This window comes from uncultured Paracoccus sp., from assembly GCF_947496875.1.
GTDB lineage: Bacteria > Pseudomonadota > Alphaproteobacteria > Rhodobacterales > Rhodobacteraceae > Paracoccus.
Genome location: NZ_CANMEH010000008.1, coordinates 1 through 55927, shown reverse-complemented (window position 1 = coordinate 55927; position 55927 = coordinate 1). Strand labels below are relative to the sequence as shown.

Below are 55927 nucleotides of genomic sequence, written 5' to 3'. Positions count from 1 at the left end.
AGGAAGCGCTGCACCGCCGCGGCGCGCCCCGGGCGCCCGGCCAGCCGGCAATGCAGGCCGACCGACATCATCTTGGCCGCGCCCCCGGCACCCTCGGCATAGAGCGTGTCGAAGCTGTCCTTCAGATAGGCGAAGAACTGGTCCCCGGAATTGAACCCTTGCGCGGTGGCAAAGCGCATGTCGTTGGCGTCCAGCGTGTAGGGCACGATCAGTTGCGGCCGGCCGTCATGGACATGCCAGAAGGGCAGGTCGTCGGCATAGCTGTCGGCCAGATAGTCGAACCCGCCTTCCTCGCAGCCCAGCGCCACCGTGTTCATCGACGCCCGGCCCTGGTAGAACCCGCGCGGCCGGCTGCCCGTCACCTCGGTGTGGAGGCGCACGGCCCGGGCGATGTGCTCGGCCTCGACCTCGCGCGGGACGTCGCGATAGTCGATCCATTTCAGCCCGTGCGTGGCGATTTCCCAGCCCGCCTCCTGCATGGCGGCGACCTGTTCGGGGCTGCGTTCCAGTGCGGTCGCGACGCCATAGACGGTGACCGGCAGGTCGTTCAGGATGCGCCATAACCGCCAGAACCCGGCGCGGGCGCCATAATCGTAGATCGTTTCCATGTTCCAGTGGCGCTCGCCCGGCCAGGGCGCGGCCCCGACGATTTCCGACAGGAACGCCTCGGAGGCTGCGTCGCCATGCTCGACGCTGTTCTCGCCGCCTTCCTCGTAGTTGAGCACGATCTGCACGGCGATCCGCGCGCCCCCGGGCCAGGCGGGGTCGGGCGTGGTGCGGCCGTAGCCGCGCAGGTCGCGTGAATAGCGCATCGGGTCCCTTTCCTTGGCGGGCAGGTTGCCGCCATTCCGCGGGCCGGCCAATGGTCAAAGCGGCGAAAGCTGTTTCGCGTTACGGACAAGGACCGCGGACCGGCCGGGTCGGGGCCGAGGCGGCGGACCAGCGGGTCAGGCGCGCCATCCGTCGGCCCGGCCGCCGCGTCGCTGCTCAGGCGCTGCGGACCGCGTCCAGCCAGCTGCGGATCGCGGCCACGGCTTCCGGTTCGTCCAGCCACGGGATATGGCCGCGGTCCGGCACCCTGGCATAGATCATGTCGGGGCGGCGCTCGCGCATCTCGGCCACCGTCTCGTCGCCCAGCAGGTCCGAGCCCGCGCCGTGGATCAGCGCCACCGGCATGCCCTGCAGCGCATCGAACAGCGGCCACACGGTCGCGTCGGGCGTCTTCATCGATTCCAGGAAGCTGTCCCGCAGGGTGGGATCATAGGTCAGTGCGACGCCCTCGTCCGTCTGCCGGAAAAGCCGCGCGGCCTCGGCCTGCCAGCGTTCCGGTGGCACGTTGGCGAACCCCTTAAGGGTCTGGGGCAGGCGCTCGGCCACCTCGGCCAGGGTCCGGGCGCTGGGCGCACGGCCAACATATTCCATGATCGCGTTCAGGCCGGAGATCTGCAGGGCCGGCCCCACGTCGTTCAGGCATACCCCGCGCAGGCGGTCGCGCGCCGTCGCCGCCAGGAACATCGAGATCAGCCCGCCGCGCGAGGTGCCGACCAGCGCTGCCCGGTCGACGCCCAGGTGGTCCAGCAGCGCCAGCGCGTCGGCCGCTTCGTGCGGGACGGTGTAGGTCCCCGCGCCGGTCCAGTCGGACTGGCCGCGGCCGCGGTAATCCATGCGGATCATCCGGCAGTCGGACAATGTGGGGGCCAGCAGGTCGAAATCGTCCATGCTGCGGGTCAGGCCGGCGAGGCACAGGACGGGCAGGCCGTCGCCCTCGTCCTCGTAGGCGATGCGGGTTCCGTCGGGGGCGTTGAAGAACTGGGTCATGGGAATACCTTCGGGATCAGGTCGGGGTCGGAGTGGCGGGCACGGTCCAGCAGGGTCAGGAACGCCGGACCGGGGCGGGCGTCGCCGGGGCCGATCGCCGAGAAGCTGCCATCCGCTTCCAGCACCACCGCCAGCAGCTGGGTCGTGTCGGTGAATCCGCTGCCGCGGGCGGCCTGTTCCAGCACGTCGGAACCCACCGCCTCGGCGCGCATCGCGTTCGGCAGCGCCCGGCCGTCATACAGCAGCAGCCGCGGCTCGGCCGTCGCGATCCGCGAGAACGTCCCGCCTTTCGAGGTCAGCCGCGACACCAGGACCTGCAGCAACGCCAGCGTGCCGATGCCCGCGATGCCGGACCACAGCGACACGTCGCGCAGCAGCATGACCGACGCGAAGACCGAGCCGATGGCGACCGCCACGGCGAAATCGACGGCATAGATCTGGGACAGGCTGCGCTTGCCCGTCAGCCGCAGAACCGCGACGATCGCCACGTAGAACAGCGCCGTCCCCAGCACCGTGCCCAGCAGCGACCCCGGCGAGGTGTCGAACAGCTTGACGGTCCAGTCCATCACGAACTGCCGTGTCCGGGCGGCCGGACCAGGGTCATGCCAGTCCGGTCAGGTCGGTGACGATCCGGCCGGGCCGGGCCGGCAGGTTGTCCACCGGCAGGCCGGCGCGGTTCACCCAGACGCTGGCAAAGCCGAAGCGGGTCGCGCCATAGACGTCCCACCCGTTCGACGAGACAAAGGTGATCTCGCCGGGCAGGCAGCCGAAGTGGTCGGTCACGATCCGATAGGATGCCGCCGCAGGCTTGTAGACGCCGGCCGTTTCGACCGACAGCAGCGCGTCGAACCCCTCCAGCCGGCTGGACGCGACCGCCTCGGCCAGCATCTCGGGCGTGCCGTTGGAAAAGATCGCCAGTTGAGCGCCACGCTGACGCAGGGTGGCCATTGCGTCCGCAGCCTCGGGATAGGCGGGCAGGTGGCGATACAGATCCAGCAGCCGGTCACGCTGCGACGGGGCCAGCCCATGCGCCTCGGCCGCCCAGTCCAGCGCCTGCGCGGTGACGGTCCAGAAATCCGCGTGATCGCCGGTGATGGCGCGGATCCAGGAATATTCCAGCTGCTTGCGCCGCCAGTCGTCCGCCAGCCGGGGCCAGATCTCGGCCAGCGCCGCGTCGTCAGCCGCCGCGACCCGCGCGGCGCCCGCCACGTCGAACAGCGTGCCATAGGCATCGAAGACATACCGGTCCGTTGCCATCCTTGCCCCCGATCAGATGTTGTCGGGCTGCGGCATGCCCAGCACGTGATAGCCGCCATCGACCCTGACCACCTCGCCGGTGGTCGAGGCGCCCCAGTCGCTGCAGAGCCAGACGGCCGTGCCGCCGATCGCCTCAAGCGTGGCGTTGGCGCGCAGTGGGGCGTTCGCCTCGGTGTGGCGATAGGTCTTGCGCGCCCCGCCGATCGCGGCACCGGCCAGCGTCTTCATCGGCCCGGGGCTGATCGCGTTCACGCGGATCCCCTCGGGGCCGAGATCGTTCGCCAGATAGCGCACCGCCGATTCCAGCGCCGCCTTGGCCACGCCCATGACGTTGTAGAACGGCGTCACCCGGTTAGATCCGGCGAATGTCAGGGTGATGATCGACCCGCCGGGCTGCATCAGCGGATGGGCGCGGCGCGCCACCTCGATCAGCGAATAGCAGGACACGTCCAGCGACTGCTTGAAATTGGCGCGGCTGGTGTTGATGAACCGGCCGGTCAGTTCGTCCTTGTTGCTGAACGCGATGGCATGGACCAGGATGCCCAGCCGATCCCAGCGCCGGGCCAGGGACGCGAAGGCCGTGTCGAGGCTGTCGTCGTCAGTGACGTCCACGTCCAGCAGCAGATCCGACCCGACGCTGGCGGCCAGCGGTTCGACCCGCTTGCCGAACGCCTCGCCCTGGTAGGTGAAGGCCAGTTCGGCCCCCGCCTCGGCCAGCGCGCGGGCGATTCCCCACGCGATCGACCGGTCGTTGGCCACCCCCATGACGAGGGCGCGCTTGCCTGCAAGCAGTGCGGTCATCGGGATCAGTCCCGGTACGCGGACAGGACCAGCGTCGCGTTGGTTCCGCCGAACCCGAAGCTGTTGGACAGGACGCTGTCGAACTCCACCCCGTCGACCCGCTCCATGGCGATCTCCTCGGGGCGGATCTCGGGGTCCAACTGGGTGATGTTGGCCGAGGCCGCGATGAAGCCCTGCTGCATCATTAGCAGGGAATAGATCGCCTCGTGCACCCCGGTCGCCCCCAGCGAATGGCCGGTCAGCGACTTGGTAGAGCTGACCGGCGGCACGGACCCGTCGCCGAACACCCGCCGCAGCGCCTTGATCTCGGTGACGTCCCCCGCCGGGGTCGACGTGCCGTGCGCGTTCACGTAGCTGATCTTCCGCCCCTCGGGCAGGGTGGACAGCGCCAGCTTCATCGACCGTTCGCCCCCCTCGCCGCTGGGCGCCACCATGTCGTGGCCGTCGCTGGTGGCGCCATAGCCGGTGACCTCGGCATAGATCCTGGCGCCGCGCGCCAGCGCATGCTCCAGCTCCTCCAGCACGACCACGCCGCCGCCGCCGGCGATCACGAACCCGTCCCGGGTCGCGTCGAAGGGGCGCGAGGCGGTTTCGGGGGCGTCGTTGTATTTCGACGACATGGCGCCCATCGCGTCGAACAGGCAGGACAGGGTCCAGTCCAGCTCTTCGCCGCCGCCGGCAAAGACAATGTCCTGCTTGCCCATCTGGATCTGTTCGACGCCGTTGCCAATGCAGTGGGCACTGGTCGAGCAGGCCGAGGTGATCGAATAGTTCACGCCCTTGATCTGGAACGGGGTCGCCAGGCAGGCCGAGTTGGTGGACGACATGCAGCGGGTGACCATGAACGGTCCCATCCGCTTGGGCGAGCCCTTCTCGATGACGATCCGATGGGCGTTGAAGAAGTTCGAGGTCGATGGCCCGCCCGATCCGGTGACCAACCCGGTGCGCGGGTTCGACACGTCGGATTGCTCGAGCCCGCTATCCTCGATCGCCTGCTGCATGGCGATGAAGTTGAAGGCTGCACCCTCGCCCATGAAGCGCAGGTCGCGCTTGTCGATGTGGTCTTCCAGGACGATCTGGGGCTTGCCGTGGACCTGGCTGCGAAAGCCGTGTTCGGCATAGTCCGGCGCGAACACGATCCCCGAACGCCCGTCACGAAGCGATTGCGTGACCTCGGTCGCATTGTTGCCGATGGGCGAGACGATCCCAAGCCCGGTGATGACGACGCGGCGCATGAGCACCCCTCCCTTGAATCGGATCAGCTCTCGGAAAGAGCGACCTTCATGTCCTTGACCTGGTAGATGACGTCGCCATCGGCCTCGACGATGCCGTCGGCCACGCCCATGGTCAGCCGGCGGGTCTGCACGGCCTTGGTGAAGTCGACCTTGTAGGTCAGCATCCTGCGATCGGGCCGGACCATGCCGGTCAGCTTGACCTCTCCGACGCCGAGCGCATAGCCGCGCCCCTGCCAGCCGCGCCAGCCCAGGTTGAATCCGGTCAGCTGCCACAGCCCGTCCAGGCCCAGGCAGCCAGGCATGATCGGGTTGCCCGGGAAATGGCAGGCGAAGAACCACAGGTCCGGATGGATGTCGAACTCGGCCACGACATGACCCTTGCCGTGAAGCCCGCCGTCGCCCGAGATGTCGGTGATCCGGTCCATCATCAGCATCGGCGGTTCGGGCAGCTGGGCATTGCCCGGACCGAACAGCTCGCCCCGCGCGCAGGCCAGCAGGTCGTCGCGGCTGAAGCTGGTCTGTTCCATCGCCATGCGGCTTGCCCTTTTCGTTGCGGCCCGGGGGGGGGGGCAGGTGTTGCCGTCCGGGTGTATCATCCGCCCCGATGCACGCGCAAGCGGGGCACATGGTGGGGCGCGGGCGGGGCCCAGGCGAGGCGCAAACCTGTCGCTGCTGGTCAGATCGCCGGGCCTATGCCAGACAGGCGGGCAGGACCGGACACTGACAGTCGGCGGGGTGGGCGTGGAGATACTGAGGGAGCTCTACAGGGGCGACACGACGCGCGCGCATCGCTTCCGGTACGGGCTGCTGATCCTGGACCTGCTGGTCATCGTCTATGTGGTCGCCACGTCCTTCGTGGACCTGGGGCGCTGGATCGTCGTGATCGACGTGATCCTGGGCGTGCTGATCCTGGCTGATTTCGCTGTGCGGATCGTGCTGGAACATGATCGCGGCCGGTTTCTGCTGCGCCCCGCGACCTGGGCCGATGCGATTGCAGCCGCGGCGTTCCTGGCGCCCGTCATCGGCGACGACCTGGGGTTCCTGCGGGTGCTGAGAACGCTGCGGTTGCTGCACACCTATCAGGTGGTGCGGCGGCTGCGCAAAGACCACGCCTTCTTCCGCCGCAACCAGGAACTGATCCTGGCGCTGGCGAACCTGGCCGTGTTCCTGTTCATCATGACGGGGCTGATCTACGTCACCCAGCACCAGACCAATCCCGACATTCGCAACTATGCCGACGCGCTGTACTTCACCGTGACCACCCTGACGACCACCGGGTTCGGCGACATCACGCTGGAAGGGACGCGCGGACGGATGCTGTCGGTGCTGGTGATGATCATCGGCGTATCGCTGTTCCTGCGGCTGCTGCAGGTATTGTTCCGCCCGACCAAGGTGCGGGTGGAATGCCAGAGCTGCGGCCTGCTGGTGCATGACCTGGATGCGGTCCACTGCAAGCATTGCGGGGCGATCATGCACATCGAGACCGAAGGCCTGCTCTGACCCGGGGCAGCCCCGCGTCGTGCGGCCGGCGTCACCGGGACAGGAGATGCGTCGTGGTGACCTCGACCAGCGGGCGGCCGGCCTCGGTCGCGACCACGGTGCGGACGGTCGACAGCGTGCGACCCCGCTTGACGAACCGCGCCGTGGCTACCAGGGCGTCGCGGTCGGTGTTCGACAGCAGGTTCGCAACCAGGTTGATGGCCAGAGGAAAGCCGGACATCCCCGCCGTGACCGGTCGACCCTGCAGGACGAGGCGGGTCGCCACGACATCCGCAAACCAGATCATCGCACCCGCGTGCACGCTGCCGAACGGGTTCAGCATGGCCGGGGCCAGCGCCATCCGCCCCTCGGCCTGATCGGGCGATACGCTGACCACGGTGAAGTCGACCTCGCCGTGATAGCTGCGCTGTCCGGTCTCGTCGGTCATGCCGGGGCTCCCTTGGTGATCCGTTGGTGGTCAGGCTGTCAGAACCATTGTCCGGGTTCCATCAGCCCAAGTTCAAGCAGTTGATGCGAGGACCAGCGGAACGGGATCGAGTTGTTCCACGTAAAATCGTGGATCTGGTCGCGGGAGCCGGGGTTGCGGGCCAGCGCCTTGGCGACCCGGAACGACGCGACCGCCGCGGTCAGGCTGTGATGCCATGGGCACGCATAGGTGTTGTATTCCTCGTCATTCAGCCGGTGATCGGCCAGCAGCCGCAGACCCTTGCGGGTCCGGAACAGCGCGATGCGGTCGATCCTGCGGCGGTCCGGCGGCAGGTGCTCTTCGAACCGCCAGCGCAGCCCGCCGAAGAAATCGAGCTGGCGGGCCTTGAACGCGCCCTGCCGGTCGCGTCGCGCCAGCGCGAAATAGCCGGTGCGATCGAACATCGCCTCGTCCACGCTGACGGCGTGGGGAAACCGCGACAGGTCCGGCGCGTACAGGTCGATGACATAGGTCAGCATCGCACGCCGCCGTTCCTCGGCGTGGAACGTCAGCAGTTCGCCGACGCTGCGTGTCTCGGCAAACGGATGGAACAGGTATTCGGCGTTGTAGCCGTAATACATCCAAGTATCGGGTGGCGCCCGGTCCATGACGGCGTTCAGCACCCGCACATGCGCCCCCGGGCGGCGCGTGTCGTGGGTCAGGTTGATCACCCGGTCGCCACCTGCTCCGGGCAAGTCGCCCGGCGGCAACGGTTCGGGCGAGACTGCCAGAATCCGGGCGAACCCCGCGCGCAGATGATGGTCGAGTGTCGAGCGGATCTCGACCGCATCCTCGACCAGGATGACCGCGACGGGGCCGCGCGCCAGGGCGTCGCCCGGGCGGGCCAGGAACGCGTCGAGCGAACGGGTCCGTGCCACCGCCGGCGCCATCATTCCCACGCTTCCGCCGACGGATCGTTGGGGTGGACGGTTCGCCGTGGCGCGGTGGCGGCAGTCCGGTCCCTGCATCGCGTCGGCCTGCGATCGGACGCCGCGCCGCTGGTCACCTGAGGATCGCCTTCACCTGTTCAAGCGCCGACCGCAGGATGGCCGGATTGCCTTCGGCGGCGTTCACCACCGCCTTCAGCGTGGTTTTCTGCGCCGGATCGATGCTGCTGTCGTCGATCAGGCGCGCGACCCGCGTCGCGTCGAAACCGTCGGGGGTCAGCAGCGTCGCGATCTCGGCGGTGGTCATCGTCGCTTCGGCCGCGGCCTCGGTCGCCGCTGCCGCCTGGTCGGCGGCGCTGCCCGCCGCCTGCGCGGCATCGCGCGCGGTGGCGATGTCGCGTTCCGCCGCGTTGTCGGCGGCGCTGTCTGCCGCCTGCGCGGCGTCGGCCGCGGCGCGGATGGCCTGTTCGGCTGCAGCCTCGGCCTCGGCGGCGGCGTCGGCCGCGACGCCCACCTCGGCATCCTCGGCCTCGGCGGCGGCCTCGGCTGCGGCGTCGGCGGCCATGGCCGCCGCATCGGCGGCGGCATCGGCGGCGCTGCCGGCGGTCTCGGCCACCTCCGCCGCCTCCTGCGCCGGGTCCCGCGTCGGGCCGTCGTCCGTCGCCGTGCCGGGTGCTGCGGATTCGGCGGTCGCGTCCTCCGACGGGGCAGTTCCGGACTCGGCCGGCGGCGGGGATCCGGCCGGCGCGGTCAGTTCCGGCGGTGCGGGCCGATCGGCGATCATCCCGTCGTCGCGGCCCTGCAGCCACCACCACGCGCCGGCCGCAACCAGCAGCAGCGCGAACGCAAGGCCAAGAAGTCGCAACATCGGCACACCTGTGGATGGGGTCGGGACGCGATCTGTATGGCACAGCCGCCGCGCCCGGGGAAGCGGCGGCGGCGGCGCCGCGCCGGTCCGGCCACGTCGCACTGCTGCAAATCCGGTTGAACTTGACAGCCGGGTTCCCTAATCTCTTGGCGTCTCATCCCAGCGATACAAGGATCACTCCCATAGCCCGCAGACCGCACAATGCGCCACCCACGCGCGACACCGGCCCTCGCGTCAACGACCGCATCCGCGTTCCAGAAATCCGCCTGATCGGCGCCGACGGCGAGAATGTCGGTGTGGTGACCCCGTCCCGGGCGATGCAGCTGGCCGAAGAGGCCGGGCTTGATCTGGTCGAGATTTCGCCGAACGCCAGCCCGCCGGTCTGCAAGATCATGGATCTGGGCAAGTTCAAGTACGAACAGCAGAAGCGCGAAGCCGAGGCCCGCAAGAAGCAGAAGATCATCGAGATCAAGGAAGTGAAGTTCCGGCCCGGAACCGACACCCACGATTACGACGTCAAGATGCGCAACGTGATGCGGTTCCTGGAAGACGGCGACAAGGTCAAGGTCACGCTGCGGTTTCGCGGCCGGGAAATGGCCCACCAGGATCTGGGGCTGGACCTGCTGAACCGCGTCCGCGACGACGTGGGCGAGGCCGGAAAGGTCGAATCGATGCCCAGGCTGGAAGGCCGGCAGATGGTAATGATGATCGCGCCCCGCTGACCCCGGGCACCCCGATCACCAACGATCCGGCCTGCCCAAGCGGCAGGCCGTTGTGTTTCAGCGCTGCGTCTGGCCCGCTGTGCCGGACGCAGGAGGCAAGGCCCGGGCAGACATGCAGCCACCCCAAATCCTGATCATGCGCGACGCGGGCGCCGACCCCGCGCTGCCGCTGCCGGTCTATGCGACGGCCGGCGCTGCCGGTGCCGACATCCGCGCCGATCTGGGGGGCGGCGCGATGACCATTCTGCCGGGGCAGATCGCGGCCGTGCCGACCGGACTGCGGATGCAGATCCCCGACGGGTGGGAAATGCAGCTCCGGGCGCGTTCCGGGCTGGCGCTGCGCCACGGGATCACGCTGGCGAACGGGATCGGCACGATCGACGCCGATTATCGCGGGCCGGTCGCGGCGATACTGGTCAATCTGGGACCCGAGCCCTTCGTGATCCGCCACGGTGACCGGATCGCCCAGGCGGTGCTGGCGCCGGTCCACCGCGCCCGGTTCAGCGAGGCAGAGGCGCTGGACGGGACCGACCGGGGTAGCGGTGGCTTCGGATCGACCGGGTTGCGCGATGACGTGGCGCCCGGCCGACCGCGCGGCGACCCGCCAACAGACGGCTGATGGCCGGGCTGGCACTGATCGCCGCGGTGGCAATGGTCGCGAATCTCGCCGTCGGCTGGGCTGGGTGGCGACTCGCGGCCGTGGTGGCTGTCACATGGGCGGGGCTGCTGGCTGTGCTGGTGGGCGCGCCGGATGGCGGACTGGCGCGGTTTGCGGGCATGACTCCGCGCGGCTGGGCCGCGACGGGGGTGCTGGGGGCGCTGGTGCTGTCCTATCGCGCCGCCGTCCGCTGGGCCGGGCGGCACGCCCGTTCCGTCGAGAGCCATGCCGATGCGGTGGCCAAGCCCGGCCCGAAGTCGCGGCAGGCGGCCCCCGCCCCCGCCCCGCCAGAGGCGGCACCGGACCCCTCGGGTCCGCTGAGCGATGCCGAACTGGATCGCTATGCCCGTCACATCGTGCTGCGCGAGATCGGCGGCCCCGGGCAGCGCCGGTTGCACTCCGCGCGGGTTCTGGTCGTCGGCGCGGGCGGGCTGGGCGCGCCGGTGCTGCTGTATCTGGCGGCGGCCGGGGTGGGGCGGATTACCGTCGCCGACGACGACCGGGTCAGCCTGTCGAACCTGCAGCGGCAGGTGATCTTCGAGACCGCCGATGCCGGACGGCCAAAGGCCGAGGCTGCGGCGGATGCCGCGATGCGGCTGAACCCCCATGTCGCCGTCACCGCCCTGACGCGCCGGATCACCGTGGACGACATCGACCTGATCGCCGCCCACGACCTGGTGCTGGATGGCACCGACAGTTTCGCCGCCCGCAGCGCCGTCAATGTCGCCTGCGTCGCGGCCCGGGTGCCGCTGATCGCCGGGGCCATCGCCCAGTGGGAGGGGCAGGTGTCGCTCTACGACCCGGCGCGCGGCGGCCCCTGCCTGGCCTGTCTGTTCCCCGAGCCGCCGGCCCCCGGACAGGCGCTGCCCTGTGCCGAGGCCGGCGTGGTCGGCGCCCTGCCGGGCGTGGTGGGCAGCCTGATGGCGATCGAGGCGATCAAGCATCTTGCCGGGGTCACGGACCGGGGCGCCGGGCAGGGGCTGCGCGGCCGGATGATCCTGTTCGACGGCCTGTGGGGCGACACCCGCAGCCTGACCATCACTGCCCGCCCCGACTGCGCCGTCTGCGGCGGCCGGGATGGGTCGGCACACAGACAGCCACGCGAGGGAGCACGCCCATGAACCCGGAACTCGTCCACTGGTCCGGTCCGCACGGACTGCCGCGTTTCGACCGGATCGCTGACGAGGATTTCGGCCCGGCCTTCGATGCCGCCCTGGCCGATGCAGACGCGGCCCATCGCGCCATCGCGGGCAATCCCGCGGAACCCGACTTTGCCAACACCATCGCGCCGCTGGAAACGGCGGCGCAGGCGCTGGAACGGGTCAGCGCCGTGTTCTTCACCCTGGCCGGCCTTTGTTCGACCGATCGGCGCGAGGCATTGCAGCGCGACATCGCCCCGCGCCTTGCGGCGCATCAGGCCCGGGTGATGATGGACCCGGCCCTGTTTGCCCGCGTGCAGGCCGTGGCGGACAGCCCCGACGACCTGTCGCCGCAGGACCGGCGCATCACCGAACTGACCCTGCGCGACATGCGCCGGGCCGGGGCCGCGCTGGATCCGGACGCGCGCGACCGGATGGCGGCGATCCGCAGTCGCATGGCCACGCTGTCCACCGCGTTCACCCAGAACGTCCTGGCGGACGAACGCGGCTTCGTTCTGTCGGTCCCGGATGATCGCCTCGACGGCCTGCCCGACCAGCTGGTGGCCGCCATGCGGCGTGCCGCGCAGGATCGCGGCATGGCCGGTCAGGTGGTCACCCTGGCGCGGTCGCTGATCGTCCCCTTCCTGGAACATGCAACAGACCGGGCGCTGCGCGAGGTCGCGTGGCGCGGCTGGGTCGCGCGGGGCAGCGGCGAGGGCGCGGGCGGGGCCGGCACCGACAACCGGGCCATCGCGACTGAACTGCTGGCGTTGCGGCACGAACGGGCGCGGCTGCTGGGCTATGCCGACTTTGCCGCCTTCAAGCTGGACACGGAAATGGCGCGGGATGCCGACCAGGTGCAGACGCTGCTGGACACGGTCTGGGCGGCGGCCCGTCCCCGCGTCGTCGAGGAAGAGGCCACATTGGCCCGCCGGATGGCGAGCGAGGGCATCAATGGCCCGCTGGAGCCGTGGGACTGGCGGTTCTATGCGGCGGCGCAGCGTCGGGACGACCTGTCGATCGATGATGCCGAGGTAAAGCCGTTCCTGTCACTGGATGCGATGATCGCCGCCGCGTTCGACGTGGCCGGGCGGCTGTTCGCACTGGAATTCACCCCTTTCACGGCGCCGCTCTGGCATGACGACGTGCGCGCCTGGACCGTCACCCGCAAGGGCCGGCACATGGGGGTGTTCCTCGGCGACTATTTCGCCCGCGCCGGCAAGCGGTCAGGCGCATGGTGCTCGGCGCTGCAGCCGCAGCATCGAATGGGGGCAGGGCAGCGGGCGATCGTCGTCAACGCCTGCAACTTCACCCCGCCGGCACAGGACGGCGCGCCGGCGCTGCTGTCCTGGGACGATGCGCGGACGCTGTTCCACGAGATGGGGCACGCGCTGCATCACCTCCTGTCCGAGGTGGACTGGCCGTCCGTTTCGGGCACGGCGGTGGCCCGCGACTTCGTGGAACTGCCCAGCCAGCTGTTCGAGCACTGGCTGGAACAGCCCGAGGTGTTGGCCGCGCACGCCCGGCACGTGGACAGCGGCACGCCGCTGCCGCCGGATCTGCGCGACCGGATTCTGGCCGCCGAGCGCGCCGGCACCGGCTTTGCCACGACCGAGTATCTGGAAAGCGCGATGGTGGATCTGGCCTTTCACCGCGGCGAGCCGCCGGCCGACCCGATGGCCGCGCAGGCGCAGGTGCTGGCCGGCATGGGTGCCCCGCACGCCGTGCCGATGCGCCATGCGACGCCGCATTTCGCCCATGTCTTTGCCGGTGACGGCTATTCGGCCGGGTATTACAGCTATTTGTGGTCCGAGGTTATGGATGCCGACGCCTTCGCCGCATTCCGCGAGACGGGCGATGTCTTCGACCCGGAGGTGGCCGAACGGCTGGAACGCACGATCCTGGCGCGCGGAAACAGCCGTGCGGCCGATGATCTGTGGCAAGAATTCCGCGGCCGCCGCCCGGGGGTGGAGCCGCTGCTGCAAGGCCGCGGGCTGCTGCCGGGCTGAGGCGGACGGACGGCGCTGCGCGCGGCCCTCACCAGGTCAGTCGCGCAGTTCCTGCGGATCGACGCCCCACAGGACGGGCTTGGGCACCCAGCCCTTTTCTCCGCCGCCGGATACCCGGCACCATTCGACGCCGCATTCGTGCAGCCGCACGATCGCGCCGCGCTCGGCCCGCGCGACCACCGCGGCATTCGTGTCGGCCCGGGCGCGCAGCTCCACCATGTCGTCCATCACCAGCGCGGTCCGGACCCCCGACAGCAGCGAATAATGCACCCAGCCGCCGGCGCCGTCGCGGTCCTCGACCCGGCGCCAGTGCCCGAACTCGGCCACCACCCGCAGCGGCATGCCGGCGTGGCGGAAGACCCAGTCGATGCGGTGCGACAGGCTGGGTCCGCGCCGGGCGTTCCCCTCGCTGCCCTTCAGCGAGACATAGCGGGGCAGCGGCAGGTTGGTCACCGGGCCGCGGTTCGGGTCGCGCTGAGCCGCCTGGTTCCGGCTGATCAGGCTGTCCGCCGTGACCTGGCGCGGGTCGATCTGGATTGTCGCGGCGCCCTCTGCGGGCGGGTCCTGCTGGGCCATGGCGGCCGGCGCGGCAAGCGCCGCGGCAACGGCCAGCACGGCGCCACGGATCGCCGGATAAGCAGCCCGTGCGGTAATCATGAACTCTGCCCTCATCTTCGGCGCTCTGGTCGGCACCTGACTGTTTCTCCGGCACACCGAAGCATGGCCGGGCGGGGTCTTGTGTCTGCCCCGTGCAGACTGCAGTTTGCCGAAAGCCGGCCCGATTTGGAAGAGAGGACCCCATGCCCCCAAGCTCACCCTTGCGTCAGCGTCAGCGTCAGCGCCCGCGGGTCACGGTGACGCGCCGGCTGCCGCTGGCGGTCGAGTCCCGCATGGCCGAGCTGTTCGACGTGCATCTGCGCGAGGTCGACACGCCGATGTCGCGGCAGGAGCTGGTCGAGGCGATGGCCGACAGCGACGTGCTGGTGCCGACGGTGACCGACCGGATTGACGCGTCGCTGCTGGCGCAGGCCGGTCCGCGGCTGAAGCTGATCGCGAATTACGGGTCGGGCGTCGATCACATCGATGTCGAGACCGCCCGGCAGCGCGGCATCCTGGTGTCGAACACCCCGGGCGTCGTCACCGAGGACACCGCCGACATGACCATGGCGCTGATCCTGGCGGTCACCCGGCGGATCCCCGAGGGTCTGGCCGAGATGCAGGCGGGGCGGTGGCAGGGCTGGGCGCCGACCGCCTATCTGGGGCGCCGGATCGCCGGTTCGCGGCTGGGCATCCTGGGCATGGGCCGGATCGGGCAGGCCGTGGCGCGGCGGGCCGCGGTGTTTGGCATGCAGGTGCACTATCACAACCGCCGGCGCCTGCGGCCCGAGATCGAGGAATCGCTGCAGGCGACCTGGTGGGAAAGCCTGGACCAGATGCTGGCCCGGATGGACATCGTGTCCGTGAACGTCCCGCACACGCCCAGCACATTTCACCTGCTGAACGCCCGTCGGCTGAAGCTGATGAAACCGTCGGCGGTGATCGTGAACACCTCGCGCGGCGAGGTCATCGACGAGAATGCGCTGACCCGGATGCTGCGCGCGGGCGAGATCGCCGGCGCCGGGCTGGACGTGTTCGAGCATGGGCACGAGATCAATCCGCGGCTGCGCGACCTGCCGAATGTCGTGCTGCTGCCGCATATGGGCAGCGCCACGGTCGAGGGCCGGGCCGAGATGGGCGAGAAGGTGCTGCTGAACATCAAGACCTTTGCCGACGGCCACCGGCCGCCGGACCTGGTCGTGCCCGGGGTCCTGTAGCGCGCGGGTCTGCCGGAGGTCACGGCGCCCCCGGGGCGCTGGGGGGCAGTCAGCTGTCGCGCCGACCCTCTGGGCTGCGCGCCCTGCCGGGGCGTCGACAGCCCCGACCAGAATGACAGACAATGCAAAAGGCCGGCCCATCAGGACCGGCCTTTTGCATTGGAGCGGGCGATGAGATTCGAACTCACGACCCTAACCTTGGCAAGGTTATGCTCTACCCCTGAGCTACGCCCGCGCTCCGTCCCGATGGCCTGCGCCGCCGGTGACGGGGATTTAGGAAAACCGGCGGCGGGGTGCAAGCGGAAAATGCGCCGCTGCGCTCCTCGGAGCGGCGTACCGCCCTGCCGGGCGGCGCGCCGGCCGTTCAGTCCAGTTCGACCAGCAGGTCCTTGGCGTCGATCTGCTGGCCGGGGGTGACGTGGACGGCCGTGACGGTGGCGGCCCGGTCGGCGTGGATGCCGGTTTCCATCTTCATCGCCTCGATGGTCAGCAGCATGTCGCCGGCATTGACCTTCTGGCCGGCGTGCACCGCCACCGTCGCCACCACGCCCGGCATTGGCGCGCCGACATGCCCGGCATTCGACGGATCGGCCTTGGCCCGGGCCGCGGTGGTGGCGCGGACGGCGCGGTTCGGCACCCTGACGCTGCGCGGCTGGCCGTTCAGCTCGAAGAACACCTTGGCCTCGCCCGTGTCGTCGGTCTCGCCCACGGTCTGCATCCGGATTTCAAGCGTCTTGCCGGGATCGATCTCGACGCTGATCTCTTCGGCCGGCTCCATCCCGTAGAAGAAGGCCGGCGTGGGGAGGGTGCGGACGGGGCCATAGGTCTTGTGACGCTCGGCATAGTCGCTGAAGACCTTGGGATACATCAGCCAGCCGTTGAAGTCCTCGTCGTCCAGCTCGGTGTCCAGCTTCGCCTGCACCTCGGCGCGGGCGGCGGCAAGGTCGACGCGCGGCATCAGCGCGCCGGGACGCTCGGTGATCGGCGCCTCCCCTTTCAGGACCTTCTTCTGCAGCGCCTCGGGCCAGCCGCCGGGGGGCTGGCCCAAATTGCCGCGCATCATGTCCACGACCGAATCCGGAAAGGCGACCTCGACGGCCGGGTCCTCGACCTCGGCCCGCGTCAGCCCCTGGGCCACCATCATCAGCGCCATGTCGCCCACCACCTTGGACGAGGGCGTGACCTTCACGATGTCGCCGAACATGCGATTCACCTCGGCATAGGTCTCGGCCACCTGGTGCCAGCGATCCTCCAGCCCCAGGCTGCGGGCCTGGGCCTTGAGGTTGGTGAACTGGCCGCCGGGCATCTCGTGCAGATACACCTCGGACGCCGGCGCGCGCTGGCCGGCCTCGAACGCGCAATACTGGTCGCGCACCCGCTCCCAGTAATTTGAGATCTCGCGGATCGCGCCGATGTCGAGCCCGGTGTCGCGGTCCGTCCCGTCCAGCGCCTCGACGATGGACCCGAGGCAGGGCTGCGAGGTCCCGCCCGACAAGGCATCCATGGCCGCGTCCACGATGGCCACGCCCGACTCCGCCGCCGCGAGCACGGTGGCCCCACTGAGCCCGCTGGTGTCATGCGTGTGGAAGTGGATGGGCAGGCCGACCTCGTCCCGCAGCGCCTTGAACAGCACCCGCGCGGCGGCGGGCTTGAGCAGCCCCGCCATGTCCTTGACGCCCAGCAGATGCGCGCCCGCGTCCCGCAACTGCCGCCCCATGTCCACGTAATAGGCCAGGTCATACTTGGACCGGTCCGGGTCCATGATGTCGCCGGTATAGCAGATCGCGGCCTCGCAGACCTTGCCCGAGTCCACCACGGCGTCCATCGCCACGCGCATGTTCTCGACCCAGTTGAGCGAGTCGAAGACGCGGAAGACGTCGACGCCGGACCGCGCCGCCTGCAACACGAAGCTCTGCACCACGTTGTCGGGATAGTTGGTGTAGCCCACCCCGTTCGAGGCGCGCAGCAGCATCTGCGTCATGATGTTGGGCATTGCCGCGCGGATGTCGCGCAGCCGCTGCCAGGGACATTCCTGCAGGAAGCGATAGGCCACGTCGAAGGTCGCGCCGCCCCAGCATTCAACCGAGAAGAGCCCCGGCAGGTTCGCCGCGTAGGCCGGGGCGACCCGGATCATGTCGATCGACCGCATCCGCGTCGCCAGCAGCGACTGGTGCCCGTCGCGCATGGTGGTGTCGGTCAGCAGAACGCGCTGCTGGCGGGACAGCCAGTCCACCACGCCCTGCGGGCCCGCGCGGTCAAGCAACTGCCGCGTGCCCTCGGGCGGGTCCTGCCGCGGGGCAGGCGGTACGGGCAGCTTTGCCTCGGCCGGACGCGGACGGCCCTTGGTCTCGGGATGCCCGTTCACGGTGATGTCGGCGAGATAGGTCAGGATCTTCGTCGCCCGGTCCTGCCGGGGCGAGAAGTCGAACAGCTCGGGCGTGGTGTCGATGAACTTGGTCGTGGCCTGGTTCGACAGGAACACCGGATGCTTCAGCAGGTTGATGACGAAGTCGATGTTGGTCGCGACGCCGCGCACCCGGAATTCCCGCAGCGCCCGGTCCATCCGCGCGATCGCCTGGTCGGGGGTCTGCGCCCACGCGGTGACCTTGACCAGCAGCGAATCATAGAACCGGGTGATGACCGCGCCCTGGTAGGCGGTGCCGCCGTCCAGCCTGATGCCGTTCCCGGTGGCGGTGCGGTAGGCGGTGATGCGGCCGTAGTCCGGGATGAAGTTGTTCTGCGGGTCCTCGGTCGTGACCCGGCACTGGATGGCGTGCCCCGACAGGGTGATCGCGTCCTGGCCGGCGTGTCCGGTGGCCTCGGCCAGGGTCGCACCCTCGGCGATCCGGATCTGGGCCTGCACGATGTCGATGCCGGTGACCTCTTCGGTGACCGTGTGCTCGACCTGGACGCGGGGATTGACCTCGATGAAGTAGAACGCGCCGCTGTCGATGTCCTGCAGGAACTCGACCGTGCCGGCATTGCGATAGCCGACGGCGCGGCCGATCTGCAGGGCAAGGTTGCAGACCTCCGCCCGCTGCTCCTCGCTCAGATAGGGGGCCGGGGCGCGTTCGACGACCTTCTGGTTGCGGCGCTGCACGGTGCAGTCGCGTTCATACAGGTGGTACAGCCCGCCATGGCCATCGCCCAGCAGCTGCACCTCGACGTGGCGGGCGCGCTGGATCATCTTTTCGAGGTAGCCTTCGCCATTGCCGAACGCGGCTTCGGCCTCGCGCCGGCCCTCGCGGACCTTCTCGGCCAGTTCCTCGGGGCCCAGGATCGGGCGCATGCCCCGGCCGCCGCCGCCCCAGGACGCCTTGAGCATCAGCGGATAGCCGACCGCCTCGGCCTGCGCGCGGATCGAGTCGAAATCATCACCCAGCACGTCGGTTGCCGGAATGACGGGAACGCCTGCCTCGATCGCGACCTGCCGCGCGCTGGCCTTGTCGCCCAGGGCCCGCATGGTGTCCGCGGTCGGCCCGATGAAGACGATGCCGGCGGCGGTACAGGCGTCCACGAAGTCCGGGTTTTCGGACAGCAACCCATAGCCGGGATGGATCGCGTCCGCCCCTGCGTCGCGCGCCACCCGGATGATGTCGGGGATCGACAGATAGGCCGCCACCGGACCCAGCCCCTCGCCGACCCGGTAGGCCTCGTCCGCCTTGAAGCGGTGCAGGCTCAGCTTGTCTTCCTCGGCGTAGATCGCGACGGTGCGCTTGCCCAGTTCGTTGGCCGCGCGCAGGACCCGGATGGCGATCTCGCCACGGTTGGCGACAAGGATCTTGTTGAACATGCAATGGTCCCCTTCTGGTGGCGGCAGCTTTCTGACAAACCCGGTCGCGGCGCAACCGTCAGCGGCGCTGCGCGAAGAACTGCCTCAGCAATAGCTGCGACTCGGTCGCGGCAAGCCCGTTATAGATCCTGGGTCGATGATGGCACTGCGGGTGGTCGAAGACCCTGGCCCCATGCACCACACCGCCCATCCGCGGGTCGGTGGCGCCGTAATAGAGTGTGGCGATCCGCGCGGCCGAAATCGCCGCCGCGCACATCGGGCAGGGTTCCAGCGTGACCCACAGGCTGTGGCCCGGCAGGCGCTCGGACCCGGCCGCGACACAGGCCGCACGGATCGCCAGGATCTCGGCATGCGCCGTGGGATCGGCCAGTTCGCGGGTGCGGTTGCCGGCCGCGGCGACGACCTGTCCGGCCGCATCGCACAGGACCGCGCCCACCGGCACCTCGCCCCGACGGGCGGCGGCGCGCGCCTCGGCCAGCGCCTGCGGCATGTGGCTGCGAAACATCATGACCGGTGCTTGCCCTGCAGGCCGCAGCGGCACAAGCGCGACGGGCGCCTTTCGCGGGCAGAACCGCTTTCGCCGCCTGGGCGTTGAGGCTATCACAGCCGCTTGCCATCGCAGCGATGCGCCAGGAGATCGCCATGACCGACCAGACCCCCGACGAACCGACGCAAGAACCGGCCGCAGAGGAGCCCACGATCCGGACCAACGACGAGGCGCCGGATCGCGCTTCGGAGCAGTCGGCGGAACAGACCGCCAGCGACGGCGCCGAGCCGTCAGGCGACCCGGCCAGGGAGCGGATTGCCAATGTGAGCCCTGACGATCTCGTCGAGCCCGCCGACGCGTCCGAGCATGTCGACACGCAGTTGCCGGATGTGGAGCCGTTTGCGGCCGAGCACGAGGTACAGGACGACGACAGCGTTTCGGACGACAGCGTGGACGGAGAAGCCGAGTCCACTGCGCCGCCCGTCGATCCCGTCGATGATGAAGATGCCCACGACGACGGGTCTGCCGACGCCAGCCCGGCCGAGGGCGAGCCCGGGCCGACCCGGCGCCCGGCTGAACGGGTCACGTCCGGGGGCGAGCGGATCGCCAAGATGATGGCCCGGGCCGGGGTGGCCAGCCGGCGCGAGGCCGAGCGGATGATCGTCGAGGGGCGGGTGACGGTGAACGGCGAGAAGATCACTTCGCCTGCGCTGGACATCTTGCCAAGCGACCGGATCAGGGTGGACGGCAAGCCGATGGAGGCGCCGCAGGAAACGCGGCTGTGGCTCTACTACAAACCGCTGGGGCTGGTGACGTCCGAATCGGACGAGAAGGGGCGGCAGACCGTATTCGACGCGCTGCCGCGCGACCTGCCGCGGGTGATGAGCATCGGCCGGCTGGACATCAATTCCGAAGGGCTACTGCTGCTGACCAACGACGGCGAGTTGAAACGCCGGCTGGAACTGCCCGCGACGGGCTGGCTGCGCCGCTATCGGGTGCGGGTGAACGGCAATCCCAGCGAGCTGACCTTCGACCCGCTGCGCCGCGGCGCCGTGATCGACGGCGAGGAATTCCAGCCCATGGAGATCCGCCTGGACAGCCAGAAGGGCGCCAATGCCTGGCTGACGGTCGGCATCCGCGAGGGCCGCAACCGCGAGATCCGGCGCGCCATGGCGCATGTCGGCCTGCAGGTGAACAGGCTGATCCGGATCGGCTACGGGCCCTTTCGACTGGAAGGGCTGGAGGAGAACGAGGTGCGCGAGATCAAGCGCCGGGTCCTGCGCGACCAGCTGGGCGGCCTGCTGACCGGCGACGCCGAGGAACTGCCGCACAGCCGAGGGGCGCGTCGGGGCGCGGCCGAGACGCAGGGCGACCGGCCGGCGCATCCGGGCGGTCGAGATCGGTCTTCGCCGCAGGATCGCCCGGCGCGCGGCGATCGCCCCGAGCGCGGTGACCGGCCACCCCGGACGGGCGACGACCGCGCTGCGGATCGCGGCGGGGCCCGCCCGCCCCGCGGCGGACAGGGCGGATCGGCCGAACGGGATGACGGCCGGCCGGCGCGACCGGAGGGCGGGTTCACGCGCAAGCCCCGGCATGGAAGTGCCGGTGCGTCGCACGGCAAGCCCCGCACCGGCGGGCAGGGCGGACCGGCGCGGGCCCCCTGGGGCGAGCGGGACCGGAGCTATGGCCCCCGGCCCGCGCGGCCGGCCGAGGGAGCAAGCCGGACGGCCCGTGGCCCGGGCGATGGCGGGGCAGGCAAAAGCTCCCGGGACAGCCGGGCCGTATCAGGTGCGCCGCGACCGGACCGCAGCCGCGATGCCGACAGCCGTGACCGCAAGCCGAGAACCGGCGGCAACAGCGGCGGGTTTGGGGATCGGCCGCGATCCGGCTACGCAAAGCCGGCGCAGGATGGGCGACCACGGGACGGCGGTCAGGACGGCGCGCGCAGCCAGCAGCGCCGGTCCGAGTCACGCGTCGAGGGCGACGCGCCGCGTGCGCCGCGGGCCGCCGGCTTTGCCGGCAAGCCGGCGGCCCGCGGCGCAAAGACCGAGGGTGGCTGGCAGGGCGGTCGCGGCGAGTCAGGTCGTGGCCCGGGTGACCGCCCGGCGGGCACCCGGGATCGTTTCGCGAAGCCCGGCGGCGCCGGCCCGCGCAGCACATCCGGCCCCCGCGCCGACCGACCGGCCGGTGGACAACCCGGTGGAAAACCGGCGAGCAAGCCCGGTGGGAAACCGGGTGGATATCGTGGGGACAGGTCGGGACCGCGGCCCGGTGGCAAGCCGGCGGGGACGCGTCCCGGCGGATCGGGACCCCGCGGTCCGCGTCCCGGTGGCGGAGCGGGAAAGCCGCGCGGACCGGGCGGCGGTGGGATTGGGCGCTGAACGCGCCCGCCCGTCACTTGGTCAGGATCAGCTTTCCGGCCCGCGTGATCCGCAGGTTGTAGAGCTGATCCCCCAGGGCGATCAGCGCCTGGTTGCCGCCCTGGGTCAGCGCCGCGGCGTCATGCACCGGCACCTTCGCCAGCCGGATGTCGGGGAGGGTTGAGAAATCGGGCGGGTTGATGGTCATTTCAGCGATCCTTCCTGAGCCTCGCTGAAATCTGACAATTACAGTCAGGCTTGTCAAAGCCTTTCTGGTCCGTCGCATTTCGCCGGCTTGCAACGCCGGCGGTAAGCCGGGCTAGATGGCGATTTCGACCTGCGGTCCCGACAACCACGCTGCGCGCAAGCTCATTGGCAAGCTGTCCGCGCTGCCAGCGTAGATGAAGTCCAACGACAACCCGTATGTAGTCCGAAGCGCCAAGGCCCCATCATTCGACAGGCGATAGCTACCCGATTCCCAGTTGGACAGTTGCGTCCGCTTCAGCCCGGCCCGCTCTGCATAGGTGCGCTGATCCAGCCCCTCCTGACTACGGTGCCACACGAGTCTGTCGGCGATGTCGCCGAACGGCCGAGCCTGACGCTGGCTTGACGGCATCATGACGCAAAAACCAGCCCGACCAGCACCCCCGCCGCGACCAGGGCCGCCGACGCCGCGGGCCAGGGCAGGCCGCGGCGCACCTTCACGCGGACCGGGGGCGACGGTTCCGTCAGCCGGTCCATCGCCTGGTCGATCAGGTCCGGCAGCTTGGGTCCGTAATGGCCGAGCGCCCGGACCGCGCGGGACAGGTCATGGGCGGCGGCGCGCGGGCCCAGATTGTCCCGGATATAGGGTTCCACCGCCGGACGTGCCGCCGTCCACATGTTGATCTGCGGGTCGAGCGACCGGGCCACCCCTTCGACCACGACCATGGTGCGCTGCAGCAGGATCAGCTCTGTCCGGGTCTGCATGCCGAAGCGTTCGGTCACCTCGAATAGGTAGGACAGCAGGTTCCCCATCGAGATCCGGCTGGCATCGGCACCGAAGATCGGCTCGCCCACGGCGCGCAGGGCGCGGGCGAACTGGGCCATGTTGCGGTCCCGGGGCACGTAGCCGGCCTCGAAATGCACCCGCGCGACCCGGCGATAGTCGCGCTGGATGAAGCCGTACAGGATTTCCGCGTAAACCCGCCGGGTGTATTCGTCGATCTCGCCCATAATCCCGAAATCGAAGGCGACGATGTCGCCATTCGCCGCCACCCGCAGATTGCCCTGATGCATGTCGGCGTGAAAGAACCCGTCGCGCAGCGCGTGGCTGAGAAACAGCTGGATCATGCGCGTGGCGATGGCGGTGGTGTCGTGACCGGCGGCGCGGATCGCGTCCACGTCGCCCATCGGGATGCCGTGCACCCAGTCGCTGGTCATCACCCGCCGGGATGACAGCGCCCAGTGCGGTTCCGGCACGGAAAATCCCGGGTCACCCTTGGTGTTCTCGGCGAACTCGGACGACGAAGCCGCCTCCAGCCGCAGGTCCAGTTCGCCGAGGACCACGGATTCGAAATGCTTGACCACGTCGCGCGGCCGCAGCCGTCGGCTGGAGGGCGACAGCCGCTCGATCAGGTTGGCGGCCACGTGGAAGGCGTCGATGTCGCGGCGGAACGCAGCCTCGATCCCCGGGCGCAGCACCTTGACCGCGACCTCGGCCCCGTCCTCGGCCCGCCGGGCGTAATGCACCTGCGCGATCGAGGCTGCGGCCACCGGTTCCGAGAAATCGGTGAACAGGGTCTCGACCGGGTGCCCCAGCTCCGCCTCGATCATCCTGCGCGCGATCGGGGTGGGGAAGGGCGGCAGGCGATCCTGCAGCATCCGCAACTGCGCAGCCATTTCCGCACCCACGACATCGGGGCGGGTCGACAGGATCTGCCCGAACTTGATGTAGGCGGGCCCCAGCGCGGTGATCGCGCGGGTGACCGGCGGCAGGGCCGGATCGCCGGGATAGCCCAGCCACGCGAATGGCCAGCCCAGCACCCGTGCGGCCAGCCGCACCCGGGCCGGGGCGGCCATCGCGTCAAGCGCCGCGCCCATGGCGCCGGTGCGTTCGAACGTGGCGCCGGTCCGGATCAGGCGCCAGATGTTGTGGGGACCGCGCATGGTGTCAGAGCTTCCATCCGGAATGCAGCGCGGCGATTCCCATCGACAGGTTGCGATACTGGACCCGGTCGAACCCGGCCGCGCGGATCATCTGCGCAAAGCGCTCCTGATCGGGAAAGCGGCGGATCGATTCGACCAGGTACTGGTAGCTGTCGCGGTCCTGGGCGACCAGCTGCCCGAGCGGCGGAATGACGTTGAAGGAATAGCGATCATAGGCCCACTGCATGGCGGGCACCGGCAGCTGCGAGAATTCCAGCACCATCAGACGGCCGCCCGGCTTCAATACCCGGTACGCCTCGGCCAGCGCGTCGGGGATGCGGGTCACGTTGCGGATCCCGAAGCTGATCGTGTAGCGGTCAAAGCTCGCATCGGCAAAGGGCAGGGCCATCGCGTCGCCGGTGACCCAGTCCAGGCGGTCCGCCAGGCGATCGGCCTCGGCCCGCTTGCGGCCCTCGATCAGCATCGACTCGGTCATGTCGCAGACGGTGACCCGGGCGGTGGGGGCGCGGTCCAGAAAGCGGAAGGCGATGTCGCCGGTGCCGCCCGCGACGTCCAGCAGGTGCTGGCCCGCGCGCGGCGCCAGCCAATCCATCATCGCCGTCTTCCACAGCCGGTGGACGCCGACGCTCATCAGGTCGTTCATGATGTCGTATTTCGATGCGACACGGGAAAACACCCCGTGCACCAGCCCCGCCTTTTCGGTCTCGTCCACGTCGCGAAAGCCGAAATGGGTTTGCCTGGGCCGGTCGTCGCTCATAGGTCTGCATCCAGTCGCCTGTTCCGGGCGGCACCATGCGACGGATGGGGTCGGATTGCCAGAACTGCCAGAGGTAGAAACGGTCCGCCGTGGCCTTGCGCCGCATCTGGAAGGCCGCGCCATCGCCCACGTCGATCAGCGCCGCCCCGATCTGCGCTGGCCGATGCCCGTGGACCTCGTGCAGGTGCTGACCGGCGCCCGGGTGACGGCGCTACGGCGGCGGTCGAAATACATCCTGGCCGACCTGAATCGTGGCCCCAGCCTGCTGCTGCATCTGGGCATGTCGGGGCGGGTGCGGATCGAGGATGAGCGGCTGGGGCAGTTCCATCATGACGCGAGCATCCTGCCGCAGCATGACCATCTGGTCCTGACCACCGACAGGGGCACGCGGATCACGCTGAACGACGCCCGCCGCTTCGGTGCCGTCGATCTGGTCCGCCCCGGCGAGGCGCATCCGCTGCTGGCCGCCCTGGGTCCGGAGCCACTGGGCGACGACTTCACGCCGGACCGGCTGGCGCGGGCGCTGGCCGGCCGCGCGCTGCCGGTCAAGGCGGCGCTGCTGGACCAGCGGATCGTCGCGGGGCTGGGCAACATCTATGTGTGCGAGGCGCTGCACCGCGCCGGCATCCACCCGCGCCGTGCGGCCGGGCGGATCGGGCGGGATCGGCTGGCCCGCCTGCACGCCCAGATCAGGGCGGTGCTGACCGAGGCGATCGCGGCGGGCGGGTCAAGCCTGCGGGATCACCGGCAGGCCTCCGGCGAACTGGGTTACTTCCAGCACAGCTTCCAGGCTTACGGGCGCGAGGGGAAACCCTGCCTGCGCCCCGGCTGCACGGGCACGATCCGCCGGATCGTCCAGTCCGGGCGCTCGACCTGGTACTGCCCGGTCTGCCAGCGCTGATCAGGGTTCCGCCGCCACACCGCCCCTGCTAACACTCGGCTGTCCATAAGGGAGAAACATCCGATGGCCTACCAGACGCTGATCGTCGAGATCGAGGACAAGGTTGCCCTGGTCCGGCTGAACCGACCGGATGCGCTGAACGCGCTGAATGCCGAGCTGCTGGGCGAGCTGGCCGACGCGGTCGAGACGCTGGACGCGGACAAGAAGGTGCGCTGCATCGTGCTGACCGGCAGCGAAAAGGCCTTTGCCGCCGGTGCCGACATCAAGGAAATGTCGTCGAAGTCGTTCGTCGAGGTGTTCGACGAGGATCTGTTCGGCAGCGACATCGACCGGATCGCCCGCACCCGCAAGCCGATGATCGCGGCGGTGTCGGGTTATGCGCTGGGCGGCGGCTGCGAGTTGGCAATGATCTGCGACTTCATCATCGCCGCTGATACGGCCAAGTTCGGCCAGCCCGAGATCAACCTGGGGGTCGTGGCGGGGATCGGTGGCACCCAGCGGCTGAGCCGGTTCGTCGGCAAGTCCAAGGCGATGGACATGAACCTGACCGGCCGCTTCATGGACGCGAACGAGGCCGAGCGGTCGGGCCTGGTCAGCCGCGTGGTCCCCGCCGACAAGCTGATCGAAGAAGCGATGGGGGCGGCGCGCAAGATCGCCGACAAGTCCCAGATCGCCGTCCGGACGGCCAAGGAGGCCGTGAACCGGGCGTTCGAGACGACGTTGCGCGAGGGTCTGCTGTTCGAACGGCGCGCGTTTCATGCGCTGTTTGCGACCGAGGACCAGAAGGAGGGCATGTCGGCCTTCCTGGAAAAGCGCGAGGCGCAGTTCCGCGACCGGTAAGGGTGCCGGGCGACGCGCTCCGTCTTCGCGGCGCGCTGCAACGGGCGCGGCAGTTGCGCATCCCCATACGATCGTGCCCCGGCCGGGTTGACTCGGCGCGCGGGTGAACCTAATAGCACGGCTTCAAGATTTCCCGGAAGCTTCATCGGAACCGCACCAGACATGGCCAACACGCCACAATCAAAGAAGCGCGCGCGCCAGATCGAGCGCCGCACCGCAGTCAACAAGGCGCGCAAGTCGCGCATCCGGACCTTCATCCGCAAGGTCGAAGAGGCGATCGTCGGCGGCGATCCCCAGATCGCAGCCGAGGCGCTGCGCACGGCCCAGCCGGAGCTGATGCGCGGCGTGTCCAAGGGCGTCGTCCACAAGAACACGGCATCGCGCAAGATTTCGCGGCTGTCGGCCCGCGTCAGGGCGCTGAGCGCCGCCTGAAAACCGTGGTGAGCGGGCGCGGATGCGCGCCCCGCAGCACTCGCGAATATCTGCCACGGGGCGCACCAGCGGTGCGCCCTTGTTCATTCCAATGTGCTGTTTTGGAATGTGTTTTGCCGTTCTGCATCGGTTCTCCAGATTCGCGCGACCAACAACCTGTCAAGCGCGAAGATGAGTTGCGAGCTATCCACGGTTGAGCGTAGCTTCGGGAAGCGATTCACGTCGCGCCATCTTGGGAGACATCGCCCGCCGCTGGTTCTGCCGCCAGCACAGGGCGCCACAAGCGGGGTCGGATGACCGCGCTTCGGGAACGCTGCCGATCGACTGCCAACGATCGTCCGCGTTCTGTCGATGAAAAGCCACGCGGCCGCGATGCGGCTGTTTCCGGACGGCGATTCGCCGGACGATGGCTTCTGCCCTGTTGCTGGCGCCCGCGATTCGCTGTCCCGCCGGGTCCTGCCGGCGGGGATCGGGGACAAGAGGACGAAATGACAATGGACAGTATCTGGGGCGAAGCCCAAGGAGAGCTGGAGCAGCTGGTCGGCACCAACAACTACGCCAACTGGATTCAGCCGCTGCGTCTGACTTCGCTGAGCGATGGGACGGCAGACCTCATCAGCCCCACCAAGTTCCTGTCCGAGTGGGTGTCGCGGCATTATGCCCGCCCCATCATGGACGTGCTGGCCCGCAAGGGCTGTTCCGTCGATCGGCTGAACATCCGCGTCGATCCCGCCACCGCACTGCCGAAACAGCGCAACGTGCCGGCCCCGTCGGACGGTCCGGCCGCAACCCAGGCGGGTCCGGTCCGGTTCGGGGCAAACCGCGGCGGTGTGGCGCGGTCTGACGAGGACCTGACCGCCGCCCTGGACGCGCGGTTCACCTTCGACAACTTCGTGGTCGGCAAGCCCAACGAACTGGCCCATGCCGCCGCCCGCCGGGTGGCCGAGGGCGGGCCGGTGTCGTTCAACCCGCTGTTCCTTTATGGCGGGGTCGGGCTGGGCAAGACCCACCTGATGCACGCGATCGCCCGCGAACGGCAGGCCCGCGACCCCGAGGCGCGGATCCTGTATCTGTCGGCGGAGCAGTTCATGTACCGCTTCGTGCAGGCGCTGCGCGAACGCACGGTCATGGACTTCAAGGAGCTGTTCCGCACTGTCGACGTGCTGATGGTCGACGACGTGCAGTTCATCGCCGGCAAGGACTCCACGCAGGAGGAATTCTTCCACACCTTCAACGCGCTGGTCGACCAGGGCAAGCAGATCGTCATTTCCGCCGACCGCGCCCCCGGCGAGATCAAGGATCTGGAGGAGCGGATCAAGTCGCGCCTGTCCTGCGGGCTGATCGTGGACCTGCACCCCACCGACTACGAACTGCGCCTGTCGATCCTGCAGTCCAAGACCGACCTGTTCCGCGCCACCTATCCGGGTCTGGTGCTGGGCGGCGGCGTGCTGGAGTTCCTGGCCCACCGCATCACCTCGAACGTCCGGGTTCTGGAAGGCGCGCTGCAGCGGCTCTTCGCCTTTGCCAGCCTGATGGGGCGCGAGATCGACCTGGACATGACCCAGGAATGCCTTGCCGACATCCTGCGCGCGTCCGACCGCAAGGTGTCGATCGAGGAGATCCAGCGCAAGGTGGCCGAGCATTACAACATCCGCCTGTCCGACATGATCGGGCCCAAGCGGGTGCGCACGCTGGCGCGGCCCCGGCAGATCGCGATGTACCTGTCCAAGCAGATGACCAGCCGCAGCCTGCCCGAGATCGGGCGCCGGTTTGGCGGGCGCGATCACACCACGATCATGCATGGCGTCCGCAAGATCGAGGAACTGCGCGGCGAGGACCGCAGCCTGGCCGAAGATATCGACCTGCTGCGTCGCACGCTGGAAGCGTGACACCCCGGGCTTGACCCCCGCAACGCATTGACGAAACTGTGCCCTCGCGCCGCGCAACCTCGCGCGGCGCCTGCGGCGACAGCAAAGGGCAGGACCCATGAAATTCTCGATCGAACGGGCCGTGCTGGTCAAGGCCGTGGCGCAGGCCCAGTCTGTCGTCGAACGCCGCAACACGATCCCGATCCTCGCCAACGTGCTGATCGAGGCCGAGGGCGAGGGCGTCAGTTTCCGTGCCACGGATCTGGATACCGAAGTGGTGGACAAGGCACCAGCGATGGTCGAACGCCCGGGCGCCACGACCGTGTCCGCCGCGCTGCTGAACGAGATCGCGCGCAAGCTGCCCGACGGGGCGCTGGTGTCGATCGCGGCCGACGGGGCCGAGGGGCGGTTGACGGTCCAGGCGGGACGATCGAATTTCAGCCTGGCCACCCTGCCGCGCGAGGATTTTCCGGTGATGGCCTCGTCGGAATACACGGCCAACTTCACTGCGCCGGCGCCGCTGCTGCGCCGCCTGTTCGACAAGTCGCGCTTCGCGATCTCGACCGAGGAGACGCGCTATTACCTCAACGGCGTCTACATGCATGTGGCCGACGGCGCGGACGGGCGGGTGCTGCGCTGCGTGGCGACGGACGGGCACCGGCTGGCCCGGATCGACGCGCCGCTTCCCGACGGGGCCGAGCAGATGCCCGGCGTCATCGTTCCGCGGAAGACCGTCGCCGAGCTGAAGAAGCTGCTGGACAGCGATGACGTCGAGATTTCCGTGTCGGTCAGCGAGACCAAGGTGCGCTTTGCCACCCCGACGATCACCCTGACCTCCAAGGTGATCGACGGGACCTTCCCGGATTACAGCCGTGTCATCCCGCATTCGAACACCCGCAAGCTGGAGGTCGATGCCGCGGATTTTGCCCGCGCGGTGGACCGGGTGGCGACGGTCAGCTCGGAACGCTCGCGTGCGGTCAAGCTGGCCCTGGACGAAGACCGGCTGGTGCTGTCCGTCAACGCCCCCGACGCCGGCGCCGCGGACGAGGAACTGGCGGTCGCCTATGGCGACGACCCGCTGGAAATCGGGTTCAACGCCAAGTACCTGCAGGAAATCGCCCAGCAGGTGGACCGCGAGAACGCCGTGTTCCTGTTCAACGGATCTGGCGACGCGGCGCTGATCCGCGAGGGTGGCGACGACAGCGCGGTCTATGTCGTCATGCCGATGCGCGTGTGACCCTGACGACGCTCGGGCTGGCGCAGTTCAGATCCTGGGCACGGCTGAACCTGTCGCTGGACGATCGTCCGGTGGCGATCCATGGACCGAACGGCGCCGGCAAGACCAACATACTCGAAGCCGTGTCGATGCTGTCGCCGGGGCGCGGCTTGCGCGGTGCGGCGCCTGGCGACCAGGCCCGGCAGGGGGCGGGGACCGGCTGGCGGATCCGCGCGACGGTCGATGGCCGCCCGGTCGAGACCGCAGCCCTGCCCGGCGAGGCGCGATCGGTCAGCATCGACGAAAAGCTCGCCACGCAGGTCGCGCTGGGCAGCCTGGTCAGGGTGATCTGGCTGATCCCTTCGATGGACCGGCTGTGGACCGATCCGCCGGACACGCGGCGGCGATTCCTTGACCGGCTCACCCTGTCCTTTCACCCCGATCACGCCGGCCATTCGCTGGACCATGACAAGGCGATCCGGGAACGCAACCGCTTGCTGCGGGATCAGGTGGCGGACGATCGCTGGTACCGGGCGCTGGAAACTCGCATGGCGCGGGCTGGTGCGGCCATCACCCGCAACCGGCTGGATGCGATCGAGCGCATCATCCGCGCGCAGCAGGACGCCGAGACGACCTTTCCAGCGGCCCGGTTGGCGCTGCTGCCGGGCGACGGGCACGCCGACGACACCGAACCGGACAGCATCGCGGAGCGTCTGGCGTCATGTCGTCCGCGCGACATGGCGGCCGGCCGGACCCTCAACGGACCGCACCGGGCGGATTTGGGCGCCCATTGGGGCCCGCAGGACATGCCGGCGGCGCTCAGTTCAACGGGCGAACAGAAGGCGCTTCTGCTGTCGCTGATCCTCGCCAATGCTCGCGCGCTTGCCGCCGAACGCCCGGTGCTGCTGCTGGACGAGGTGGCGGCCCATCTGGATGCGCCCCGCCGTGCGGCACTGTACGACGAGGTCGTGGCCCTGCCGGCGCAGGTGCTGCTGACCGGAACCGGGCGCGAGTTGTTCGCGGCGCTGCACGGGCGCGCCCGGTTCCTGGCCGTCGAACGCGACGGAACCGGATCAACGGCAGTCGAGGAGTGACGAGGTGCGGACTGCGGATGCAGTTTACCAGAGGTCCGGCCGCGGCGACGCGGCCAAAGCGGCCCAGCCATGGCTGCGGTCGCCCCGCCGTCGCGTGACGGGCAGCTGAGATGGAGTGGACGGGCGAGGGCACCGTGATCGCGCGCCGCCGCCACGGTGAGACCGCGGCGATCCTGACCGTGCTGACCCCCGATCAGGGGCTGATGTCCGGGGTCGTGCCGGGGGCCACCAGCCAGCGGCGGGCGGCGATGCTGCAGCCCGGTGCCCGGCTGACGCTGCGCTGGCGGGCGCGGCTGCACGACCAGCTGGGAACCTTTGTCGCTGAACCGATCCGGACCCGTCCCGGGCTGATGACCGATCCCGACGCGCTGGCAGGGCTGAACGCGGTCAGTGCCCTGCTGGCCTATGCGCTGCCCGAACGCGATCCCCATCCGCGCCTGGCCGCGCGGACCGAAAGCCTGCTCGATGCGATGGATGCGGGCGGGGCGTGGTGGTCCGGCTATCTGGGCTGGGAACTGCTGCTGCTGGACGAGCTGGGCTTCGGGCTGCAGCTTCACCGCTGTGCGGTCACCGGTGACACGACCGGGCTGGCCTATGTCAGCCCGCGCACCGGCCACGTCGTCACGGCGGCGGCGGCGGGCGACTGGGCGCCGCGCCTGCTGCGCCTGCCTGGGCCGCTGGGCGGGCCCGATGGGGGCCTGGCCGAGGCGCTGGCCGTCACCGGGCATTTCCTCGACGCGCATCTGGCGCAGGGACAGATCGGCCGACCGCTGCCCGCTGCCCGCGCGCGCTTGATCAGGCGGTTGCAGCGCCGGCCCGACGCGGCTGACTGATGCCGTCGCGCGGTGAGGGCGGTCAGTCGCCGGTGCGTTCCAGCGTGATGTAGGTCGGTCCGATGATCTTCAGCACGCCGCCCTGCCATTGGGCCGACTGGGCCTGGGTCAGCGCCTGGAAGAACCGGTCCTCGAACCCCTTGTGCCGGCAGACCTCATCGGTCCAGTTCATGCTGGTGATCTGGATGGCGGGAAGCGTCGCAGCATTCACGGCGGTGAAGCCGTTGCAGGGGCCATTGCCGCTGAGCGTGCCGGACCGCAGCGTGATCCGGCCGTCACGGGTGGGCACGGCCTCCTTGCCGAAGCCGACGACGGTATAGGTGCCGAACGGAATGCCGCCTTCGTAGGGCGTTCCGACGGAAGGTGCGGCAGCGTCCTCGCAGGCGGCCAGGGTGGCCAGTGCCGCGGCGGCGCAGGTCAGTCGAATGATCGCTTTCATCACGGAATCCCTCAACGAAACAGCATATTGGCTGGAACGCGTGTAGCACGGGCGATGTTCCGCGCCGCACGCTTCTGCACAGCTGCCGTGACGCGTCCGCCACAGTGTGGCGGATGGGACGCATGCGTGGCGGTCAGCCCAGCAGCCGCCGGGCGATCACCTGGGCCTGGATCTCGGCCGCCCCCTCGAAGATGTTCAGGATCCGGGCGTCGCACAGGACGCGGCTGATCGGGTATTCCAGCGCGAAGCCGTTGCCGCCATGGATCTGCAACGCGTTGTCGGCCGCGGCCCACGCCACCCGGGCACCCAGCAGCTTGGCCATCCCGGCCTCCAGATCGCAGCGGCGGTCGTGATCCTTCTGCCAGGCGGAATGATAGGTCAGCTGCCGGGCGATCATGATCTCGACGGCCATCATCGCCAGCTTGTCGGCCACCCGCGGAAACGCGATCAGCGCCTTGCCGAACTGTTTGCGGTCGATCGCATACTGCATCCCGAGTTCCAGCGCCGACTGCGCCACGCCGATCGCCCGCGCGGCGGTCTGGATGCGGGCGGACTCGAAGGTCTGCATCAGCTGCTTGAACCCCTGCCCGGGCTGGCCGCCGAGCAGATTGTCCGAACCGACGCTGAACCCGTCGAAGCCGAGCTCGTATTCCTTCATCCCGCGATAGCCGAGTACCTCGATCTCGCCCCCGGTCATGCCGGCCGTGGGAAACGGGTCCTCGTCGGTGCCGGGGGTCTTTTCCGCCAGGAACATCGACAGGCCGCGCCAGTCGGTGCTGTCCGGGTCGGTGCGGGCCAGCAGCGTCATCACGTGGGTGCGTGCCGCATGGGTGATCCAGGTCTTGTTGCCGGTGATCTCCCATCCATCCTCGGTCCGCACGGCGCGGGTCCGCAGCGACCCCAGATCCGATCCGGTATTCGGCTCGGTGAAGACCGCGGTGGGCAGGATCTCGCCCGACGCCAGCCCGGGCAGCCACTTTGACTTCTGCTCCTCGGTCCCGCCGCACAGGATCAGCTCGGCGGCGATCTCCGACCGGGTGCCCAGCGACCCGACCCCGATATAGCCGCGCGACAGTTCCTCGCTGACCACGACCATCGACGCCTTGGACAGCCCCAGCCCGCCATGTTCCTCGGGGATGGTCAGCCCGAACACGCCCAGCTCTGCCAGGTCGTTGATCACCTCTATCGGGATCAGCTGGTCCTTCAGGTGCCAGTCATGGGCATGGGGCACGACCTTGTCGTCGGCATAGCGCCGGAACTGGTCTCGGATCATCTCCAGATCCTCGTCGAGCCCGGTCGCGCCGAAGGTTGCCTGACCGCGATTGTCCTGCATCAGCTCCACCAGACGCTGGCGGGCGGCGGGGCTGTTGCCGGCCATCGCGGCTCGCGCGGCGTCCGAAGGCTGCCAGTCGACATCCAGATCGGACAGGCGGGCAAACTCCGTCTGACTCATCGGGATGCCACCGGTGATCTGGGTCAGGTATTCGGCGAACCCGATCTGCAGCAGCAGTTCCTCGATGTCGCCCAGCCGGCCCTGTTCCGACAGCCGGTCCGCCCAGGCCGACAGCTGCCTGAGGGCCTCGACATAGGTGGCAAGCCAGGACAGGGCGTGCGCGGCGTGCTGTTCATCGTCCAAGGCGGCCGCATCGACCTTGCCATTGCCGACACGCTGGCGAAGGGCGGTGGTCGCCCGCTCCATCAGGGTATCCAGTTCCGGCAGCAGCGTCCGGGCGGTATCGGCGGTGATCGGCGTCTGGGTCATGGCAGCCTCGCTTGCGGATTGCCGCAGCCCTTAGCGCCTTCGCACCTGCAGCGCAACGATGCTGCGCAGCAGCTTTGCAGCACGCAGCTTTCTGTCGCCGTCATCCGCTTGTACGCCGGTGGGATCGGGCTAGTGTGCCGCGGATGAGCGACCTCGACCCCTCCCAGATCTGGCTGGCCCTGGCCGTCACGCTGTTCGCGGGGTTCGTGAAGGGCGCGATCGGGTTCGCCATGCCGATGATCATGATGTCGGCCTTTGGCTCGTTCCTGCCTGCGCCGGTGGCGCTGGCCCTGCTGATCGTCCCGACCCTGATCACCAACCTGCAGCAGTCGTTGCGCCAAGGGGTGCGGGCGGCGGCCCGGTCTTCGCGCCGCTATGTTTGGCACATCGCGTTCGTGTGCGCGTTCATGTTCGTGGCGGCGCCTTTCGCGCGCCTGCTGCCGCAGCCGGTGATGTACGCAGCCCTCGGCGTCCCGATCACCGCCTTTGCCGCGTGGCAGCTGTCTGGACGGCCGCTGCAGCTGCCCATCCGCCACCGCCGCCGGGCCGAGGTCGTCAGCGGGATCATCGGCGGGCTGTATGGCGGCATCTCGGGGATCTGGGGACCGCCGCTGATCGTGTTCCTGCTGTCGATCGGCGCGTCAAAGCAGGAACAGATCCGGGTGCAGGGCGTGGTGTTCCTGATCGGGGCGGTGGCGCTGACATTTGCGCATCTCGCCTCGGGCGTGCTGAATGCGGGGACGCTGCCGCTGTCGGTGCTGATGGTCGTGCCGGCACTGATCGGCATGCAGTTGGGCTTTGCCTTGCAGGACCGCATGGACGTGGTGCAGTTTCGCCGCTGGACGCTGGTGCTGCTGGTGCTGACCGGCACGAACCTGATCCGCCGCGCCCTGACGATGTGAGATTTGATGCCGATCGACGCCGCCGCCCTGACCGCCCGCCTGATCCGCTGCCCCTCGGTGACACCGGACGAGGGCGGCGCGCTGGTGTTGCTGCAGGACATGCTCGAACAGGCCGGGTTCGCGTGCACCCGCGTGGATCGCGCCGGGACGCCCAACCTGTTCGCCCGGTGGGGCGCGCGCGGCGCGCGCGGCCTGGGCTTCAACGGTCATACCGATGTGGTGCCGCCCGGGGACTTGGCCAGCTGGACCCACCCGCCGTTCTCGGGGGTCGAGATCGACGGCGTCATCTGGGGGCGCGGGGCCACCGACATGAAATCGGCAGTGGCCGCCTTCGTCGCCGCGGCGATCGATTTCGTCACCGAAACGCCGCCGGACGGGGCGGTGATCCTGACCATCACGGGTGACGAGGAAGGCCCCGGCCGCGACGGCACCATCGCGATCCTCGACTGGATGGCCGCGCAGGGCGAACGGATGGACGCCTGCATCGTGGGCGAGCCGTCGAACCCCAGCGTCATGGGCGAGATGATCAAGATCGGGCGACGGGGCAGCCTGACCGCGACGATCACCGCCACCGGGACGCAGGGCCATGTCGCCTATCCGCACAAGGCGTTGAACCCGCTGCACCCGCTTACTCGCCTGCTGACGCAGCTGGTCGACACGCCACTGGATCAGGGCACCCCGCATTTCCAGCCCTCGAGCTTGCAGATCACCTCGATCGACGTGGGCAATAGGGCGACGAACGTGATCCCCGAGCGGGGCCGCGCGGTCGTCAACATCCGCTTCAACGACAGCCATTCCGGCGACAGCCTGACGGCCCTGCTGCGCGAGCAGGCGGCCGCAATGGAACGGGAGACCGGGGTCCGGTTCGAACTGGACGTCGCCCTGACCGGCGAGAGCTTCCTGACCGAACCGGGGCCGTTCGTCGCGCTGGTCCGGGAGGTGGTCGCCGAATGCTGTGGCACCGAGCCCGTGCTGTCGACCTCGGGCGGGACGTCGGATGCGCGCTTCATCAAGGACGTCTGCCCGGTGGTCGAATTCGGCCTGGTGGGCGCATACATGCACAAGGTCGACGAGCGGGTGCCGGCCGATCAGGTCCGGCAGTTGAAGGACATCTACCGGGCCATCCTGCAGCGGTATTTCGCATGATCACCATTGGGCGCACCGACGATCTGGACGCCTGCCTGACGATCCGCCGCGCGGTCTTCGTCGAGGAACAGAACGTCCCCGAAGCGCTGGAGCACGACGGGCACGACGCGACCGCGGTGCACCTGCTGGCTAGCGAGGCCGGGCGGCCCGTCGGCACGGCGCGGCTGCTGATCCGGGGCAACACGGGCAAGATCGGCCGCGTCGCCGTCCTGGCCGATCGCCGCGGCCAAGGACTGGGGGCGGCATTGATGCGTGCGGCGCTGGACGAGTTGCGCGCCATCCCGGGGGTAAAACTCGCCAGGCTGGGCGCGCAGACCCACGCCTTGGCGTTCTATGAAAAGCTGGGCTTCACCGCATCCGGACCGGTCTACGACGATGCCGGAATTCCGCATCGCGACATGAGCCGTCCGCTCTGATGCGACCCGCCGCGGGCGTGGGCCGCCGATGCTGATCCGCCCCGAACTGGCCGCCCGTCTGCACCCCTGGCGCGAGGTCCTGGCCGCGGTCGCCCTGATCGGCGCCGGTCTGTGGATGTTCTCCTGGGGCGGGTGGATCTATGGCGGGGTCGGGGCCGCGATGGTGGCCGTGGGCGTGATCTGGGGCATGGATGCGCGCCGCCGCATGCGATTTCGCCGCGACATCGCCGCCCCCGGCGTCGTCGAACTGGTCGAGGGCGCCATCCGCTATTACGGCGCCCGCACCCTGGGCGGAGAGATCGCCCTGCGCGACCTGGCCGAGATCCGGTTGCTGCGGCTGGACGGACAGGCGCACTGGCGGCTGCGCGCGACGGACGGGCAGGCGCTGCTGGTCCCGGTCGATGCCGCGGGCGCCGCGCTGCTGGCGGACGGGTTCGCGGCGCTGCCCGGGTTCGACCTGGGCGCGGCGGCCGACGCGCTGGAGGGCGAGCAGGCAGTCTGCACGGTCTGGCGCCGGAAGTGAACGCAAGAGGGCCGCGGTGATCCGCGGCCCCGATGCAGATTGCAGAAGGTGGCGGCCCGTGTCCGGGCGGCCCTGACGCGTCAGTTCTGCGCCAGCAGTTCGGTGATCCGGCGGACCGAGGCACGACGGTTCGCGCGGACGTCGCCCTCTGCCGGGACGCGCAGGAACTGTTCGCCGTAACCCTGCACGACCATGTTTTCCGGCGGCACTTGGAAATACTCGGTCAGGGCCAGCGCGACCGATTCGGCGCGGCGGTCAGACAATGCCAGGTTGGACGCATCCGACCCGACCGTGTCGGTGTAGCCTTCGATCATGAAGACCTCGCGCGGGTTCTGGCGGATCGTCTCGGCAATCGCTCGGCCGAGCGTCGCCAGCTGCTGCGCCTGATCGGGCTTGATCGCGGCCGAGCCGGTGTCGAAGGTGATCGAGTTGATGTCGATCGGGGCCACCAGCGCGCGCACCGCAGGGATGTTGCGAATCTGGCTCAGGGTAAAGCGGCGATCGACCGCCACCTCGCGCTGCAGAGCCGCGCGCAGATCCTCTTCGGACAGCGGGCGGTCGCTGGCGACCAGCGGCCGGGCGGGCGGCGGCAGTTCGGACACGTTCACCGGCTGCACCTGGACGGTTTCGTCGATCAGCGTGGTCGAGGTGCCGTCAGGCGCGATCACCGTGCGGCGCAGCACCCGCAGGTCGGCATCGCGGATGGTGACGACGGTGCTGCCGTCCTGGCGCACGACGGTGCTGCGGCTGGATCCGTCGGCGAAGTTTTCGGTCTGCACGTTCGACCCGGGCTGCATCAGCAGCGCGTTGTCGTTCTTCAGAACCTCCTGACTGCCGTCGGGGCGGGTCACGACCACCCGGTCGCCCGTGGTGAGCGCAACCTCGCGGTCGTTCGACAGCATCTGTCCGACCACCAGCCCGGCGAGGCCGGCAAGCGCCGCGCGGGCCACGTCGTCGCGGTCGTCATCGTCCTCGCGCGCGGCCAGCTCCTCCTGCAGGTCCTGCGCGGTAGCGGGTGCGACGCCGGGCGTCTGGGCCGTCGCATCGGCCTGGGCCGCGGCATCGGCCGGTGCCTGGGCCTGCTGACCTGTCTGCTGACCCGCCAGCGCGCCGGCCGCCGCGCCGGCCGCGGCGGCACGGGCCGCCTCGGCGATGCTGGTGGCGAAATCCTCGGTCGAGGAGCGCGCGTTCTCCTCGGTCACCTGGGTCTCGACCACTTCGCCGGTTTCCTGGGCGTCCGGGTCCAGCGCCGCGGCCGTGACCGGCGCGCTGCCGGCTGCGGCCTCGCGGGCCGCCTCGGTCTCGGGCGCCTGGGCTTCAGGAACGGCGACGGCCTCAGCTTGTGCGTCGGCGGCCTGTGCCGGCGCCTCCGCCGCCTCTGGCGTTGCGGGTGCGGCGGTCGTCTCTTGTTCGGTTGGTGCATCGGTGTCGGCTGCCGCGGCATCGGCTGGCGGGGTCTCCGCGTCGGCGGCGTCGGCTGTAGCGGAAACACCCTCGGCGGTCGCGTCTGCCGCCGCTTGAGCTTCGGTCGCCTCGGCCGGCGCATCCGCGGCCTGCCCTTCGACTTCCTGGGCCAGCGCCCGCTCCAGTGCGGCTGCGTCCGGCAGGTCGGGTTCGGGGCTTTCCTCGGTCACCTGCGCCTCGGCGCTTTCAGGCGCGGGTTCGTCGGCAGGCGTGCTGGCCGCTTCGGAGGTCGCTGCCTGTGTCGCCGGTTCGGGTGCTGGCGCCGCTTCGGCTTCTGCCGGCGGGGCAGTGCCGGCATCGTCCGCAGCGACCTCGGCGGTGGGTTCGTCGGTGGGTTCGTCGGCTGCCTGCGCAGGCGCCGGGGCGGCCTCCTGCGCTGGTGCGTCCGGCGCTGCTGAATCTGCAGGCTCGGCTTCGACGACCTCCGGCGCAGGCGGCTCGGCAGCGGCGGCATCAGCTTCGGCTTCATCCGCGGCAGCCTCGTCGGCCGCAGTGGTCTCGGTGGGGGCGTCTGGGGCAGCGGCGTCCGGGGCAGGGGTACCCGGCGCAGTGGCGTCGGCCACCGGCTCTTCCGCCGCGGGCGCGTCGGCTGCAGGTGCATCGGCCGCCTCTGCCTCCGCCTCCGCGTCCGCCTCAGCCGCGGCGCCCGCGTCGGCTGCAGCTGCATCCGTGTCCGCGTCGGCTTCACCCGCGGTTGCATCGGGCGGGGGCAGTTCGGCAGGCGCCTCCGCCTCGGCAGGCGCATCCGCCGCTGCCATCACGACGGTCTCCTCACCGGCTTCCTGGTCGGACGCCGGATCTGCTGCCACGTCCTGCTGGCCGGCCGGCGCCGCCTGCATCAGCACCGCGTCCGGGTCGGGCGTCAGGTTGCCCTCGGCATCGGCCTGATGCGTCTGCATCACTTTCTGGGCCAGAAAGATCGCGCCGTCCTGCGACACCTGAACGGCGACCCCTTCAGGAGTGAACCGGATGTCGCTGGGGCAGGGCTGGGGGATGTTCATCGGGCAGACGAGGGCTTCGGCGGTCAGGCCCTGATCCAGTTCCCGCTGCAAGGCGGTCTGCAGGTTCGGCATCTCGGCGGCGCGCTCGGCCGCGGCCTGGTCCGCTTCGGCACTGGCGACAGGTTCCACGGGGGCGGTCTGCGCCGCTGCGCCATGGGGAAGCCACAGGGCCAGGCCCAGGGCGATCGCGGTCGAGTTGGTAAAGATCCGGCGCATGTGTCCTCCGACGTCAATCAATAATCAGGTCAGGTCGGCGCTCGGCGCGCCAAGGCTCCGCAATCTAACAGACAAACAGCCTTCGCGTTCCCGAAAACCGTGTGATGCGGTCGTGAACGGCGATTGCCTCCCCCGGGCCGAGCGCCTATCAGGACCCACCAGATGGAGGGAAAGATGCCGCTATCGCCGAAAGACCGTCCCGATCTGAACCAGTTCGACTGGGAAGATCCTCTGCGCCTCAACGACTTGTTGAGTGAAGAGGAGCGCATGCTGCGTGACTCGGCACGCGCCTATGCGCAGGAAAAACTGCAGCCCCGGGTGATCGCCGCCTATCGCGAGGAACGGACCGATCCCGAGATCTTCCGCGAAATGGGCGAGATGGGCCTGCTGGGCGTCACCGTGCCCGAGGAATATGGCGGGCTGGGGGCCGGCTATGTCAGCTATGGCCTGATCGCGCGCGAGGTCGAGCGGGTCGATTCCGGCTATCGCAGCATGATGTCCGTGCAGTCGTCGCTGGTCATGTATCCGATCTATGCCTACGGCTCGGAAGAGCAGCGCCAGAAATACCTGCCCACGCTCGCCTCGGGCGAATTCATCGGCTGCTTCGGCCTGACCGAGCCCGATGCCGGTTCCGATCCCGGCGGGATGAAGACGACGGCGAAGAAGACCGCCAACGGCTATGTGCTGAACGGGTCCAAGATGTGGATCTCGAACAGCCCGATCGCCGACGTGTTCGTGGTCTGGGCCAAGTCCGACGCGCATGGCGGCAAGATCCGCGGCTTCGTGCTCGACAAGGGCATGCCCGGCCTGTCGGCGCCCAAGATCGAAGGCAAGCTGAGCCTGCGCGCCTCGATCACCGGCGAGATCGTCATGCAGGATGTCGAGGTCGGCGAGGACGCGCTGCTGCCCAATGTCGAGGGGCTGAAGGGTCCGTTCGGCTGTCTGAACCGGGCCCGCTACGGAATCAGCTGGGGCGTGCTGGGTGCGGCCGAGTTCTGCCTGTACGCGGCGCGGCAGTACGGTCTGGACCGGCACCAGTTCCGGCGACCGCTGGCGAATACGCAGCTGTACCAGCTCAAGCTGGCCAACATGCTGACGGAAATCAGTCTGGGTCTGCAGGCCAGCCTGAGGGTCGGGCGTCTGCTGGATTCGGCAGAGGCCGCGCCCGAGATGATCTCGCTGGTCAAGCGCAACAACTGCGGCAAGGCGCTGGACATCGCCCGGATGGCCCGCGACATGCACGGCGGCAACGGCATCAGTGAAGAATTCCAGGTCATGCGCCACGCCGCCAACCTGGAGACCGTGAACACCTACGAGGGCACGCATGATGTGCATGCGCTGATCCTGGGACGTTCGATCACCGGCCTGCAGGCGTTCTTCTGATCATCGCGGGCCTGGCAGCCGCCTGAACGGTCTGCCCGGCCCGCACCCCTCCGCCGCCAATTCCGGGTCGTGGCGGCTGGACAGTTCCCAGCTCATCAGGTTCATGCGGCGCGGGTTGTGCGCCATCCGGCGAGCGGCGGAACCAGCGACGGCAGGCGGGCGAGGCCCAGCCCCGCTGTCGTGACCAACAACAGAACAAGGAGACGGCGCGCATGGCGCGGATCGACGAAAAGCTCGAACCCATTCTGGAGACGGTGAAGCAGCGGAACGCTGGCGAACCCGAGTTCCACCAGGCGGTGGTCGAGGTGATGGAAAGCCTGGGGCGGGTCGTCGCCAAGCACCCGGAGTACCTGGAAGAAGGGCTGATCGAGCGGATCTGCGAACCGGAACGGCAGATCATCTTCCGGGTGCCGTGGATCGACGACCAGGACCGGGTGCAGATCAATCGCGGGTTCCGCGTCCAGTTCAATTCGGCGCTGGGGCCGTACAAGGGCGGGCTGCGGTTCCACCCGTCGGTCAATGTCGGAATCATCAAGTTCCTGGGCTTCGAGCAGACCTTCAAGAACGCGCTGACCACCATGCCGATCGGCGGGGGCAAGGGCGGCTCGGACTTCAATCCCAAAGGCAAGTCCGACCGCGAGATTATGCGGTTCTGCCAGTCGTTCATGACCGAGCTTCACCGTCACATCGGTGAATACACCGACGTGCCGGCGGGGGACATCGGCGTGGGCGGGCGCGAGATCGGCTACATGTTCGGGCAGTACAAGCGGCTGACCAACCGCTACGAGGCCGGCGTTCTGACCGGCAAGGGGCTCAGCTATGGCGGCTCGCGCGCGCGGCCCGAGGCGACGGGCTTCGGCACCGTGTTCTTCGTGCGGTCGATGCTCGAGGCCAAGGGCGACGGGTTCGAGGGCAAGACCGCCGTCGTGTCCGGGTCGGGCAACGTCGCGACCTTCGCCATCCAGAAGCTGCAGCAATACGGCGCGACCGTCCTCGCCTGCTCGGATTCCGGCGGCTACGTGGTGGACGAAAAGGGGCTGGACCTCGACCTCGTGCGCGAAATCAAGGAGCGGCGCCGTGGCCGGATCTCGGAATACCACCGCATCAAGGGCACCGGCACCTACTTCATCGAGGCGGGCAAGGGGTCGATCTGGGACGTGCCCTGCGAGATCGCGCTGCCCTGCGCAACGCAGAACGAGCTGAACGGCAAGCAGGCGGCGACCCTGATCAAGAACGGCGTCCGCGTGGTGGCCGAGGGCGCCAACATGCCCTGCACCCCCGAGGCGATTGCCGCCTTCCAGAAAGCCGCCGTGCTCTACGCCCCGGGCAAGGCCGCCAATGCGGGCGGCGTCGCCACCTCGGCGCTGGAAATGCAGCAGAACGCGTCGCGTGACAGCTGGACGTTCCAGCAGACGGTCAGCCGGCTGGACGAGATCATGACCGACATCCACCGCGTCTGCGCCGATACGGCCGAGGAATATGGCGCGCCGGGCGATTACGTCCTGGGCGCCAACATCGCGGGCTTCGTCCGCGTTGCCGAGGCGATGCGCGCACTGGGCGTGATCTGATCCGCGGCATTCGTCGGCTGGCCGCTGAGTCGTAGCGGTTGGGGGGCGCCCAGGGGCGCTCCCTTTTCGTCTAAGGATCTTGTCCCCCGCGGGCGATCCCCTCACGGTTGCGGAACGCGTCGTCCATGCGCTGGCGGTCTCGCGTCCATCATCGAGGATCTCTGATGACACCAGACCCGGATCTGGAGCGACGCATCGCCCAGGCGCGCGGCGACGAACCCGCCGACCTCGTGCTACGTGGGGGCGAGGTGTTCGATCTGGTCACCGACGCCATGATCCCCGGCGATGTCGCGATCTGCGGGTCGCTGATCGCCGGGATCGGCGCGTCCTACGAGGGGCGCGAGGTGATCGACGTTGGCGGCATGGTGCTGGTGCCGGGCCTGATCGATACGCATCTGCATGTCGAGAGCAGCATGATCACGCCGTTCGAATTCGACCGCTGCGTCACCCCGCGCGGGATCACCACCGCGATCTGCGACCCGCACGAGATCGCGAATGTCGTGGGGCTGGACGGCATCCGCTATTTCCAGGCGGCTAGTGAACATCTGCTAATGGACCTGCGGGTCCAGCTGTCGTCCTGCGTGCCCTCGACCGACATGGAAACCGCGGGCGCCCGCATCGACGCCGGCGACCTGCGGGCGGTGATGGGCCATCCCTCAGCCATCGGGCTCGCCGAGTTCATGAACTACCCGGCCGTCATCCACCGCGACCCGGCGGCAATGGCCAAGCTGCGGCTGTTTGCCGGCGGCCACATCGACGGCCACGCGCCTCAGCTGTCCGGCCGGGACCTGAACGCCTATGTCGCGGCGGGGATCCGGACGGAACACGAGGCGACCACCGCCGCCGAGGCGCTGGAAAAGCTGCGCCGGGGCATGCGGGTGCTGATTCGCGAGGGGTCGGTGTCCCGCGACCTAAACGCGCTGCAGCCGGTCCTCACCGATATCACCGCCCCCTACATGTGCCTGTGCACCGACGACCGCAATCCGCTGGATATCGCCGAACATGGCCACATCGATTACATGGTGCGCCGGCTGATCGAACTCGGCACCTCGCCGCTGGCCGCGTATCGCGCCGCGTCGCTATCGGCGGCCGAGGCGTTCGGGCTTCGCGATCGCGGGCTGATTGCGCCCGGCCTGCGGGCCGACATCGTCGCGCTGGACGGGCTATCGGAGTGTCGGGCGCAGCTGGTCCTGGCGGCGGGCCGCGTGGTCGGCGACGCCGCGTTTTCCGCGCGGGGCGCCGTCGCCCCGGTGGGCCGCGCATCGGTCCGGGCGCCTGCGATCGGCCCTGCCGATTTCCGCTGCACCGGCAACCGGACCGACACGGACGTGATCGGCATCATCCCCGGCAAGATCATCACCCGGCACCTGCGCGAACAGGTCGCCCCGGTTGACGGAGACAAGCCCCCGGACACGGCACGCGACCTGGCCCGGATCGCGGTGGTCGAACGGCACGGCCGGAACGGCAACATCGCGACGGGGTTTGTCCGCGGCTTCGGACTGCGGCGCGGCGCGATCGCCTCGACCGTCTGCCACGACCACCACAACATCGTCGCGGTGGGCGTCGATTACGCCGACATGGCGCTGGCCGTGAACCGGCTGGCCGCGATCGAGGGCGGCCTCGTCGTCGCCCAGGGCGGACAGGTGCTGGCCGAACTGGCCCTGCCGGTGGCAGGGCTGATGAGCCTCGAGCCGTTCGAGGTTGTCCACGACAGCCTGGCCGGGCTGCGCCGGGCGGCCAGATCGCTGGGCGTGACGCTGGACGAACCGTTCCTGCAACTGGCGTTTCTGGCGCTGCCGGTGATCCCGGCCCTGAAGATCACCGACCGCGGCATGATCGACGTCGAGCGGTTCGAGATCATTTCCGGCTGACGACCAGCGGTGGCGCGGCGCAAGGCGGTGGTCCGCATATGCAGGACGATGCGCGACGGGGCTTGAAAAAAGCTGCGGCTCGCTGCATATCCCCTGCGCCTGCGTTTCCGCGGGACGCTTTCAGGAGAGACCATGGCCAAGGAAGAGATGCTCGAATTCCCAGGCGTTGTGATGGAGCTTTTGCCGAATGCGACGTTCCGGGTCGAGCTCGAAAACGGCCATGAGATCATCGCGCACATGGCCGGCAAGATGCGCAAGAATCGCATCCGCGTGCTGGCCGGCGACAAGGTGCAGGTGGAAATGAACACCTACGACCTGACCAAGGGCCGGATCAATTACCGCTTCAAGTAGGCCGGACCGCCCGCGTCTGGTCCTGGCGTCGGCAAGCCCGCGCCGGCTGGATCTGCTGGCGCAGATCGGCATCGTGCCCGATGCGGTGGTCCCTGCCGAGATCGACGAGACGCCCGGCCGGGCGGAACCGCCGCGCGACTATGCGCGGCGCATGTCGTCTGAGAAGGCGCAGGCGATCGCGGCTGTCCATGAGGGGGCCATCCTGGCGGCCGACACGGTCGTCGCGGCAGGGCGGCGAATCCTCGGCAAGCCCGCCGACGCAGGCGAGGCTGCAGCCTTCCTGCGGGTGCTGTCGGGCCGCCGGCATCGGGTGATGACATCGGTCACCCTTCTTCACCGCGGGCAGGCCCGCGACCGCTTGGTGGAAACCGTCGTGCGGTTCCGGCCCCTGACCGCAGCCGAGATCGACGGCTATGTTGCCACCGGCGACTGGCACGGCAAGGCCGGCGGCTATGGCATCCAGGGACCCGCCGCAGCCTTTGTTCCCTGGTTGCAGGGATCGTTCACCGCCGTAGTCGGGCTGCCGCTGGCAGAAACCGCGACGCTGTTGGCGTCGATCGGATTGCGGGGGATGTCGTGAAGGGCCGTGTGATCGTTCTGGACCGGCTCTGGGGGCGCGAGGCCGCGGCCCTGATAGTGGACGGCCAGTTGCAGGATCTGCGGCTTGATCCCGGCGGGCTGACGCCGCTGTCCCCCGGCACCATCTGCCGCGGCGTCGTGGACCGGCTGGTCAAGGGGCAGGGCGGGGTGTTCCTGCGCCTGCCCAATGGGGCCCGCGGGTTTCTGCGCGACGTGAAGGGCATGTCCGAAGGTCAGGCGCTGATCGTCCAGGTCACCGGCGTACCGGAGGAGGGCAAGGCGCTGCCCGTGACCCGTCGGGTCCTGTTCCGTGGCCGCAGTGCCATCGCCACCCCCGCTGCGCCGGGGGTGAACGTGTCCCGGCGGATCCGTGATGATGCGGAATGCGACCGCCTGAAGGCGCTGGGAGAAGCCGCTCTGGCCCGGGCTGATGCGCCCGAGGATCTGGGGCTGGTGCTGCGGACCGCCGCTGCCACCGAGGACGAGGCGGACGCAGCCGAGGAGATGGCGACACTGGCGCAGTTGGCCACCCAAGTCATGGCGGATGATCAGGGCGGACCCGAACTGCTCGTCGATGCCGATCCGCCCTGGCGCGCGGCCTGGATCGACTGGGCCGATCCGGGGCCGGACAGCGTCGACGATTCAACCGGCGCCTTCGATGCACATGGGGTGTCGGAGCAGATCGACGCGCTGTTGCGGGACGATCTGCTTCTGCCCGGCGGCGCACGGGCGACGATCGAGCCGACCCGGGCGCTGGTTGCGGTCGACGTCGATACCGGGCCCGACAACTCGCCCGCCGCGGCGCTCAAGGCCGATATCGCCTTGGCCCGTGACCTGCCGCGGCAGCTGCGCCTGCGCGGGCTGGGCGGGCAGGTGGTGATCGATTTCGCGCCGGTTCCCAAACGCGACCGGGGCACGCTGGATCAGGCGCTGCGGGCCGCGTTCCGCGCCGATACGACCGAAACCACGCTGATCGGGTGGACGGCGATGGGGCTCTACGAACTCAGCCGCAAGCGGGACCGTGCCGCCCTGGCGCAGCTGGCAGCGGCCACGGCCGGGACCGGCAGCAAGGCGGGGCGTCGCTGATGGCCTGTCCGATCTGCGGCAAGGACAGCGACGCGAAGTATCGGCCGTTTTGCTCGCGTCGCTGCGCCGACGTCGACCTGGCCCGCTGGCTGCGCGGCGACTACGTCGTACCGGGGGACGCTGCGCCGATCCCGGCGAGCGACGAGGAAAGCACCGGCTGAGCGGCAGATTCAGGCTGGACAGCCCCGGTCCCGTTGTCTAGTTACGCGGCACCTCGGAACGCAGGCCGTTCCTCCGGGGCCCGGATAGCTCAGTTGGTAGAGCAGCGGATTGAAAATCCGCGTGTCGGTGGTTCGAATCCGCCTCCGGGCACCACGATTTTCCAGCGATAACAGAAACTTCCTCCTGACTCGTTGTGTGGGTCGAGACGCAGATAGCATCTCGGGGTGGCGCCGGGGTGGCAGAGCTTCGCTCCTGGTGGTCCCCACCGACGCGCGGCATCGATCAGTCTCGTGATCCGGTGTTCCATGTCCACCCCGAGCGGAGGGATGCTGGCGTCCCTCGCTTCTCTGCAGATCAGCCGGTCGTGAGGGCGCTATGTCCGAATTCGCCGCTGGTCCGAGTCAGCACGAGCGTTACCAAGCGATCGTGTAACTCGGCCCACCGCTGCGGAGCCGCGCCTCGTGCGGGAGCGCTCGGCCGCCACCCGCGCCGATCCGCCGTCTGACCAGGCGCGAGATGCTGTCGATCGCGGCCGTCAGCAGACCGGCGGCAACCAGCAGGACCATCGCCCGGTGGAGGCGGAGCTCGGCGACCGCGCTGTCGATGAAGAAGCCGAGTGTGGCAATACCCAGCAATCCCATCCCGGCCGTTTCGCGGACGATAATCTCCCAGCGGTAAAGACACAGCGCCAGAAACGGGCCGAGCAGCCGCGGAGCGAGCTCGTAGCCCCAGAGCGTGGCCCCGCGCGGCGCGTCGGCGCGCAGTTGCCCGGTCATGGCCCCGGCCTGGCGGCCGACCAAATGGGCGATGATGGGCCGCACTGGATCTGGTGGAACTTCGTCTCATCGCGCAAGGAGCGGATCGAGCAAGCGCAGGAAGAATGGCGGCGTGGGCGCTTCGACACCGTCCCGGGCGATGAGGCAGACTTCATCCCGCTTCCCGAGACGAATACCAAACCCCGCCGAGCGGTCGGCGGCGTGTTCTACCCGTAGGAGCAGCGCCAAGGCAACAATCGGCTCTCTGGGGGGGCGTCTCGCCTCGTTGAAGCCCGCACATCCGATGCAGGAGGGAAGGCACTTCATGGCGACCATTCGTCGGTGATTTCAGTGAAGTGACAGCCGCGCAAGGAGAGGTTCTTGCGCAGGGCGACCTTCAGCGGGAATTGGGTGGGCTCATTGCTGGGTGCACCGTGGATGACGATGGTGCCACGGAGACGGATGGTCTCGGCAGTAACGGCAACCTGTGGCCCGTCAACCGCATCGAAGGCGGCGTCGATCCATTCGGAGCCGCAGCTGCAAATCGGACACTGCCGTAGGATCGCCGAGTGCCGGTTCGGATTTCGCCAGAATGGGCTCAGCCTGATTTCGGAGCCGTCATTGCGCACCAGTCGACTGGTGCGCAGTGCGTGGCGAGGTCAGAGTCGCGCCGCACACTGCCGACATGGCCGTTCGCTGCGGCGCATCGACCGGTCGCACAGGGTTCGTTCGACCAGATGATCGCATCGGCGGCGATCGAGTTGCTCGCCCCTCATCTCCAGGGATCGCGCGGTGGACGGCGAGCAGCCTCACTCCCTGACAGATCAGCCCCGCGCGCTAATTCTCGAGTGTAGCCGGGCCGTCAGCGGCGTCAGTTGCAGCAGGGTCACCCCCTCCCACCGCCGCGGGTCCGGGTGCAAGCGCGTCGGAGTCCCTCAGCCCTGACCGCGCCTGCGAAGGTTCCGGGCAGTTGCCCAATCCCACCACCGGATCGCACTGGCCTTCGATGCCGGTTCTCTCGCAGTCCACAGGTTGGCCCTGCCGCTCAGACAGCGGGACAACGGGCGCGGGGTTGGTGGTCGGGATCGACGTCGAGGTGCCGGGCAGCGGGTTGCCGCGCAATGCCGTCGGCGAGCCGTCCGGCCCTCCCGTCAGCTCACCCAGCATCTCGTGAGGATTGGCGGGCATATCACCGGCGCTCTCCTGCAGGACGGGGGCAACGGGCTTGGTTTCCGCGGCCGACTGGGCAAGGAGTGGCGCGGACAGCAGGAGTGAAACAGCCGCCGCTGTCGCAAGTCGTGCCCCGGGGGCAGCGAACAAGAAAATCATGGCTCGGGTCTCCCAGATGGGTGCACGGGTGAGGGAAAGCGCCATATTCAGGCAAATCGTTCACCAGACGCTCGATGTCGGTGAAACAATCATTCGCGGCGCTTCCCTCCTTGACACGTGCCATCCGGCAAACACCCAGTCCTCGATCCAGATCACCGAATGCCGCTCGCAGGCGGTCCATTCTTGGTCAGTGCTCAGATTGAAAGGATTTCGGCATGTCCGCCTTCCCGCTTTCCCGCCGTGGATTCATGCAGACTGGCGTGGCAGCCCTCGGTCTTGCCGGAGCCGGACGGTTGCTGAACAGCTCCGCGCTGGCGGCGATTGATCCCAATTCGCACGGGCAGCGGGTGTTCCACGCCTCGCACTGGGGACCGTTCGAGGCCGTTGTCCGCGATGGTCGGCTGGTCGGGATCAGCCCCGTTGTCGAATTGGACAAGCAGCCCACCGACATGCTGATGCTGGGTACCATCGACCGGGTCTATGACGACACCCGGATCCTCTATCCGATGGTCCGTAAATCCTATCTGGACGGCTGGCAGACGGGTGACACCAAGCCCGAGTTGCGCGGCAAGGAGGAGTTCGTCCGGGTGGACTGGGACACCGCGCTGGCCCTCGCCGGCAACGCGATCCTCAAGACCATCGAGGAGAACGGCAACGAGGCGATCTTCAGCTCGTCTTACGGCGGCTGGTCCAACGCCGGTTCGTTCCGCCCGAACGTCATGCAGCAGCGCTTCTTCAACCTGTTCGGGAGTTGCACGATCACGCAGGGCGACTGGTCGGCGGGCGCAAGTCAGGTCGCCTTGCCCCATATCATCGGCGACATGGAGGTCTATTCGCCGCAGACGGCGTGGGAGGTCGTGCGCGACAACACCGAGGTCTTCGTGCTGGTGGGGTGCGACCCCATCAAGAACAACCGGATCGAATTCACCGTGGCCGACCACGGCATGTACGGACCGTGGGCCGAGATCCGGGACGCGGGCTGCAGGTTCATCTCGATCAACCCGCAGCGCACCGCCTCGGACGAGTATCTGGCGGCCGAATAGGTGCAGATCATTCCGAACACCGACATCGCGCTGTTCCTGGGAATGGCCCATCACGTCCTTGCGGAGGGACTGGAGGACCGCGAGTACATGGCGATGTACACCGTGGGGTCCGAGGAATGGATCGCCTATGTCCAGGGCGAAGGCGACGATGACACACCGAAGACGCCGGAGTGGGCCGCCGCCATCACCGGCATCCCGGCCGACAAGATCCGCGAAATGGCCGAACTGTTCGCCAATTCGCGTACCCAGTTTGCGGGGGCATGGTCCTTGCAGCGCGCCCATCATGGCGAGCTCGTCCACCACGCCATCATCAACTTCGCGGCGCTGATCGGCAAGATCGGCAAGCCGGGCGAAGGTGTCGGTTTCAGCTGGCACTACGGCAATGGCGGCATGCCCCAATCGGGTCAGCCCACACCGACGGGTCTGTCCTCGGGAAAGAACCTGGTAGACAAGCTATGCCCCGCCAGCCGCATCACCGAGATGCTGGAGAACCCCGGCAAGGAGTTCTTCTACAACGGCCAGATCCGCACCTATCCCGACATCCGGATGATCTATAACGCCGGCAACAACTTCGTGTCACACCAGCAGGACCTGAACCGGCTCATCAAGGCGTTTTCCAAGCTGCACACGATCGTCAGCCAGGACGTCTGGTGGACGGCGGCTGTCCGCTGGGCGGACATCGTGCTGCCGGCCTCCTCGACGATGGAGCGAGACGACATCTCGGTCGGCGGGACCTATTCCAACGACAAGATCTACGCGATGAAGAAATGCATCGAGCCGCAGGGCGAGTCAAAGAGCGACTACGAGATCTTCGAGGCGCTGGCCGACAAGTTCGGCCTGTGGATGCAGTTCACCGACGGGCTCGACTTCATGGAGCACATCCAGGCTGCCTACGGCCGCACCGGCGCCGCCCAGACCACCCCGTTCGAGGAGTTCTGGGAGAAGGGCTACGCCCTCCAGCCTCCGCCGCCCGAAGCCCGCAAGTGGGTCCGGCACGGGGAATTCTACAACGACCCCGATGGCCATCCGCTGCATACGGTGTCGGGCAGGATCGAGATGTTCTGCCAGACCATCGCGGACTATGGCGTGGCGGACAATCCCGGCATGCCGATCTGGCAGGAGCCGCTGGAATATCTCGGGAATGCTCAGGAGGGTCAGCTGCACGTGGTCAGCCCGCATCCCTGGTATCGCCTGCACAGCCAGATGGGGAACTCGGCCCGCTTGCGGGAGCTCTACATGATAGACGGACGGGAGCCGGTGCGGATCAACCGCCAGGACGCCGAAGCGAGGGGAATCGCGGACGGTGACCTGGTCGAGATCCGCAACGATCGTGGCGCGGTCATCGCCGGGGCGGTGCTGTCGGACGACATCATGCCCGGGGTCATGTCGCTCTACGAAGGCGGCTGGCCGGATCTGGACAGCAAGGGCCGGTGCAATTCGGGCCAGATCAACTGGCTCACCTCCGAGCGGCCGGCGACGGGCCTGACGCAGGCGACAATTGCCAATACCTGCGTGGCGTCGCTCAGCAAGTGCGAGGATGCGGAGCGTCCGAACCGGGCCTATGCCCCGCCGGTGGTCCTGAGCGACTACCAGTTCGCGGCGATCGACGAGGATGCGCTGGCCCTGGACCGCGTCTCGGAACTGGTGGAGTCCCTCTACGCCGACATGGAGCCCGGCGAGCGGATCTTCTATCAGCGCTGCACGGTCTGTCACGGCCCGCGTGACCCTAAGGGATTCACCCAGCTGCAGTGGCGGGGCATCACCCCCTCGATGTACCCGCGGGCGGGCCTGGACGACACGGAGGCCACATTGGTGACCGAGTTCCTGATGAAGAACGCATCCGACGCCCCAGCGGTCAACTGAGCCACGCGAGGGTGTCGCGGAAGTCTGCCTGGCGGCGGGGTGAGGATGTCGGTGCCGAACGGACCGAGAGCTGCGATAGCAACGACGAGGAAAGGCCGGCAGCTTCATCGCGCACCCTGACGGGTCTTGGCTGCGGGTTCCCCTTGGCGCGGATCTGCTGGCTGACGGCTGAGGAGGAGACGCCCAGTTCCTCCGCCGGCTTGGACGAACGTCAAAGTCGCGCAACGGCTGCGACGCATTCGGCTGCGTTCAGCTTCAGGTCCCGCATAGGGCTACGGTAGACGCTTGTGCCTGATGTGTTTTAGCCGTGCCATGCAGCCCGGGCACGCGAGCAAATCGGCGAGTCTCCCACGCTGTGTGCAGATCCCCTGCCGCGGTTTCATCCGTCGCAAGCCCGCTCCTGACCTCGCAGGTCGAATTACGGCTCGCAGAAGGGCTGAAGCCTTCGTGGAGATCGACGCGGCGCGCCCGGATCTCCCCTGCCCGCATTGCGGCGGACAAGAGCGGTCCTCTTGGGGATCGACCCGGACGGGCCCGCGTCGCTGGCGCTGCATGGACTGCGCCGCACCCGGTGCGGAGCAACCGGGACCCTCATGGCCGGGTGCATGGCCCGGGCTTGCTTGTCGAGGTGGTGCGCGACATGTTCGAAGCTGAAGGGCCTTGGTCGTGCCGGACCGGCAGCCAACGAACCCGGGATCTCCAGGCACACGGCGTGGCGGTGGCGGTGGCGGTTGGCCCTCCGCTGCGAGTGTCGGCAGATGGGAACGGGGCTCTTGCGGGCATCATCGAGGCCGACGAGGCGCGCCAGCGCGAGAGCCGCAAGGGCTCTCGGGAATGGGCGCGGCATCAGGCAAACCAGATGGCACACCCAAAGCCGCCCCGGAAGCGGTGGTCATTCTATCTGCGCCGCAATGCGCCCGTGAAGACACCGCCCGGCTGATGGCGCGCCTGGGACAGGAACCTGCTCGGGGCGACGGACAGCTCCGGGCACCGCGCCTTCGAGGCGGTCGCGAATGTCAGCCTTCGATCTCGGCGGCTCTTCTGCCCGTTATGGCGCCCGCCGCCGTGCTCTGCACGGACGGGCACCTGACATATGAGCAGCGCGCCAAGGCGGGCATGACATCGCGTGCGGGGGCGCTTGCCCGGCACCGAAGAGGAAATCAGGCTGTCCCGAAGCCGGACGGACCGAACGACCTGCTTCTGCCGGGCATTGGACAGGACGAAAAACTTGCGCTCGATCTGAAGTGCCATGCAGCCTCGACGGTGTCGGTCCCAGGGAGGACGGGCCTGTCTGAGGAACGAGCCATCTGAACTGGAGTCACCCGAAGCTTTGTGGCTCGTGCCCGACTGCGGAGCAGGGCAGCTGCTCAGGCGACCGGAAGCTCCCGGTCAGTCCGGAACAGCAGTCCAAATCGTGTGACGGGTACCTTGATCTTTGGCCCGACCCTCGCGATCGGCCGGTCCGCGGCCAGCGGACGTGGGCGGTTCAAATACCTGTGAGGAAGGCGTGCTCTCGTTTCCGCGTCTCTCAAGGCGACCCGACCTCCCTTCTAACCAAGGAGATTACCATGAGCGCCTTACAGCCGCACGCAGAGTGTCTGGTCCGAGTCTCGACCCTTGTCGAGATGCTCCAGCGATCGAGGGCCAACATCTACCGCGACATCCAACGCGGCTGCTTTCCGAAGCCGCTCAAGCAAGGAAGCTCATCCCGGTGGCGGATGTCCGAGATCATGGAGTATATCGAACATTGCTCCCAAGCCCACTTCGGCGAAGGGGAATAGGCATTCTCGATTGTGGCGTCAGACCAGGTCGCCATCGCCGTGGGCGGGGCGGTTCCGAGGATCCAGTCCTGCTCTCAGGTACATTCAGGCCTTCTGTCGCGATCTCCGGGATTTCGGTCCTGGCAGCTGCCCTCAGGTCGACCGCGGTGTCCGCTGCATCTTGGAAGCCGCAGCCACATGCGGCTATGGCCACGGGGTTTCGTCGGACTCCGGCTTTCAAGGTACGTCGCCGCACAACTTAACGGCGGCGTGGCAACTTTTACGGCCGACGACGAGGAGCCAATGCCCTCGTCATCCGCCTCGCGTGGTGGGGAACTGATCGCCGTGCACCATGTGGTCGCGCAGAGCTGGGGATGGGATGGCTCACTGCCGGCAAGCTCTGAAGACCGCGGTCGGTCCGGGAGGAGCCGGAACTGGATGAAATCTGACCGGATACCCCGCCCCATCAACAACCCCGCCAACTGCCCTATTCCTCACCCGTGAACTTGTCCTCGCCGCGCAGCCAGCGGTCATAGCGGGAGTCGAAGGGCGCGAACTCCGGCGTCTGCTGGTAAGCGGCAAGTGCCTCGGACACGGCAGCGAAGGTTCGATCTGCGTCGTCCAGCGTCCCGCGGCCCCATAATTCTTCGAACTCGGCCGTGTAGGCGGGATCGGCTGCAAGGCGGGCGGCGACCGTTTCCTTGTCAGGCATCGCCATCTCGACGGGGTTCAGCATTGGCTGGCCGGCCTGGTCCCGCAAGTTCGCGGCCCGGCCATCCCAGAACTGCCCGCCCTTGTAGACCCCCGCGTCAGACAGGTGGAACTCGGGACTGAACCCAACATATCCCAGCGTCGGCGTGTTGCGGTCGCCATGAGACTCGCCGTCGTCGCCGACGGAGACGGCAAGCTTGGCCCTGCCCTCGCGCGGGTCCGTGAACGCCCGGGCAGGATCGTGGCAGGTCGCACAGGACTGGCTCTCGTTCCTGGACAACGCCGTTTCGAAGAACAGCCGCTCGCCCAAGGCGATCAACCGGCCGGAGTCGGGCGTCCGGTTCCTTGCAGGCTGGGCGATGGCGGCAAGCGCAACTGCCGCCCAGCAGCAGGTGACGATGGCACCAAGGCCCAGAGCCCCCCTCAGCATGACGCCGCCTCTGGAACGGGTAACCGTGCCGATGCGTCCAGCGCGCGCGCGCTGACCTCGGACGAAAGCAGGCGATGAGCCACGAGATCGGCCAGGTTCGCCATCCGCGAAAGCCGCTGGCGGTCCGGCAGCGTGTCGCACAATGGCAGCCTTACGCCGTCCGGCCGACCAGCCGCTGGTGCCACGGCTGCAGTACCGCGAGCAGCTCTTCAAGATTTAGCCCGATGAGCGTCTGATCGTCGGCGCCCGCATGAGCGAGCATCTGGGTCGTCACGCGGAAGTCCGCCACATCGACGTGGCGGCGCGCCGGATCACCCTTGTTCGCCGCGTGTAGCAATCCGAAGGCCGAAAGCAGTCGCGTGCCCGGCTCGGTCTGCCGTCCGTCTGCGGCGGGGCCGCCCACCTTGACCACACGGCCATCGTGATCCTTCAGGTCCAGCTCGGGCGCCTTGTCACCGATGTCAGGCCCGTGGTCGGTGATCATGGCGTCCATGGGCGAACTGCGTTCGTGCAGAAGCCCGACTTGCCGCAGCAGACCAAGCATCACGATGGTCACGCCGAGGAAGGCGATCCACAGCATGACGTTGGAAACGATCAGGAGATTGGTCATGTCAGCGTCCTTTCGACGAGATGGTTTGCGCGGCCAGGAGCCCCCCCAGCGCCGCGGCGCTGAGGTAGAGCATCAGGGCGACCAGCCCGGCCATCAGCCCGACAAGCGCCTCGGCCGGCATCGGCCTGGTTGTGGCGGGCAGAAGCGCTGCGACGATCAGGGCGGCGCCGGCCATTGCTGCATTTCGGACGACCAGCGCCCAGCCGACCTGCTGCTTCAGACCGTTGCGAAAGCAACCGCAGTCGATCGAGGTCCGGCCACGCAGCACGTTGATGCCGATGGCCATCCCGAAGACCGTCAGCAGCGCGGCCCCGACGATCGCCGCCGGCACCGCCGTCGCGCGGATCAGCAGGCCCGCGGCGACGGCGAGCTCGACCACCGGCAGTACAAGCGCGGTCAGGCGGGACAGCCCGTCGGGCAGGATGCGGAAGTTGCGGACGACGCCATAGAACTCCTCGGCGTGGCCCAGCTTGGACAATGCGGCGGTGGCGAAGACGAGCGCCAGGAAAACGCGGACCGCCAGCAGCAGCGCGGGGTTTGCGACAAGCTCGTACAGCATGCGCTCAGCCCATGTCCGGGTCACGTCCGTCAAGCTGGTGTAATTTCCCGGATGGCCTGAGGGCATGATCAGGCGGCTTTCGTTGTGATGCTGAG

Annotated in this window: 52 protein-coding genes, 2 tRNA genes and 2 pseudogenes (1 of these 56 cut by a window edge); 30 read left to right on the top strand and 26 right to left on the bottom strand. The window is 68.7% G+C overall.

The features are described 5' to 3' along the window. The 7 genes from puuE to fabA all read right to left on the bottom strand — a co-directional run. On the bottom strand, nt 1-812 hold the 5' portion of the coding sequence (gene puuE / locus Q0938_RS11285; RefSeq protein ID WP_299362230.1) for an allantoinase PuuE. The gene continues 595 nt to the left of window position 1, outside the view; the window shows 812 of its 1407 coding nt (coding positions 1-812); it begins with the start codon at nt 810-812; the stop codon falls past the left edge of the window. A 175-nt stretch (nt 813-987) separates the two neighbouring features. Then, entirely contained in the window at nt 988-1818 is an 831-nt protein-coding gene (locus Q0938_RS11280; protein ID WP_299362227.1) for an alpha/beta hydrolase, read from the bottom strand. Further along, on the bottom strand, nt 1815-2384 hold the full coding sequence (locus tag Q0938_RS11275; RefSeq protein WP_299362224.1) for a DUF421 domain-containing protein: 570 nt from the start codon (nt 2382-2384) through the stop codon (nt 1815-1817). Before Q0938_RS11275 ends, Q0938_RS11280 begins: the two co-directional genes overlap by 4 nt. A 34-nt stretch (nt 2385-2418) precedes the next feature. Further along, a complete protein-coding gene (locus Q0938_RS11270) occupies nt 2419-3075 on the bottom strand; it encodes a haloacid dehalogenase type II (protein WP_299362222.1) in 657 nt (218 codons plus the stop codon). A gap of 12 nt (nt 3076-3087) precedes the next feature. Next, on the bottom strand, nt 3088-3876 hold the full coding sequence (locus Q0938_RS11265; protein WP_299362220.1) for an enoyl-ACP reductase: 789 nt from the start codon (nt 3874-3876) through the stop codon (nt 3088-3090). Nucleotides 3877-3881: 5 nt separating this feature from the next. After that, nucleotides 3882-5111 carry a beta-ketoacyl-ACP synthase I gene (gene fabB, locus Q0938_RS11260; RefSeq protein WP_299362219.1) on the bottom strand — a complete coding sequence of 410 codons (1230 nt, stop codon included), beginning with the start codon at nt 5109-5111 and terminating at the stop codon, nt 3882-3884. A gap of 23 nt (nt 5112-5134) precedes the next feature. Next, complete coding sequence (gene fabA / locus Q0938_RS11255) at nt 5135-5644, bottom strand: bifunctional 3-hydroxydecanoyl-ACP dehydratase/trans-2-decenoyl-ACP isomerase (protein ID WP_299362218.1); 510 nt, start codon at nt 5642-5644, stop codon at nt 5135-5137. 208 nt (nt 5645-5852) lie between these two features. Here fabA and Q0938_RS11250 point away from each other — a divergent pair, with 208 nt between their 5' ends. Then, nucleotides 5853-6611, top strand: coding sequence for a potassium channel family protein (locus Q0938_RS11250; protein ID WP_299362217.1), 759 nt, complete (start codon nt 5853-5855; stop codon nt 6609-6611). A gap of 31 nt (nt 6612-6642) precedes the next feature. Here Q0938_RS11250 and Q0938_RS11245 read toward each other — a convergent pair whose 3' ends face one another. The 3 genes from Q0938_RS11245 to Q0938_RS11235 form a co-directional block, all read right to left on the bottom strand. After that, nucleotides 6643-7038, bottom strand: a complete 396-nt coding sequence (locus Q0938_RS11245; RefSeq protein ID WP_299362215.1) for a PaaI family thioesterase — start codon at nt 7036-7038, stop codon at nt 6643-6645. Between the two features lie 38 nt (nt 7039-7076). Continuing rightward, nucleotides 7077-7955 carry a glycosyltransferase family 2 protein gene (locus Q0938_RS11240; protein ID WP_299362212.1) on the bottom strand — a complete coding sequence of 293 codons (879 nt, stop codon included), beginning with the start codon at nt 7953-7955 and terminating at the stop codon, nt 7077-7079. Between the two features lie 124 nt (nt 7956-8079). Next, nucleotides 8080-8832: a hypothetical protein gene (locus Q0938_RS11235; RefSeq protein ID WP_299362211.1), complete on the bottom strand. Its 753-nt coding sequence runs from the start codon at nt 8830-8832 to the stop codon at nt 8080-8082. Nucleotides 8833-9014: 182 nt separating this feature from the next. Here Q0938_RS11235 and infC point away from each other — a divergent pair, with 182 nt between their 5' ends. From infC to Q0938_RS11215, 4 genes are all read left to right on the top strand, one after another. Beyond that, a complete protein-coding gene (gene infC / locus Q0938_RS11230) occupies nt 9015-9554 on the top strand; it encodes a translation initiation factor IF-3 (RefSeq protein WP_366942753.1) in 540 nt (179 codons plus the stop codon). Between the two features lie 112 nt (nt 9555-9666). Beyond that, nucleotides 9667-10173 carry a dUTP diphosphatase gene (dut, locus tag Q0938_RS11225; RefSeq protein ID WP_299362209.1) on the top strand — a complete coding sequence of 169 codons (507 nt, stop codon included), beginning with the start codon at nt 9667-9669 and terminating at the stop codon, nt 10171-10173. Next, nucleotides 10173-11333 (top strand): HesA/MoeB/ThiF family protein, encoded by a 1161-nt coding sequence (locus Q0938_RS11220; protein ID WP_299362207.1) that lies wholly within the window; start codon nt 10173-10175, stop codon nt 11331-11333. Before dut ends, Q0938_RS11220 begins: the two co-directional genes overlap by 1 nt. Further along, nucleotides 11330-13360 (top strand): M3 family metallopeptidase, encoded by a 2031-nt coding sequence (locus Q0938_RS11215; RefSeq protein WP_299362205.1) that lies wholly within the window; start codon nt 11330-11332, stop codon nt 13358-13360. Before Q0938_RS11220 ends, Q0938_RS11215 begins: the two co-directional genes overlap by 4 nt. 36 nt (nt 13361-13396) lie before the next feature. On the opposite strand, the gene Q0938_RS11210 is transcribed toward Q0938_RS11215, so the two are convergent. Continuing rightward, the gene (locus Q0938_RS11210; RefSeq protein ID WP_299362204.1) at nt 13397-14017 is read right to left on the bottom strand and encodes an SH3 domain-containing protein; all 621 of its coding nucleotides are present in this window, start codon (nt 14015-14017) and stop codon (nt 13397-13399) included. 143 nt (nt 14018-14160) lie between these two features. On the opposite strand from Q0938_RS11210, the gene Q0938_RS11205 reads away from it, so the two are divergent. Then, nucleotides 14161-15174 carry a D-glycerate dehydrogenase gene (locus tag Q0938_RS11205; protein ID WP_299362201.1) on the top strand — a complete coding sequence of 338 codons (1014 nt, stop codon included), beginning with the start codon at nt 14161-14163 and terminating at the stop codon, nt 15172-15174. A gap of 160 nt (nt 15175-15334) precedes the next feature. Here the strand turns inward: Q0938_RS11205 and Q0938_RS11200 are convergent. The 3 genes from Q0938_RS11200 to Q0938_RS11190 all read right to left on the bottom strand — a co-directional run bounded on the left by Q0938_RS11200 (nt 15335) and on the right by Q0938_RS11190 (nt 19475). Continuing rightward, nucleotides 15335-15409: transfer RNA gene (locus tag Q0938_RS11200), tRNA-Gly, on the bottom strand. Between the two features lie 129 nt (nt 15410-15538). Continuing rightward, a complete protein-coding gene (locus Q0938_RS11195) occupies nt 15539-18967 on the bottom strand; it encodes a pyruvate carboxylase (RefSeq protein ID WP_299362198.1) in 3429 nt (1142 codons plus the stop codon). A gap of 58 nt (nt 18968-19025) precedes the next feature. After that, nucleotides 19026-19475, bottom strand: a complete 450-nt coding sequence (locus tag Q0938_RS11190) for a nucleoside deaminase (RefSeq protein ID WP_299362195.1) — start codon at nt 19473-19475, stop codon at nt 19026-19028. A 134-nt stretch (nt 19476-19609) separates the two neighbouring features. On the opposite strand from Q0938_RS11190, the gene Q0938_RS11185 reads away from it, so the two are divergent. Further along, the gene (locus Q0938_RS11185; protein ID WP_299362192.1) at nt 19610-21835 is read left to right on the top strand and encodes a pseudouridine synthase; all 2226 of its coding nucleotides are present in this window, start codon (nt 19610-19612) and stop codon (nt 21833-21835) included. A gap of 13 nt (nt 21836-21848) precedes the next feature. Here the strand turns inward: Q0938_RS11185 and Q0938_RS11180 are convergent, their stop codons facing one another. The 4 genes from Q0938_RS11180 to ubiE all read right to left on the bottom strand — a co-directional run bounded on the left by Q0938_RS11180 (nt 21849) and on the right by ubiE (nt 24719). Then, a complete protein-coding gene (locus tag Q0938_RS11180) occupies nt 21849-22022 on the bottom strand; it encodes a hemin uptake protein HemP (RefSeq protein ID WP_299362191.1) in 174 nt (57 codons plus the stop codon). A 111-nt stretch (nt 22023-22133) separates the two neighbouring features. After that, the gene (locus Q0938_RS19410; protein ID WP_366942752.1) at nt 22134-22430 is read right to left on the bottom strand and encodes a helix-turn-helix transcriptional regulator; all 297 of its coding nucleotides are present in this window, start codon (nt 22428-22430) and stop codon (nt 22134-22136) included. Beyond that, complete coding sequence (gene ubiB, locus Q0938_RS11175; RefSeq protein ID WP_299362189.1) at nt 22430-23962, bottom strand: 2-polyprenylphenol 6-hydroxylase; 1533 nt, start codon at nt 23960-23962, stop codon at nt 22430-22432. Before ubiB ends, Q0938_RS19410 begins: the two co-directional genes overlap by 1 nt. A gap of 4 nt (nt 23963-23966) precedes the next feature. Then, nucleotides 23967-24719, bottom strand: a complete 753-nt coding sequence (gene ubiE, locus Q0938_RS11170) for a bifunctional demethylmenaquinone methyltransferase/2-methoxy-6-polyprenyl-1,4-benzoquinol methylase UbiE (RefSeq protein ID WP_299362187.1) — start codon at nt 24717-24719, stop codon at nt 23967-23969. 55 nt (nt 24720-24774) lie between these two features. On the opposite strand from ubiE, the gene mutM reads away from it, so the two are divergent. From mutM to recO, 7 genes are all read left to right on the top strand, one after another. Then, complete coding sequence (mutM, locus tag Q0938_RS11165; protein ID WP_299362185.1) at nt 24775-25620, top strand: bifunctional DNA-formamidopyrimidine glycosylase/DNA-(apurinic or apyrimidinic site) lyase; 846 nt, start codon at nt 24775-24777, stop codon at nt 25618-25620. 63 nt (nt 25621-25683) lie between these two features. Further along, nucleotides 25684-26460: an enoyl-CoA hydratase gene (locus tag Q0938_RS11160; RefSeq protein WP_299362183.1), complete on the top strand. Its 777-nt coding sequence runs from the start codon at nt 25684-25686 to the stop codon at nt 26458-26460. Between the two features lie 162 nt (nt 26461-26622). Then, complete coding sequence (rpsT, locus tag Q0938_RS11155; protein WP_299362180.1) at nt 26623-26892, top strand: 30S ribosomal protein S20; 270 nt, start codon at nt 26623-26625, stop codon at nt 26890-26892. Nucleotides 26893-27380: 488 nt separating this feature from the next. Next, on the top strand, nt 27381-28781 hold the full coding sequence (gene dnaA, locus Q0938_RS11150; RefSeq protein WP_299362177.1) for a chromosomal replication initiator protein DnaA: 1401 nt from the start codon (nt 27381-27383) through the stop codon (nt 28779-28781). A 97-nt stretch (nt 28782-28878) separates the two neighbouring features. Further along, a complete protein-coding gene (dnaN, locus tag Q0938_RS11145; protein ID WP_299362174.1) occupies nt 28879-29997 on the top strand; it encodes a DNA polymerase III subunit beta in 1119 nt (372 codons plus the stop codon). Continuing rightward, nucleotides 29994-31070 (top strand): DNA replication/repair protein RecF, encoded by a 1077-nt coding sequence (gene recF, locus Q0938_RS11140; RefSeq protein ID WP_299362172.1) that lies wholly within the window; start codon nt 29994-29996, stop codon nt 31068-31070. Before dnaN ends, recF begins: the two co-directional genes overlap by 4 nt. Nucleotides 31071-31180: 110 nt before the next feature. Then, nucleotides 31181-31903, top strand: coding sequence for a DNA repair protein RecO (gene recO, locus Q0938_RS11135; RefSeq protein WP_299362170.1), 723 nt, complete (start codon nt 31181-31183; stop codon nt 31901-31903). Between the two features lie 22 nt (nt 31904-31925). Here the strand turns inward: recO and Q0938_RS11130 are convergent, their stop codons facing one another. Both Q0938_RS11130 and Q0938_RS11125 read right to left on the bottom strand, forming a co-directional pair. Continuing rightward, on the bottom strand, nt 31926-32342 hold the full coding sequence (locus Q0938_RS11130; RefSeq protein WP_299362167.1) for an META domain-containing protein: 417 nt from the start codon (nt 32340-32342) through the stop codon (nt 31926-31928). A 133-nt stretch (nt 32343-32475) separates the two neighbouring features. After that, the gene (locus tag Q0938_RS11125) at nt 32476-34104 is read right to left on the bottom strand and encodes an acyl-CoA dehydrogenase family protein (protein ID WP_299362165.1); all 1629 of its coding nucleotides are present in this window, start codon (nt 34102-34104) and stop codon (nt 32476-32478) included. 143 nt (nt 34105-34247) lie between these two features. On the opposite strand from Q0938_RS11125, the gene Q0938_RS11120 reads away from it, so the two are divergent. Genes Q0938_RS11120 through Q0938_RS11105 form a run of 4 tightly spaced genes read left to right on the top strand, consistent with a single transcriptional unit; the run spans nt 34248 to nt 37091 of the window. After that, nucleotides 34248-35006, top strand: coding sequence for a sulfite exporter TauE/SafE family protein (locus tag Q0938_RS11120; RefSeq protein WP_299362163.1), 759 nt, complete (start codon nt 34248-34250; stop codon nt 35004-35006). A 6-nt stretch (nt 35007-35012) separates the two neighbouring features. Next, entirely contained in the window at nt 35013-36152 is a 1140-nt protein-coding gene (gene dapE, locus Q0938_RS11115) for a succinyl-diaminopimelate desuccinylase (RefSeq protein ID WP_299362161.1), read from the top strand. Further along, nucleotides 36149-36568 carry a GNAT family N-acetyltransferase gene (locus tag Q0938_RS11110; RefSeq protein WP_299362159.1) on the top strand — a complete coding sequence of 140 codons (420 nt, stop codon included), beginning with the start codon at nt 36149-36151 and terminating at the stop codon, nt 36566-36568. Before dapE ends, Q0938_RS11110 begins: the two co-directional genes overlap by 4 nt. Nucleotides 36569-36596: 28 nt before the next feature. Continuing rightward, on the top strand, nt 36597-37091 hold the full coding sequence (locus tag Q0938_RS11105; protein ID WP_299362157.1) for a hypothetical protein: 495 nt from the start codon (nt 36597-36599) through the stop codon (nt 37089-37091). An 80-nt stretch (nt 37092-37171) separates the two neighbouring features. Here Q0938_RS11105 and Q0938_RS11100 read toward each other — a convergent pair whose 3' ends face one another. Next, complete coding sequence (locus Q0938_RS11100) at nt 37172-39772, bottom strand: OmpA family protein (RefSeq protein ID WP_299362155.1); 2601 nt, start codon at nt 39770-39772, stop codon at nt 37172-37174. Nucleotides 39773-39946: 174 nt separating this feature from the next. On the opposite strand from Q0938_RS11100, the gene Q0938_RS11095 reads away from it, so the two are divergent. The 8 genes from Q0938_RS11095 (at nt 39947) to Q0938_RS11060 (ending at nt 46925) form a co-directional block, all read left to right on the top strand. Further along, nucleotides 39947-41155, top strand: a complete 1209-nt coding sequence (locus Q0938_RS11095) for an acyl-CoA dehydrogenase (protein ID WP_299362153.1) — start codon at nt 39947-39949, stop codon at nt 41153-41155. A gap of 212 nt (nt 41156-41367) precedes the next feature. Beyond that, nucleotides 41368-42723 (top strand): NADP-specific glutamate dehydrogenase, encoded by a 1356-nt coding sequence (gene gdhA / locus Q0938_RS11090; RefSeq protein ID WP_299362150.1) that lies wholly within the window; start codon nt 41368-41370, stop codon nt 42721-42723. A 164-nt stretch (nt 42724-42887) separates the two neighbouring features. After that, nucleotides 42888-44594 carry an adenine deaminase gene (gene ade / locus Q0938_RS11085; protein ID WP_299362147.1) on the top strand — a complete coding sequence of 569 codons (1707 nt, stop codon included), beginning with the start codon at nt 42888-42890 and terminating at the stop codon, nt 44592-44594. A gap of 132 nt (nt 44595-44726) precedes the next feature. Beyond that, nucleotides 44727-44945 (top strand): translation initiation factor IF-1, encoded by a 219-nt coding sequence (gene infA / locus Q0938_RS11080; RefSeq protein ID WP_299362145.1) that lies wholly within the window; start codon nt 44727-44729, stop codon nt 44943-44945. Further along, complete coding sequence (locus Q0938_RS11075; RefSeq protein ID WP_299362490.1) at nt 44929-45525, top strand: nucleoside triphosphate pyrophosphatase; 597 nt, start codon at nt 44929-44931, stop codon at nt 45523-45525. The genes infA and Q0938_RS11075 overlap by 17 nt, the downstream gene beginning before the upstream one ends. Next, nucleotides 45522-46610, top strand: coding sequence for a ribonuclease E/G (locus tag Q0938_RS11070; protein WP_299362137.1), 1089 nt, complete (start codon nt 45522-45524; stop codon nt 46608-46610). The genes Q0938_RS11075 and Q0938_RS11070 overlap by 4 nt, the downstream gene beginning before the upstream one ends. Then, on the top strand, nt 46610-46771 hold the full coding sequence (gene yacG, locus Q0938_RS11065) for a DNA gyrase inhibitor YacG (protein ID WP_299362134.1): 162 nt from the start codon (nt 46610-46612) through the stop codon (nt 46769-46771). The genes Q0938_RS11070 and yacG overlap by 1 nt, the downstream gene beginning before the upstream one ends. 78 nt (nt 46772-46849) lie before the next feature. Then, nucleotides 46850-46925 (top strand) — tRNA-Phe (locus tag Q0938_RS11060). Nucleotides 46926-47185: 260 nt separating this feature from the next. Here Q0938_RS11060 and Q0938_RS11055 read toward each other — a convergent pair. Further along, on the bottom strand, nt 47186-47548 hold the full coding sequence (locus Q0938_RS11055) for a hypothetical protein (protein ID WP_299362131.1): 363 nt from the start codon (nt 47546-47548) through the stop codon (nt 47186-47188). Between the two features lie 33 nt (nt 47549-47581). Between Q0938_RS11055 and Q0938_RS11050 the strand changes: the two are divergent. Continuing rightward, nucleotides 47582-47764 (top strand): annotated as a pseudogene (locus tag Q0938_RS11050) (pirin-like C-terminal cupin domain-containing protein); the annotation flags it as partial. A gap of 86 nt (nt 47765-47850) precedes the next feature. On the opposite strand, the gene Q0938_RS11045 reads toward Q0938_RS11050, so the two are convergent. Continuing rightward, nucleotides 47851-48156: a hypothetical protein gene (locus Q0938_RS11045; protein WP_299362129.1), complete on the bottom strand. Its 306-nt coding sequence runs from the start codon at nt 48154-48156 to the stop codon at nt 47851-47853. Between the two features lie 915 nt (nt 48157-49071). Between Q0938_RS11045 and Q0938_RS11040 the strand changes: the two are divergent. From Q0938_RS11040 to Q0938_RS11030, 3 genes and pseudogenes are all read left to right on the top strand, one after another. After that, a pseudogene (locus Q0938_RS11040) lies at nt 49072-50715 on the top strand (molybdopterin-dependent oxidoreductase); the annotation flags it as partial. Nucleotides 50716-50742: 27 nt separating this feature from the next. Further along, the gene (locus Q0938_RS11035) at nt 50743-51762 is read left to right on the top strand and encodes a molybdopterin dinucleotide binding domain-containing protein (RefSeq protein WP_366942751.1); all 1020 of its coding nucleotides are present in this window, start codon (nt 50743-50745) and stop codon (nt 51760-51762) included. A 1568-nt stretch (nt 51763-53330) separates the two neighbouring features. Further along, the gene (locus Q0938_RS11030; protein ID WP_299362127.1) at nt 53331-53543 is read left to right on the top strand and encodes an AlpA family transcriptional regulator; all 213 of its coding nucleotides are present in this window, start codon (nt 53331-53333) and stop codon (nt 53541-53543) included. Between the two features lie 466 nt (nt 53544-54009). Here Q0938_RS11030 and Q0938_RS11025 read toward each other — a convergent pair whose 3' ends face one another. The 3 genes from Q0938_RS11025 to Q0938_RS11015 all read right to left on the bottom strand — a co-directional run. Continuing rightward, nucleotides 54010-54663, bottom strand: a complete 654-nt coding sequence (locus Q0938_RS11025; RefSeq protein WP_299362125.1) for a cytochrome-c peroxidase — start codon at nt 54661-54663, stop codon at nt 54010-54012. Nucleotides 54664-54814: 151 nt separating this feature from the next. Continuing rightward, nucleotides 54815-55273, bottom strand: a complete 459-nt coding sequence (locus Q0938_RS11020) for a methylamine utilization protein MauJ (protein ID WP_299362121.1) — start codon at nt 55271-55273, stop codon at nt 54815-54817. Nucleotide 55274: 1 nt separating this feature from the next. After that, on the bottom strand, nt 55275-55927 hold a 653-nt coding region (locus tag Q0938_RS11015), incomplete at its 5' end, for a MauE/DoxX family redox-associated membrane protein (protein WP_299362119.1).

Coding starts and splice junctions, on each gene's coding strand:
- Q0938_RS11105 (WP_299362157.1), top strand. CDS start 36,597: ATGCTGATCCGCCCCGAACTGGCCGCCCGTCTGCACCCCTGGCGCGAG.
- Q0938_RS11185 (WP_299362192.1), top strand. CDS start 19,610: ATGACCGACCAGACCCCCGACGAACCGACGCAAGAACCGGCCGCAGAG.
- Q0938_RS11235 (WP_299362211.1), bottom strand. CDS start 8,832: ATGTTGCGACTTCTTGGCCTTGCGTTCGCGCTGCTGCTGGTTGCGGCC.
- ubiB (WP_299362189.1), bottom strand. CDS start 23,962: ATGCGCGGTCCCCACAACATCTGGCGCCTGATCCGGACCGGCGCCACG.
- gdhA (WP_299362150.1), top strand. CDS start 41,368: ATGGCGCGGATCGACGAAAAGCTCGAACCCATTCTGGAGACGGTGAAG.
- Q0938_RS11035 (WP_366942751.1), top strand. CDS start 50,743: ATGCAGTTCACCGACGGGCTCGACTTCATGGAGCACATCCAGGCTGCC.
- Q0938_RS11210 (WP_299362204.1), bottom strand. CDS start 14,017: ATGATTACCGCACGGGCTGCTTATCCGGCGATCCGTGGCGCCGTGCTG.
- Q0938_RS11270 (WP_299362222.1), bottom strand. CDS start 3,075: ATGGCAACGGACCGGTATGTCTTCGATGCCTATGGCACGCTGTTCGAC.
- Q0938_RS11180 (WP_299362191.1), bottom strand. CDS start 22,022: ATGACCATCAACCCGCCCGATTTCTCAACCCTCCCCGACATCCGGCTG.
- Q0938_RS11280 (WP_299362227.1), bottom strand. CDS start 1,818: ATGACCCAGTTCTTCAACGCCCCCGACGGAACCCGCATCGCCTACGAG.
- rpsT (WP_299362180.1), top strand. CDS start 26,623: ATGGCCAACACGCCACAATCAAAGAAGCGCGCGCGCCAGATCGAGCGC.
- Q0938_RS11120 (WP_299362163.1), top strand. CDS start 34,248: ATGAGCGACCTCGACCCCTCCCAGATCTGGCTGGCCCTGGCCGTCACG.
- recO (WP_299362170.1), top strand. CDS start 31,181: ATGGAGTGGACGGGCGAGGGCACCGTGATCGCGCGCCGCCGCCACGGT.
- Q0938_RS11220 (WP_299362207.1), top strand. CDS start 10,173: ATGGCCGGGCTGGCACTGATCGCCGCGGTGGCAATGGTCGCGAATCTC.
- Q0938_RS11195 (WP_299362198.1), bottom strand. CDS start 18,967: ATGTTCAACAAGATCCTTGTCGCCAACCGTGGCGAGATCGCCATCCGG.
- Q0938_RS11160 (WP_299362183.1), top strand. CDS start 25,684: ATGGCCTACCAGACGCTGATCGTCGAGATCGAGGACAAGGTTGCCCTG.
- ubiE (WP_299362187.1), bottom strand. CDS start 24,719: ATGAGCGACGACCGGCCCAGGCAAACCCATTTCGGCTTTCGCGACGTG.
- dnaA (WP_299362177.1), top strand. CDS start 27,381: ATGACAATGGACAGTATCTGGGGCGAAGCCCAAGGAGAGCTGGAGCAG.
- Q0938_RS11245 (WP_299362215.1), bottom strand. CDS start 7,038: ATGACCGACGAGACCGGACAGCGCAGCTATCACGGCGAGGTCGACTTC.
- fabA (WP_299362218.1), bottom strand. CDS start 5,644: ATGGCGATGGAACAGACCAGCTTCAGCCGCGACGACCTGCTGGCCTGC.
- Q0938_RS11055 (WP_299362131.1), bottom strand. CDS start 47,548: ATGACCGGGCAACTGCGCGCCGACGCGCCGCGCGGGGCCACGCTCTGG.
- Q0938_RS11030 (WP_299362127.1), top strand. CDS start 53,331: ATGAGCGCCTTACAGCCGCACGCAGAGTGTCTGGTCCGAGTCTCGACC.
- dnaN (WP_299362174.1), top strand. CDS start 28,879: ATGAAATTCTCGATCGAACGGGCCGTGCTGGTCAAGGCCGTGGCGCAG.
- Q0938_RS11020 (WP_299362121.1), bottom strand. CDS start 55,273: ATGACCAATCTCCTGATCGTTTCCAACGTCATGCTGTGGATCGCCTTC.
- Q0938_RS11275 (WP_299362224.1), bottom strand. CDS start 2,384: ATGGACTGGACCGTCAAGCTGTTCGACACCTCGCCGGGGTCGCTGCTG.
- dut (WP_299362209.1), top strand. CDS start 9,667: ATGCAGCCACCCCAAATCCTGATCATGCGCGACGCGGGCGCCGACCCC.
- infA (WP_299362145.1), top strand. CDS start 44,727: ATGGCCAAGGAAGAGATGCTCGAATTCCCAGGCGTTGTGATGGAGCTT.
- Q0938_RS11190 (WP_299362195.1), bottom strand. CDS start 19,475: ATGATGTTTCGCAGCCACATGCCGCAGGCGCTGGCCGAGGCGCGCGCC.
- Q0938_RS11125 (WP_299362165.1), bottom strand. CDS start 34,104: ATGACCCAGACGCCGATCACCGCCGATACCGCCCGGACGCTGCTGCCG.
- Q0938_RS19410 (WP_366942752.1), bottom strand. CDS start 22,430: ATGCCGTCAAGCCAGCGTCAGGCTCGGCCGTTCGGCGACATCGCCGAC.
- dapE (WP_299362161.1), top strand. CDS start 35,013: ATGCCGATCGACGCCGCCGCCCTGACCGCCCGCCTGATCCGCTGCCCC.
- Q0938_RS11265 (WP_299362220.1), bottom strand. CDS start 3,876: ATGACCGCACTGCTTGCAGGCAAGCGCGCCCTCGTCATGGGGGTGGCC.
- Q0938_RS11215 (WP_299362205.1), top strand. CDS start 11,330: ATGAACCCGGAACTCGTCCACTGGTCCGGTCCGCACGGACTGCCGCGT.
- yacG (WP_299362134.1), top strand. CDS start 46,610: ATGGCCTGTCCGATCTGCGGCAAGGACAGCGACGCGAAGTATCGGCCG.
- Q0938_RS11025 (WP_299362125.1), bottom strand. CDS start 54,663: ATGCTGAGGGGGGCTCTGGGCCTTGGTGCCATCGTCACCTGCTGCTGG.
- Q0938_RS11100 (WP_299362155.1), bottom strand. CDS start 39,772: ATGCGCCGGATCTTTACCAACTCGACCGCGATCGCCCTGGGCCTGGCC.
- Q0938_RS11110 (WP_299362159.1), top strand. CDS start 36,149: ATGATCACCATTGGGCGCACCGACGATCTGGACGCCTGCCTGACGATC.
- Q0938_RS11205 (WP_299362201.1), top strand. CDS start 14,161: ATGCCCCCAAGCTCACCCTTGCGTCAGCGTCAGCGTCAGCGCCCGCGG.
- Q0938_RS11095 (WP_299362153.1), top strand. CDS start 39,947: ATGCCGCTATCGCCGAAAGACCGTCCCGATCTGAACCAGTTCGACTGG.
- ade (WP_299362147.1), top strand. CDS start 42,888: ATGACACCAGACCCGGATCTGGAGCGACGCATCGCCCAGGCGCGCGGC.
- fabB (WP_299362219.1), bottom strand. CDS start 5,111: ATGCGCCGCGTCGTCATCACCGGGCTTGGGATCGTCTCGCCCATCGGC.
- Q0938_RS11130 (WP_299362167.1), bottom strand. CDS start 32,342: ATGAAAGCGATCATTCGACTGACCTGCGCCGCCGCGGCACTGGCCACC.